Source organism: Streptomyces ficellus (genome assembly GCF_030406405.1).
Taxonomy (GTDB): Bacteria; Actinomycetota; Actinomycetes; order Streptomycetales; family Streptomycetaceae; genus Streptomyces; species Streptomyces ficellus_B.
Genome location: NZ_JAUEPL010000001.1, coordinates 55,675 through 113,345, shown reverse-complemented (window position 1 = coordinate 113,345; position 57,671 = coordinate 55,675). Strand labels below are relative to the sequence as shown.

Sequence of the window (57,671 nt, the reverse complement as noted above, 5' to 3'; positions counted from 1 at the left end):
GGTGGGCCGGGTGGACGGGGTGAACTCGGGAGCGCGCGAGGGTTGTCAGTGCAATGTCACATTACTATGTTGCGCGTCACACGGCAGTGGCATGTGCTCATCAAAAGCCAGAGCGCAGAGCAGCCCCCGCCGTCCGCACCGCTGAACGGACCACTTCCCACCTCCACACAGGAGCCGCAGGTGTCCCAGCGATCCATGCGCAGTCCCGTACGCAGAGCCCTTCTCGCCGCCGTTGTCGCCGCCGCGACACTGCTCGGTGCGGGTGTCTGCACCGCGCCGTCCGCGGAGGCGCGCGCCCCGCGACCCGGCCCGGCCGCCGGCGACCACCACCCACACGACGAGGTCGAACGCCTCGCCACCGCGCCCCGGCCCACCCCGAAGCCCGCTCCGGCGCCCGGCGGGCGAACCGGCGCCCGGACGCCGGGGCCGCAGACACCGACGTACACATCGGCTGCCGCCCCGTGCGCACTCGATGAGGTGACCCGCCTCGCGCCCGAGCGACTGGCCGACTTCCTCGCCGACCCGGCCGTCACCGCCAACGGCTGTTTGCGCGGCCTCATCTGGGCCTGGGACGCCCGCCTCGCCCCCGTCATGTCCGACCGGCACGTCCAGGCCGTCTCCCGCCGCATATCCGCCCTCGCCGCCACCCACGACGGCAAGAACGGCAGCCACCTGCTGGAGATGCTCACCTACCTGCACGCGGTGGCGTACCACGATTTCTCACGCGGCGAGATCGACGTCACCGACCCGCCCACCACCGAGGCCATGCGCCGCGCCATCCACGCCTTCGGCACGGCGCGCCGCTCCTTCGACGCGACCCGCGCCAACGCCGAGTCCCTGCGCGAGGCGCTCTACGCGGGCAGCGCCAAGGGGCTGCGCCACTCCCAACTGGCACTGATCCGCAAGGTGCTGGCCACCATGGACCCGTACCACACCGTCACGTACAAGGACCCGGCCTGGGGCGGCGCCGCCCTTGCCGCGCTGTCCGTCAACTACCTGGGCGTCTACCCGGGCAACCGGGACACCGCCTTCCACACGCTCGTCGCGCGCAACGCTCCCTACCGCGACGCCTTCCGGAAGTTCTCCACGTACACCCATCTCAAGGGCACGCCCAACGAGTGGGTCGTGCGGGACGCCCTCGCCGAGTACGGCCGCTTCGGGCAGATCGCGGCCCTGACGTCCACGATCGTGCCCGACCTCGGGGCGCTCCTCGCGCCCGTCGTCCGCGACTTCGGGCGTGGCAGCGCGCCCTGGGCGCGGCTCGCCTCCTGGCTCAGCTTCTACGAGGCGTGCAAGCCGTACGCCGTCTGCAAGGAGGACATCGAGCGGGAGATCTTCCCTTACGCGTACCACTACGACAACGCGGCCATCAAGGTCCGCACCGGCCTGGACCGCGCCACCGTCGACCAGCTCTACTACGCGAGCAAGCAGGTCAAGGCGCAGTTCCACCGGGTGCTGGGCACGGACAGGCCGCTCGCGGGGGACACCAACACCACCCTGAACATCGTCCTGTACGCCTCCCGCGCGGACTACGAGAACTACCATCCGCTCCTGACCGGCATGGACACGGACAACGGCGGCATTTACATCGAGCGCGGCGCGACCTTCTACACGTACCAGCGCCGTGTCCCGCAGGACTCGTCCCTCACCTTGGAGGAGCTCTTCCGGCACGAGTATGTGCACTACCTCAACGGCCGGTTCGCCGTGCCGGGTTACTTCGGCGAGGGTCCCTGGTACCAGGGGGATCGCACCACGGGCATGGACGAGGGGACGGCCGAGTTCTTCGACGGCGCGACGCGCGACGACGGCGTCGCCGTCCGCAGGTCCCTCGTCAAGAGCGTCATCGCCGACACCGCGAACGGCCGGCCTCGCATGAGCGTGGACCGGTTGCTGCACGCGACGTACAAGGGTGACGGCTTCCGCTTCTACGCGTACGCGGGCACGTTCTTCACGTACCTGTGGAGCGAACGCCCCGCCCTGCTGCGGGAGATGTACCGGCACCTGCGCGCCGACGACCCGGCCGCCTTCGACGCCTGGCGCGACCGGCTGGGCCGGGACGCGGCGATCCAGCGGGCGTACGACACCTTCCTGGACGCGCAGATCGCCAAGGCCGACGAGCTGTTCGTCCCGAACACCCGGTACACGCCCAACGACGGGCTGCGGGACGCCACCGCCGAGGCCGTCCGCTCCTCCTTCGCGGCGGCGACCGGGGCGGCGCCGGTCTGCGCGGACAACGGCGACCCGGGCATGCGGCGGTTCGTGTGCACCGGCCGGGTCACCGCCCGGCTCACCGATGCCGGCAGCGCGGACCGGGTCTTCAAGGACATGTCGGAGACGGTCGACCACTTCCTCCTCGACCGGTCCGCCCCCGCCTCCACCAACCTCGCCGACATGAACTGCTCGTTCGGCGAGGTGGAGATCTGGTCCGACGGGCGGGGCGGGACCTCGGACTATGTGTGCGAGGGGCCGCTCAGGACCTGAACCGGCCCCGGCGGCACGGGGTTTGCCCCGTCCGGCTGTCTGTACAGGCGCAGTAACATGTGAAATGTTACTGCGGTGCCCACGAGACACATGAGTCATGTGCCGGACGCTGTGATCATCGGCGCCGGAGTCGTCGGAGCGGCCTGCGCCTACTACGCGAGCCGCGCCGGCCTCGACGTCGCCGTCATCGACCGCGGTCCCGTCGCGGGCGGCACCACAGGTGCCGGAGAAGGCAACCTGCTCGTCTCCGACAAGGAGGCGGGCCCCGAGCTCGACCTCGCGCTGCTGTCCATCCGACTGTGGCGCGAACTCGCCGACGTCCTCCCACCGGAGACCGAGTACGAGCCCAAGGGCGGTCTCGTCGTCGCACCCGACGAGACCGCCCTCACCGCGCTCCGCGCCTTCGCCGAGGCGCAGCGCCAGGCGGGCGTCGAGGCGTACGAGGCGGACGCCGACCGCCTCCGCGACCTCGAACCGCGCCTCGCGCCCGGCCTCGCCGGAGGCTTCCACTACCCCCAGGACGCCCAGATCCAGCCCGCCATGGCCGCCGCCCACCTCCTGCGCGCCTCCGGGGCGGACGTCAGGCCGGGTGAGGAGGTCACGGGCGTGCTCACGGACCGGCAGGGCGCCGTCCGGGGCGTCCGCACCACACGCGGCGACCTCCACGCCCCCGCCGTCGTCAACGCCACCGGCACGTGGGGCGGCCGCATCGCCGAACTGGCCGGAGTCCACCTGCCGGTGCTGCCCCGGCGTGGCTTCGTCCTCGTCACCGAACCACTGCCGCCGGGCTTGGTGCGCCACAAGGTGTACGCGGCCGACTACATCGCCGACGTCGCGAACGGCTCGGCGGCGCTCCAGTCCTCCGCCGTCGTGGAAGGCACCCCCGCCGGGCCGGTCCTGATCGGCGCGACCCGCGAGCGCGTCGGCTTCGACCGCACACTGTCGACGGCGGCCCTGCGGCGGCTGGCCGCCCAGGCCACCGCCCTCTTCCCGGTACTGGGCGGGGTCCGCGCGATCCGCGCGTACCACGGCTTCCGCCCCTACCTGCCCGACCACCTCCCGGCCATCGGCCCCGACCCGCGCGTGCCCGGCCTGCACCACGCCTGCGGCCACGAGGGCGCGGGCATCGGCCTCGCCCCGGCGACCGGCCTGCTCGCGGCGGCCGCGCTGTGCGGCGGGCGACCCGCCCTGGATGTGCGGCCGTTCCGCCCCGACCGCTTCCCCGAGCAGAAAGGACCCGCCGCGTGAAACCCGCGCCGTTCAGCCTCACCTTCGACGGGCGCCGCCTCACCGCCCTGCCGGGCCAGTCCATCGCCGCCGCCCTCTGGTCCGCCGGCATCCTCGCCTGGCGCACCACGCGGCACGGCGGCGCCCCGCGCGGCGCGTTCTGCGGGATGGGCACCTGCTACGACTGCCTGGCCACCGTCAACGGCCGCCCCAACCAGCGCGCCTGCCTCCTGCCCGCCCGCCCCGGCGACACGGTCACGACCCAGGAAGGCACCGGCCATGACGGCTGACCTCGCCGTCGTCGGCGCCGGGCCCGCCGGGCTCGCCGCCGCCGTCACCGCCGCCGGACGCGGGCTGGACGTCACGCTCCTGGACGCGGCCGAAAGGCCCGGCGGCCAGATCCACCGGCACCCGGCCCGCGGCCCCGTCCCGCGTCCCGTCCGGCGCCTGACGCGGCGGCTGCGCGGCGTCACCCACCTGCCGGCCCACCACGTCTGGACCGTCGTACGGGACGGCGACACCTGGCTCCTCCACTGCGTCGCGGGCCCCGACGAAGCCCCCGCCACCGTCAGGGCCCGTGCCGTGCTCCTCGCCACCGGCGCGTACGAACGCCAACTCCCCTTCCCCGGCTGGACGCTCCCCGGCGTCGTCGGGGCGGGCGGCGCCCAAGCGATGCTCAAGGGCGGGCTCGCCCTCCCCGGCCGCCGCGTCGTCGTCGCGGGCAGCGGGCCCCTGCTGCTCGCCGTCGCCACCACGCTCGCCGCCGCCGGTGCCCGCGTGCCCGCCCTGGTCGAGGCGGCCGACTACACCGCGTACGCCCGCCGCCTCCCCGCCCTGGTCCGCAACCCGGGCAAGCTCGCCCAGGGCGCCCTGCACGGCGGCTCCCTCCTGCGGCACACCACCCGCCTGCTGACCCGGCACGCGGTCACCGCCGCCCACGGCACGCGGCGCGTCGAAGCCGTGACCGTCGCGCGGCTGGACGCCGACTGGCGCCCCGTCCCCGGCACCGGCCGCCGCGTCCCCTGCGACGTCCTCGCGGTCGGCCACGGCCTGGTACCGCAGCTGGAACTCGCCACCGGCCTGGGCTGCGCCACCCGCCGCACGCCCGACGGCACGCCCGCCGTGGCGGTGGACGGCCGGCAGCGCACCTCCGTGCCCGGCATCTGGGCCGCGGGCGAGACGTGCGGCGTCGGCGGCGCCGAACTGGCCCGTACGGAGGGCGAGATCGCGGCCCTGTGCGTGGCCGGAGACGCGAGCGCCGCCCTCGCGCGCCGCCGCGCCCGCCTGCGGGCCTTCGCCGACGCGATGGCCGCCGCCCACCGCCCGCGCCCCGGCTGGACCGACTGGCTGGACGACGCCACCGAGGTGTGCCGCTGCGAGGAGGTCACCGCCGGCCGCGTCCGGCACGCCGTGGCCGAACTGGGCGCCCTCGACGCCCGCACCGTGAAGCTGCTCACCCGCGCCGGAATGGGCTGGTGCCAAGGGCGCGTGTGCGGGCAGGCCGTCGCCCGCCTCGCGGGGGAGGACCCCGCCCCCGACCGGCGCCCACTGTCCTGTCCCGTACCGCTGAGTCAGCTGGCACACCTCCCAGAAGCAGGACCAGAAGCAGGACCAGCACCCGAAGCACCAGCACCCGAAGCACCAGGAGCCGAATGATGGACCACCGCACCTCTCCCTGGCACGGCATCATGGTCGCCACCGCGCTCCCGCTGCGCGATGACCTCTCCATCGACTACGACGCCTACGCCCAGCACGTCGCCCATCTCATCGCCCAGGGCTGCGACGGCGTCGTCCCCAACGGCTCGCTGGGCGAGTACCAGACGCTCACCGACGACGAACGGGCCCGGGTCGTGCGCGTCGCCGTCGAAGCGGCCGGGGACGGGGCGCGCGTCATGCCGGGCGTCGCCGCCTACGGCAGCGCCGAAGCCCGCCGCTGGGCCGACCAGGCCGCCGAGGCGGGCGCCGGATCGGTTCTGCTGCTGCCGCCCAACGCGTACCGCGCCGACGCCGCCTCCGTACGCGCCCACTACGCCGAGGTGGCACGCGCCGGCCTTCCCGTCGTCGCGTACAACAACCCCTACGACACCAAGGTCGACCTGACCCCGCCGCTGCTCGCGCAGTTGCACGGCGAGGGCGGCATCGTCGCCGTCAAGGAGTTCAGCGGCGATGTGCGCCGTGCGTACGAGATCGCCGAACTGGCCCCCGGTCTCGACCTGTTGATCGGGGCCGATGACGTCCTGCTGGAGCTGGCCCTGGCCGGTGCCGTCGGCTGGATCGCCGGCTACCCCAACGCCCTGCCCGCCGCGTCCGTCGCCCTCTACCGGGCCGCCGTCGCCCGTGATCTGGACACCGCCCTGCCGCTCTACCGGGCCCTGCACCCGCTGCTGCGCTGGGACTCCAAGCCGGAGTTCGTCCAGGCGATCAAGCTCTCCATGGACCTCGCCGGCCACCACGGCGGCCCCGTCCGGCCGCCGCGCACCCCCCCGACCGGTGAGCAGTACGCGGCCGTGCGCGCCGCCACCGAGAAGGCGCTCGCGGAAGGACTGGCCTAGCCATGCGGACCCGGCACGTCTACCACGCCGTCGACTCCCACACCGAGGGCATGCCGACCCGCGTCATCACCGGCGGCGTCGGCACCATCCCCGGCGCCACCATGGCGGAGCGGCGAACGCACTTCATGGAACACCTCGACCACGTACGCACGCTGCTGATGTACGAGCCGCGCGGTCACGCCGCCATGAGTGGCGCCATCCTCCAGCCGCCGACCCGGCCCGACGCCGACTTCGGCGTCCTGTTCATCGAGGTCTCCGGTCTGCTGCCCATGTGCGGGCACGGCACCATCGGCGTGGCGACCGTCCTGGTCGAGACCGGCATGGTGCCCGTCACCGAACCGCTCACCACCGTCCGCCTCGACACCCCGGCGGGGCTGGTGAGCGTCGACGTCCGGGTCGAGGACGGCGCCGCGACGTCCGTCACCCTCACCAACGTCCCCGCCTTCTGCGCCGCCCTCGACCGCCAGGTCCAGGTCCCCGGACACGGCACGGTCACCTACGACCTGGCGTACGGCGGCAACTTCTACGCCTTTGTCGAACTAAACGCTCTCGGGCTCCCTTTCGAACGGGCCCGCAAGGACGAGCTGCTCGCCGCCGGGCTCGCCATCATGGACGCCATCAACGCCACCGACCGGCCCGTCCACCCCGGGGACCCGTCCATCGGCGGTGTCAAGCACGTCTACCTCGCCGCCCCCGGCTCGGACGCCGTCCGCTCCCGGCACGCCATGGCCATCCACCCCGGCTGGTTCGACCGCTCGCCGTGCGGCACCGGCACCTCCGCCCGCATGGCGCAGCTGCACGCGCGCGGGGAACTGCCGTTGGACCGCGACTTCGTCAACGAGTCCTTCATCGGTACGCGGTTCACCGGCCGTCTCGTGGGGGAGACCAGCGTCGCGGGTGTGCCCGCCGTCGTGCCCACCGTCACCGGCCGCGCCTGGATCACCGGCACCGCGCAGCACTTCCTGGACCCGGCCGACCCCTTCCCGGCGGGTTTCCTGCTCTGACGCCCGTCAAGGCGCCGGTGAAAGGTTCCCGTGAGAGGACCCCGGTGAGGGGCGCCGTGAGATCGTACGCGAACCTGTCCCGCAGTCACGAAAGGTAGCGCCATGGGTGGCCACCTGAAGCAGCACAACCTCATCACCACCCAGGAGCGCCTGCGCGACCAGGTCGCGCACGCCCTGCGCGCCGCCCTGATCGCCGGTGAGCTGCTGCCGGGCGCGGTCTACTCCGCCCCGGCCCTCGCCGCCGACTTCGGCATCTCGGCCACGCCCGTACGGGAGGCGATGCTCGACCTGGCACGCGAGGGTCTGGTCGAGCCCGTACGGAACAAGGGGTTCCGGATCACCGAGGTCAGCGAACACGACCTCGACCAGTACACCGAGCTGCGCGCCCTGATCGAGGTGCCCACCGTGGGGGCCATCACCGGCTCGGCGGGCCGCCCGGAGTTGGAGGCGCTGCGGCCGGTCGCCGAGGAGATCGTGGCCAGCGCCCGCGATCACGACCTCATCGGGTACCTGGACGCCGACCGCCGCTTCCACCTCTCACTGCTGGCGCTCTCCGGCAACGACCGCCTGGTCGAGACCGTCGGCGAGCTGCGCAAGCGCTCCCGTCTGTACGGCCTGACGGCGCTGGACGAGCGTGGCCTGCTCGTCGCCTCCGCCCAGGAGCACCACGAACTGCTGGAGGCGATGCTCTCGGGCGACGCGGCGGCGGCCGAGGCGTGCATGGCCCGCCACCTGGGACATGTGCGCTCCCTGTGGGCCGAGTCCCGCGATGCCGGGCGGCGGAAGGGCGGCGGCGAAACGGCGCGGTGAGACCCATGGACCCGGGCGCATACCCCCACACCCACACCCGCACCCGCACCCCATGGCCTTGACCTTGGCTGTGCCCGGGTTTGTCGCCCCTTTCCCCGGTGCCTATGGTGATAGGGGAGAAGCCGCGCACCCCGCTCCGCCCGCCGACGCGCCGGCGACCCCGCGGAGGCTGCCATGACCACGCTCCCCGAAGAGGCCGTCGAAGCGTTCCGCAGCCGGCTGGACGGACGGCTCGTCACCCCCGACGACCTCGACTACGACACCGTCCGCGCCGTCTGGAACGGCGGCATCGACCACCGCCCCGCGCTGATCGCCCAGTGCGCGAGCACCGATGACGTCGTCGGCGCGCTGGCCTTCGCCCGCGACGAGCACCTGGAGATATCCGTACGCGGCGGCGGGCACAGCACCTCCGGAAACTCCGTCTGCCCCGGCGGCCTGGTCATCGACCTGTCGCCGATGAACGCGGTCGAGGTCGACCCCGATACGCGTACCGCCCGGTGCGGCGGGGGCGCGGTCCTCGCGGAACTGGACGCCGCCACCCAGGCGTACGGCCTCGCCGTCCCGGCCGGCACGGTCAGCCATACCGGGGTCGGCGGCCTGACGCTGGGGGGCGGTTTCGGCTGGCTGACCCGGATGCACGGGCTGACCGCCGACAACCTGCTCTCCGCCGACGTGGTCCTGGCCGACGGCCGCTGCGTACGCGCGTCGCAGGACGCCTACCCCGACCTGTTCTGGGCGCTGACGGGCGGCGGCGGGAACTTCGGCGTGGTCACGGCCTTCACATTCCGGCTGCACCCGGTCGGCCCGGAGGTCCCACTCGCCATCTTCTTCTGGGACATGGGGGACGGCGAGGAAGCCCTGCGGCTCGTCCGCGACACGGTCCCCGGCCTGCCCGAGGCGACCGGAGTGCTCGTCGGCATCGGGCTCACCGCCCCGCCGCAACCCTTCGTACCGCCGGAGCACCGGGGCAAGCTCGGCCACGCGCTGCTCGTCGCCGGCTTCGGCAGCGCCGAGGAGCACGCCGAGGCCATCGCCCCGCTGGCCAACGGCGTACCCAGGCTCTTCGAGACGCGCACCACCGTGCCGTACACCGGGTTGCAGAGCATCCTGGACGACTGGGCACCCCGCGGCATCCTCGCGTACGAGACGGCGCTGACGCTCCGGGACCTGAACGACGACGTGATCGGCCTGCTGGGCGAGTACCTGCCCCGCAAGTCCTCGCCGATGACCTTCTGCCCCACCTTCCACCTGGGCGGAGCGTTCACCTCCGTCCCCGAGGACGCCACCGCGTTCGGCGGCGTACGAGAACCCACGTACGTCCTGGACATCTGGGCCGTCAGCCCCGACCCCGAGTGGCTGGTCGCCGACACCGCATGGGCGCGGGCCCTGTGGACCGAGCTGCTGCCCCACGCGGCCACCACGGGCGGTTACGTGAACTTCATGGCGGAGAGCGAGGAGGATCGCGTCCGCGCGTCGTACGGGCCGGAGAAGTACGCCCGGCTCGCCGGCGTCAAGGCCACGTACGACCCGCGGAACGTCTTCCACCGCAACGCCAACATCCTCCCGGCGCCCACTGATCAGAGGGCGTAGCGGAACACGTCCGTCTCACGGCGTACGAACCCCACCTTCTCGTACAGCCGGTGCGCGGCGACCCGGCTCGGCCGCGAGGTGAGGTCCACCTCCTGGGCGCCGCGCCGCTTCGCCTCGCGCAGGGCCTCCTGGACCAGCGCGAGCCCGATGCCCCGGCCCCGGTGCTCCCGGTCCACCACCACGTCCTCCAGCCGCGAGGTCACGCCCGTCGGCAGCACCACGACGACGAGGGTGAGCAGCCCGACGACGCGCGGGCCGAGGCGTGCGGCCAGCACGACGTTCGACGCGTTGCCGATCACCCGCTCCAGGTGGGCGGCGTCGCAGCCCGCCGTGTCCTTGCCGAGCTGAGGGATGAGCCGGTTGACGTCCTCCACCACCCGGTCGTTCACCCGGTCCAGCACCGCGACGGACAGTTCGCTCACAGCCGGTCCTCCTGACGTGGTCGTGCGCGCCGACGAGTTCACGCATCGATCATGAACGGTCGGCCGCCGACCCGGCAAGGACGAGGCCATCGCCGTTGCCGGAGCCGGCGACGGACGCGGCTGGGGCAGGGCAGCCCCGAGCCGCCACCGTCAGGGGAACAGCACGCTCTGGCTGGCGGGCTGAAGCGAACCGGTCGTAAAGCCCTCGGCCGACACCTCCAGGGTCTCCTTCACCGGCTTGCCGTCGGTACCGAGCACCGTGGCGGTGATCCCGGCCTTGTCTCCGGGAGGGGTGACGACGACGCCGGACAGGACGTTGCACTTCTCGTCGGCCTTGTCGCACGACGTCCACTTCAGGCCGGCGAACGCCGTCCTGCCCGGCTTGAGGGTGACCAGCATCGGCGCGCCGGGGTGGGCGACCCGCTTGGTCCGTACGGAGAGGGGGCTGTTGTCTGCGGCGAGTCCGCTGTACGCCGGGTAGCCCTTCACCGTGCACGTGCGGGCGCTCTTGTTGGTGAGCATCAGCATCGCCGAGCCCTCTTGCTGGATCTGGATGTCCGCCTTGAGCTGGGCCGCACGGCAGCGTGCGACGCCGGTCCCCGCGGCGGCCGGCGCGGCGGAGGCCCGCGCGGCGGCGGACCGGTCGGCCTGCGCCCCTTCGACGGCCTTGCCGCCGTTACCGCATCCGACCGTCGTGATGGCGAGCAACGGCACCGCCAGAACCAGCCCGGCCGTTCTCGCCCTGCTCAGCGTGCGTGAGGCAATTGCGCGCATGTCTTTCCTCCTGGGATCGCTGGAACCTGCCCTCCCAGGGGTGCCCCGGCGCGCCGCGTTTCCTCCGGGATTACGCCCGGCCGGGCGCGACAACCACGCCATCGGCCCAAACCCGTTCGGTTGCGCCCGGGGTGCGAGCGGGGTGCGGGCTGCGCAGTGTGGGCTACGACCGCGTGTTCACCGAAGCCGTCGAGGCGTCACCGGGAGACGTACATGCGCAGCAAGGCCATCATCCGCACGGGCCTGGTGGCCGTGCTCCTGACGCTGACCGGTGCGTGCGGCACCGGAGACGCCACGGTCACGCTCGACGGAGACGTCGAGAGCGAGGCGGCCAGGCGGCTCGGCAAGGACGCCTTCAAAGAGGCCGGCTATGAGATCGACACCGCCCTCACCTGCGACAAGACCGGCAGCGGCGACGACGAGACCGTCACCTGCAATGGCGCGACGACCAAGGGACAGCACGCCCGGCTCCTGGTCCGGCTCCGCGACGACAGCACCGTGCAGGTCGGCCCGGGGGACCAGACCCTGATCGACGGCGCCACCATCACCGGCAGCGTCGACGGCAAGGACGTCTTCACCAAGTCCTGCCTCGGAGGCTGCTGACCGAAAGGCCGGGCCCCGAGCCGCCCGGCACCGACGTCCACGCGCCGGCAATTCCAACCCGCTTCCGCGCTCGGAAGCGTTCTTGAGCGTGAATTACAGGAAGCGGCGTATGGGAAGGACGGCCGATTCTCTCGCGCGCTGTACGAGTGAGCGTTTCTTCCAGCGTCCGGCGCTGATTAGTTCACTCGCTTCGAGGTCCTGGTCGAAGTGCTCATCGAGCGTGGCGGTGAAGGTCTCGTCCAGGACGGCGAGCATGACCTCTTCGTCGTGGTCGAGTGAGCGTCGGTTGAAGTTGGTCGAGCCGATCAGGGCAGCCGTCCGGTCCACAGTGATGATCTTGGCGTGCATCATTGTCGGCTGGTACTGGTAGATCTTCACACCGCAAGCGGTCAGGTCTTCGTAGTAGCGCTGCCCGGCCAGCCGGCAGACCCGCTTGTCGGTGTGAGGACCCGGGAGCAGGATCTCCACCTCGACCCCGCGCCGGGCCGTCGCACACAGCAACTCGGTGAAGTAGGCGTCGGGGGCGAAGTAGGCGGTCGCCAGCCGCACCCGCTCCTCGGCGGATTCGAGCATCACCCGGATCAGCGTCTGCATGTCCTGCCAGCCGATGCTGGCCGATCCGCGCACCACCTGCACCACCGCGTCACCCTGCGGCTCGTGCTCGACGAAGCGGTCACGCCCATCGAAGAGTTCGTCGTGGCACTCGGCCCAGTTCTGCGCGAACGCGGCGGCGATACCGTCCACCGCGGGACCGCGTACTTCGACGTGGGTGTCACGCCATTCGTTCTCGTCGCGGGCATCGCCGCACCACTCCTCGGCGATCCCCACGCCGCCGGTGAAGGCCACGTGCTCGTCCACCACGAGGACCTTGCGGTGGCAGCGGTGGTTCTGCTTGAACGGCGAGAGGTAGAGCGGTTTGCGGAACCAGGACACCTGGACCCCGGCCTGCTCCATCGCCGCCAACTGTTCCTTCTCGATCAGCCGGCTGCCGAACCCGTCCAGCAGCAGACGCACCCGTACTCCCGCACGGGCACGCTCTGCCAGGGCACGGGCGAAGTCGCGGGCTATGTCACCGCGCCAGTAGACGAACGTCATCATGTCCACCGTGTGCTCGGCGGAGTGGATGGACGTCAGCATGGCGTCGAAGATCTCATCACCATTGCGCAGGGCCACCAGGGAGTTCCCCTCCGTGGCGGCGATGCCGATCAGGCGCTCCAGGCGCCGCCGAAGGCGGTTCTTGCGTTCGCAGGAGGTAAGAGGAGGGACCTGATCGCCGGGTATCTCCCGACGCAACCCCGGCATCTCACGCGTGCTCGTCGTCATGACTCACCTGGCCGACAGGAGAAGGGATGGGCGCCGGCAGGAGAGGCCGGCGCGGCAGCGGACTGTACCGGTACCAGGTCGTGCTGCCGCCCGCCCGTACAGCGGTTGGACCCTTTGGACCCGTTGGGCCCTGTTCACTGTGTGGTGAGCATGCCTTCGCGGAGCTGCTTCAACGTGCGGGACAGCAGGCGGGAGACGTGCATCTGCGAGCAACCGAGGCGTTCGCCGATCTGGGACTGTGTGAGTTCTTCGACGAAGCGCATGTGAAGGATCTGCCGGTCGCGCTCGTCGAGTTCGGCGATGAGGGGCGCGAGGGCGTGGAAGTCCTCGACGAGTTCCATGGCCGGGTCCTCGGCGCCGATGAAGTTCGCGAGGGCCGCCTCGCCTTCCTCGTTGTCACCGGTGATGGCGGCGTCCAGGGAGCTGGAGTTGTAGCCGTTGGAGGCCAGACGGGCTTCGATGACCTCGCCTTCCGACAGGCTCATCAGCTCGGCCAGCTCCTTGACCGTGGGGGTGCGGCCGAGCCGGGTGCGCAGCTCCTCGGTGGCGCGGGCGAGCTCGACGCGTGCCTCCTGGAGGCGGCGCGGGACGTGGACGGCCCAGGAGGTGTCGCGGAAGAAGCGCTTGATCTCACCGACGATGTAGGGGACGGCGAAGGTGGTGAACTCGACCTCACGGGACAGCTCGAAGCGGTCGATGGCCTTGATCAAGCCGATCATGCCGACCTGGACGATGTCCTCCATCTCGTCGGCGCCACGGCTGCGGAAGCGGCCGGCCGCGTAGCGGACGAGCGACATGTTCATCTCGATGAGGGTGTTGCGCGCGTACTGGTACTCGTGCGTGCCCTCCTCCAGCACCGCCAACTGCTCGAAGAACACCTTCGACAGCGTACGGGCGTCCTTCGGGGCAACCTTGAGCGGGTCATCGACCGTCGGCAGGCCCGCCACGGCGTTCTCCACGTGCGTCCTCGTAGCCGTCGTCAGCACTCTCGGGCCCTCCCTCATCGACCAGCACTCTCCTCGTCCCCGTAGAGGCGCGGCTACCCGAAGCGGCGCTGGGTATGCACGCGAATCCCGTCCCGTTGTCGGGCCCGGCCGGCGGCCCGTAAGAGCCCGGCTCAGGCCCGAGGTCCCAGAGGCCCCGCAAGGGCCGCCGCACCCTCCCCAGACCCGCTTTGGTGCGGAGCGGAAAGGGTGCGACGGCATCCGCGTGTCAGATGTCGCGGAAGATCTCGATCTGCGCGCCCACCGAGTTCAGTCGCTCCGCCAGGTCCTCGTAACCGCGGTTGATGACGTACACATTGCGCAGTACGGAGGTGCCCTCGGCCGCCATCATGGCCAGCAGGACGACGACGGCGGGCCGCAGTGCCGGCGGGCACATCATCTCGGCCGCGCGCCAGCGCGTGGGGCCCTCGACCAGGACGCGGTGCGGGTCGAGCAGTTGGAGGCGGCCGCCGAGGCGGTTGAGGTCGGTGAGGTAGATGGCGCGGTTGTCGTAGACCCAGTCGTGGATCAGCGTCTGGCCCTGGGCGGAGGCCGCGATGGCCGCGAAGAACGGCACGTTGTCGATGTTCAGGCCCGGGAACGGCATGGGGTGGATCTTGTCGATCGGCGCCTCCAGCTTGGAGGGCCGTACCGTGAGGTCCACCAGCCGCGTACGGCCGTTGTCCGCGGTGTACTCGGCCGAGCGGTCGTGGTCGAGGCCCATCTCCTCCAGCACCGCGAGCTCGATCTCCAGGAACTCGATCGGCACCCGCCTGATCGTCAGCTCCGACTCCGTGACGACCGCCGCGGCCAGCAGGCTCATCGCCTCGACCGGGTCCTCGGAGGGCGAGTAGTCGACGTCCACGTCGATGTGCGGTACGCCATGCACGGTCAGCGTCGTCGTGCCGATGCCCTCCACCCGTACGCCCAGCGCCTCCAGGAAGAAGCACAGGTCCTGGACCATGTAGTTGGACGAGGCGTTGCGGATGACGGTGGTGCCGTCGTGTCGGGCGGCGGCCAGCAGCGCGTTCTCGGTCACCGTGTCGCCGCGCTCGGTCAGCACGATCGGGCGGTCGGGCGTGACCTCCCGGTCGACCTCCGCGTGATACAGGCCCTCCGTGGCGGTGATGTCCAGGCCGAAGCGGCGCAGCGCGATCATGTGCGGCTCGATCGTGCGCGTACCGAGGTCGCAGCCGCCCGCGTACGGGAGGGTGAAGTGCCGCAGCCGGTGCAGCAGCGGGCCGAGGAACATGATGATGGACCGGGTGCGGCGCGCGGCGTCCGCGTCGATGGCCGCCATGTCGAGGTGCCCGGGCGGGACGATTTCGAGGTCCATCCCGTCGTTGATCCAACGGGTGCGTACGCCGATGGAGTTGAGGACCTCCAGCAGCCGGTAGACCTCTTCGATGCGGGCCACCCGCCGCAGCGTCGTACGGCCCTTGTTGAGCAGCGAGGCGCACAGCAGCGCCACGCACGCGTTCTTACTGGTTTTGACGTCGATGGAGCCGGACAGCCGGCGCCCGCCCACCACCCGCAGATGCATCGGGCCGGCGTAGCCGAGTGACACGATTTCACTGTCGAGCGCCTCGCCGATGCGCGCGATCATCTCAAGGCTGATGTTCTGGTTGCCGCGCTCAATACGGTTGACGGCGCTCTGACTTGTGCCCAGCGCCTCGGCGAGCTGCGTCTGTGTCCAGCCGCGGTGCTGCCGGGCGTCACGGATGAGCTTGCCGATGCGTACGAGGTAGTCGTCTGCCATGGGGGCAGGTTATCTCAGATATGAGATGACCCTTGCATCGGGGGCCGCCATCAGGGTGACGCACTGTGCGCGGTGGGGTGCCGCGGCTCGTACAACGGGAGTTCGCCACCGCTCGGCAGCCGCAACGCCGCCAGCAGCCCCCACCCCTGGTCACTGACGGGCCGCGACACCTCCGCCCCGCGCTCGGCCAACTTCCGCAGAGTGCCCTGGATGTCGTCGCACAGGAGGAAGAACTCGTGCTTCGGCTCACCGGGTGTCGGGTGTACGGCCACCTCGGCCGGCGGCAGCCTGAAGATGAGCCAGCCGCGCCCCGCGTCGACATGGCCGAAGCCCAGCACGTCCCTGAGAAACGCCCGGTCGGCGTCCGCGTCCTTGGTGGAGAGGATGACGTGCGCGCCACTGAACATGCTCCGATGCTCGGCCCCCCTCCCCGCCCCCGCAACCGCGGATGCGCCGTCCGTGCCACTCACCGCCTGATCACCCGTTACGGTGACCTGAGTGACAGAGACCTGGAAACCCGCCGACCCCGGTGTCCTGCGGCTTCCCTCCGGGCGTCTGGTCCGCGGCCGCGCGCTGCGCCGCCCATTGCCGGCGGGCCCGGCGCCCACGTACGCCGTGTACCTGCTCGGCAAACCGCCGCCCGAGACGTCGTGGGAGGCGCGGTGGCTGCGATGGCCGGACTTCCGGCTGCCCAGCGACCACGCGGCAGCGCGGGCCGTCCTGCGTGAGGCGTGGACGCGTGCCGCCACCGAGCGCGTCGAGATCGCCTGCGGCGGCGGGCGCGGCCGTACCGGCACGGCCCTGGCCTGTCTCGCCGTCCTGGACGGAATCCCGGCGGACGAGGCCGTGGCGTACGTACGCCGCCACTACGACCGCCGCGCCGTCGAAACGCCCTGGCAGAGACGTTACGTCCGCCGATTCACCCACTGACCGGAGGTTTGCAATGAGCGTCACGAGCGCGGCGAACGAGATGATCGCCGTCCCGCCGGGACAGGTAACGCTGTCGGACCGGCGGACGCAGCGCAGTTGGACGGTCGAGCTCGCGCCCTACCGGCTCGGTGCGTTCCCGATAACGCAGGCGCTGTACGCGGAGATCACCGGCCTGCGGCCGAGCGCGGCACAGGGAGACCGGCTGCCCGTCGAGGGGGTCTCCTGGTGGGACGCGGTCCGGTTCTGCAACGCCCTGTCCCTGCGTGAAGGGCACGCGCCCGCCTACCACCTGCACGCCGACGGCGAAGGCGGCGAAGGCATCGAGTGGGACGCGTCCGCCGACGGCTACCGGCTGCCGACCGAAGCCGAGTGGGAGCACGCCTGCCGTGCCGGTACGGTCGGACCGCGTTACGGCCCGCTGGACGACATCGCCTGGTACCGCGACAACTCGGGCGAGCGCGTCCAGAACGTGGGCGGCAAGCGGCCCAACCCGTGGGGCCTGCACGACATGCTCGGCAATGTGTGGGACTGGTGCTGGGACAACTACGACGCCGAGGTCTACGGCGACTACCGGGTGCTGCGCGGCGGTGGCTGGTTCGACAAGCACTGGAGCTGCCGGGCCTCCGCGCGGCGCCGCAGCCACCCGACCTTCCAGGTGGACGACGTGGGCTTCCGCGTGGCGCGTTCCGTCACGGGATGAACGGTGGGACGAACCGAAGCGAGGAACCGGCGGCCGGGCGCGGGCGCCCGCTGAGGCGCGGCCGCAGCGCTCCAGCGGGGCGTGCCTCGTCGCGGGGCGTGGTCATGTACTAGAGTTATCTCGACATCGAGATATCTGCCGAAAGACGCACCGCAGCCGCGCCACCGGTAAGGGTTACCTAACTAAGTCTTACCTTAGCGGATCGGCGAGGAGCCTATCGAGGCAGGATGCGGCTAGTACGCGCACATTGATGAAGGAGACTGTCGTGTCGGCGAACAGCTTCGACGCCCGCAGCACGCTGCGCGTGGGCGACGAGTCGTACGAGATCTTCAGGCTGGACAAGGTCGAGGGCTCCGCGCGCCTCCCGTACAGCCTGAAGGTGCTGCTGGAGAACCTGCTCCGCACCGAGGACGGCGCGAACATCACCGCCGACCACATCCGGGCCCTGGGCGACTGGGACTCCCAGGCCCAGCCGAGCCAGGAGATCCAGTTCACCCCGGCCCGCGTGATCATGCAGGACTTCACCGGTGTGCCGTGTGTCGTGGACCTCGCCACCATGCGGGAGGCCGTCAAGGAGCTCGGCGGCGACCCGGCGAAGATCAACCCGCTCGCACCGGCCGAGCTGGTCATCGACCACTCGGTGATCGCCGACAAGTTCGGCACCAGCGACGCCTTCAAGCAGAACGTCGAGCTGGAGTACGGCCGCAACAAGGAGCGCTACCAGTTCCTGCGCTGGGGCCAGACCGCCTTCGACGAGTTCAAGGTCGTCCCGCCCGGCACCGGCATCGTCCACCAGGTCAACATCGAGCACCTGGCCCGCACGGTCATGGTCCGTAATGGCCAGGCGTACCCCGACACCCTCGTCGGCACCGACTCGCACACCACCATGGTCAACGGCCTCGGTGTGCTCGGCTGGGGCGTCGGCGGCATCGAGGCCGAGGCCGCCATGCTCGGCCAGCCGGTCTCCATGCTCATCCCGCGCGTCGTCGGCTTCAAGCTCACCGGCGAGCTGCCCACCGGCACCACCGCCACCGACCTGGTCCTCACGATCACCGAGATGCTGCGCAAGCACGGCGTCGTCGGCAAGTTCGTGGAGTTCTACGGTGAGGGCGTCGCCGCCACCTCGCTCGCGAACCGCGCCACCATCGGCAACATGTCGCCCGAGTTCGGCTCCACCGCCGCGATCTTCCCGATCGACGACGAGACCATCAAGTACCTCAAGCTCACCGGCCGCTCCCAGCAGCAGCTCGCGCTGGTCGAGGCGTACGCCAAGGAGCAGGGCCTCTGGCTGGACCCGGCCGCCGAGCCGGACTTCTCCGAGAAGCTGGAGCTGGACCTCTCCACCGTCGTCCCCTCCATCGCCGGTCCGAAGCGCCCGCAGGACCGCATCGTCCTCGCCAACGCCGCCGAGCAGTTCAACAGCGACGTGCTCGCCTACGTGCAGGCCGGCATCACCGGCGGCGACGACCGCAAGCCGGGTGTCCCGCAGCAGGAGAAGCCGCACGGCGTCGAGTCCCCGGTCGACGAGGCGAGCGCCGAGTCCTTCCCGGCCAGCGACGCCCCGGCCTACGGCCACGACGACAACGGCGCCGGCGCCCCGCGGCACTCGGCCGTCGTACCCGGCCCCGGCCCGTCCAACCCGGTCACCGTCACCGCCCCCGACGGCACCACGTACGAGCTCGACCACGGCGCCGTCACCGTCGCCGCGATCACCTCCTGCACCAACACCTCCAACCCGTACGTCATGGTCGCCGCCGCGCTGGTGGCCAAGAAGGCGGTCGAGAAGGGCCTGACCCGCAAGCCGTGGGTCAAGACCACCCTCGCCCCGGGCTCGAAGGTCGTCACCGACTACTTCGACAAGGCGGGCCTCACCCCCTACCTCGACAAGGTCGGCTTCAACCTCGTCGGCTACGGCTGCACCACCTGCATCGGCAACTCCGGCCCGCTGCCGGAGGAGGTCTCCAAGGCGGTCAACGACAACGACCTCGCCGTGACGTCGGTCCTCTCCGGCAACCGCAACTTCGAGGGCCGGATCAACCCCGACGTCAAGATGAACTACCTGGCCTCCCCGCCGCTGGTCGTCGCCTACGCCCTCGCGGGGTCCATGAAGGTGGACATCACGCGCGAGGCCCTGGGCACCGACCAGGACGGCAACCCGGTCTTCCTGAAGGACATCTGGCCGTCCGAGGCCGAGGTCAACGACGTCGTGGCGAACGCCATCGGCGAGGACATGTTCAGCAAGTCCTACTCCGACGTCTTCGCCGGCGACGCCCAGTGGCAGGCGCTGCCGATCCCGACCGGCAACACCTTCGAGTGGGACCCGCAGTCCACCTACGTCCGCAAGCCCCCGTACTTCGAGGGCATGACGATGGAGACCACCCCGGTCTCGGACATCACGGGCGCCCGCGTCCTGGCCAAGCTGGGCGACTCGGTCACCACCGACCACATCTCCCCGGCCGGCGCCATCAAGGCCGACACCCCGGCGGGCAAGTACCTCACGGAGCACGGCGTCGAGCGCCGCGACTTCAACAGCTACGGCTCCCGCCGCGGCAACCACGAGGTCATGATCCGCGGTACGTTCGCCAACATCCGCCTGCGCAACCAGATCGCGCCGGGCACCGAGGGCGGCTACACCCGCGACTTCACCCAGCCCGACGCCCCCGTGTCGTTCATCTACGACGCCTCCCGCAACTACATCGAGCAGGGCATCCCGCTCGTCGTCCTCGCGGGCAAGGAGTACGGCTCCGGCTCGTCCCGCGACTGGGCCGCCAAGGGCACCGCGCTCCTCGGCGTCAAGGCCGTGATCGCCGAGTCGTACGAGCGCATCCACCGCTCCAACCTCATCGGCATGGGCGTCCTGCCGCTCCAGTTCCCGGAGGGCCAGTCCGCCGAGTCCCTGGGCCTGACGGGCGAGGAGACCTTCTCCATCTCCGGCGTGACCGAGCTGAACGAGGGCCGTACGCCGCGCACGGTCAAGGTCACCACCGACACGGGCGTCGAGTTCGACGCGGTCGTCCGCATCGACACCCCCGGCGAGGCGGACTACTACCGCAACGGCGGCATCATGCAGTACGTGCTGCGCAACCTGATCCGCAACTAAGGCTCAGGTACGCGGCGAAGGGCCGCACCCCGTCTCGTACGGGGTGCGGCCCTTCCGCGTTTCAGAGGTTGCCGTGCCTGACGGCGGTCACGAAGGAGGCCCAGCCCGCCGACGAGAACACCAGCGCCGGGCCCTCCGGGGCCTTGCTGTCACGAGGCATGTCACCCAGGGCAGGCGGCATATCGCCCATTGCGCGGCGAAATGGCGAAACGGCTACCGCAGCAACTCCACCTCCGCCAGCGTCGCCACCGCGCTCGGCACCAGCCGGTACCGCTCGTACGTACCGGGCCGCGCGACCGTGAACACCCGCGTCTGCCGGTCCCAGGCGAACGACTCACCCGACCGCCGGTCGAGGTCCGTCCATACCGTCCCGTCCCGCGAGCCCTGGAGCACCCAGCCCGCCGGAGCCGTGCCCCGCGCCGCCGAGGTCAGCGTGTACTGGACCGCCCGCGTGCCGCCCTCCGGGACCGGCAGCTCCACGGCCTCCACCGACGCGGCCGTCGCCGACGTGTTGTCGAACAACTCGCCCGCGCCCGACAGCACGTCACCGCGTGGCGCGGGCACCTGGTCGTCGCGGGTGATGGAGACCGGCGCCGCGCCCGGCCCCGTACCCCATGACGACGGCCTCGGCCCCATGTCGAACTCCAGCACACCGCCCCGGGCGAGGAGCGCGTGCGGCAGCGCGGTCGACGTCCACTGCTTGCCGTTGACGCGCACCCCCTGCACATACACGTTGCGCGCGCTGTTCTCCGGGGCCTTGACCACCAGCGTCCGCCCGCCCTCCATCCGTACCGTCGCCTTGGTGAAGAGGGGTGAGCCGATCGCGTACTCCCCGCTGCCCATCACCAGCGGGTAGAAGCCGAGCGCCGAGAAGAGCCACCATGCGGACTGCTCGCCGTTGTCCTCGTCGCCGTGGTAGCCCTGCCCGATCTCGCTGCCCGTGTAGAGCCGAGACAGCACCTCGCGCACCTTCTCCTGGGTCTTCCAGGGCTGCGAGGCCGCGTTGTACATGTACGTGACGTGGTGGGCGACCTGATTGGAGTGCCCGTACATGCCCATCCGTACGTCGCGCGCCTCCGTCATCTCGTGGATGACGCTGCCGTACGAGCCGACGAACTCCGGCGACGCGGTCTCGGGCGTCGAGAAGTAGGTGTCGAGCTTCTTCGCCAGGCCTGCCCGGCCGCCGTACAGATTCGCGAGGCCCCGGCTGTCCTGCGGGGCGGTGAAGGCGTAACCCCAGCCGTTCGTCTCCGTGTAGTCGTAACCCCACACACGCGGGTCGTACGAGGACGACGGCACCCGCCACTGGCCCTTGAGGTCCCGGCCCTGGAAGAAACCCGCCTCCGAGTCGAAGAGCGAGACATACTGGCGTGCCCGGTTGAGGAAGTACGCCGACTCCTCCCGGTAGCGCGCCTTGCCGGTCCGCGCGTGGAGCGCGTCGGCCATCTTCGACAAGCCGTAGTCGTTGAGGTAGCCCTCCAGGGACCAGGACAGGCCCTCGTGCGTCGCGGTGGAGGCGTAGCCGAGGAACGGGGACGTCTCCATGCCCTTGCGGCCGACGCCCGACGAGGGCGGCACCACCGTCGCGTTCTTCAGCGCCGCCTCGTACGCCGCCTCCGCGTCGAAGTCGACGCCCTTGACGTACGCGTCGGCGAACGCCACGTCCGACGACGTGCCGGTCATCAGGTCCGCGTAGCCGGGGGAGGACCAGCGGGAGATCCAGCCACCGTCCCTGTACTGCTGGACGAAACCGTCCACCAGCTCGCCCGCCCTGCGCGGGGTGAGGAAGGAGTACGCGGGCCAGGTCGTCCGGTACGTGTCCCAGAAGCCGTTGTTGACGTACACCGTGCCGTCGACGATCTTCGCACCCGTCCGGGTCGGGGTGTCCGGGCCGGTCTGCGGCGAGAAGGGGCTCGCGTACCGGTGCCTGCCGTCGACCTTCTCGAAGCCCGAGTTGGGGTACAGGTACAGCCGGTACAGGTTCGAGTAGAGGGTGACCAACTGGTCGCGGGTCGCGCCCTCGACCGTCACCCGGCCGAGGATGTCGTCCCAGGCGTCCTGCGCCCGCTCCCGGACGCGCTCGAACCGGCTGCCCGGAGGGATCTCGCCGGCCAGGTTCCGCTTCGCCTGCTCCACGCCGATCAGGGACGTCGCCATGCGCAGTGTCACCGTGCGGTCCGCGCCCGCGTCGAAGCGCAGGTGGCCCTTGACGCCCGCCGACGCGGAGCCGGTGACCGGCGCGTCGAAGACGCCGTACACGAACATCCGTGTCGCGCCGGTCGACAGGCCGCTCTTGACGTCCGAGAAGCCGGTGAAGGAACGGGTCTGCGGGTCGAGGGTGAGGCCGCCCTCGTCGGTGACGTTGTCGAAGACGACGGACGCGTCCGTGCCCGGGTAGGTGAACCGCATCATGGCCGCGTGGTCGGTGGGGGCGATCTCGGCCTCGACGCCGTTCTCGAAGGTCACGCCGTAGTAGTGCGGCTTCGCCGTCTCGTTCTCGTGGCGGAAGGGCAGGGCACGCCGGACGCGATCGGTCTCCGGTGTCCCGGCGGCGGCCGAGGGCATCAGCTGGAAGGTCTGCCGGTCGCCCATCCAGGGGCTCGGCTCGTGACTGGCGCTGAACGCCTGCACGGTGGGCAGATTGTCGGCGTTGTTGCCCCGGGCGTACTCATACAGCCAGCTCTTCGACGCGGCATTGGTCACCGGCGTCCAGAAGTTGAAGCCATGGGGCACGGCGGTCGCGGGAAAGGTGTTGCCGCGCGAGAAGGAGCCGCTGGAGTGGGTGCCCCGCACGGTCGAGGCGTAGTCGGAGGGGCGGGCGTGGTGCTTCTCGGGCGTGGCCCGCTTCAGCGTGATGTCGTCGATCCAGCCCTGGAAGGTGGCCGGGCCCTTGGGGGAGTCGTACGCCACCAGGATCCGGTCCACGGTCCGGCCGGCCGCGACCCGCCCTAGCCCTGCGGTGACCTGGTTCCACTGGTTGACGTACAGCCGCTTGGCGGCGCCCTGCCCCTGCGGGGTGAGCGCCCCGCCGTGGCTGTCGACCGCGCCCAGCTCGCTCAGGTACGTGCCGTCGGTGAAGGCGAGGTCCACGGAGACGTGTGTCGCGGGGTAGTTCAGGTCCGTCTCCGGCATGGCGGGGAAGATCCGGTACGACAGCTCGGTGTCGCGGCCGACCACCGTGTGCACGTCGAAGACCTTGTTGTACGAGTAGGCCCGGCCGGCCGGCTTGTGCGAGCCCGCGTACCGCAGCGCCCGCTTTCCGGTGAACCCGGCGTTCGCCTTGGCGGTGGGGGAACCGCCGGGGCCCCGGTCGACATGGCTGCGCATGTCGGGCGGGACGGGGATGGCCGTGTCGCCGTTCGAGAACTGAACGTCCGCCAGCTGTGTGATGCCGGCGGCGCCGTTGTTCGCGGTGATCTCCAGCCGGTAATGCGCGTACTCCGTCGAATTGGCGAAGTCGTACGTCTTCGTCTCGAACCGTTTGGCGAAAGTCTGGCCCTCGCGGCTGTCCAGAACCTTCCACTCCGTGCCATCGGCCGAGCCCAGAAGCGTCCAGTTCCTCGGATCGCGCGGGGCGTGGTCGTTGGCGGAAGTCAGCGCGTACGTCACGACCTTGACCGGTTGCTCCAAGTCGAATTCGACCCAGGCGGTGGAGCTGAAGGCGAGCCATTTGGTGGTCGGCTGGAGATCGACCAGGTTCTCCTTGGTCTCGCCGGCGCCGCTGTTCTCGCCGCTGGCGCGCAGCGCGGTGACCTTGTCGGTGACATTGCCCGGTATCCCGGCGGAGAACGCGCCGTCGACCCCGGACGCCCGTCTGTGGCCATCGGCGTCCACGTCCACGGTGTTGCGCCAGTCCGGCGGGCGTTCATCCGCCTCGAACGACGAACTGAACTCCCTTTCCTGAACTCCCTTTCCGTCATGTCCGGTTGACGGGAGGGCGAGCGCGGCGGCCGGCGGGGTGGCCGCCGCGATCAGCGAAGCGGCCGCCACGAGGGCGGCCATCCGGGGGTATCCGTCACGAGCTGGTGATCCGATCTGCATCCCGCGTCCTGCCTCCTGCCGAAGCGGCGTTGGACAACGTTGTCAGGCGAACTGGGCAGGAACCAGTAGGGAGGCAGGGGGTGGGCGGTGTCAAGGGTGCCGACGGTACGGGAAGGTTCGATTCAGCCGTTCTGCCGAACCCTTCGCGACACGCAGGCGAAGGCGCGATTCCGCGTATCCCCGAGGTCTCAACTCGGGAAAGACTGCTGCCCGAAGTTGCTTTCGATCTTGCTCACTTGACGAGAAGTGGACTATACCTGTCGGCGTCCAGCACTGCACGACCACCCAGCACCTGCACGACCCAGCAAATGACCGCGGTGGCGGGGCCCTTTCGCCTCAGGCGAGCAGGACGGGCGACCGGTACACCGCCTGAGTCCTGGAGAAGGCGAGGACTTGAGCATGGGATCCACCTCCGCCCGCACCGACGGTGACGGCTTCGGCCGCCGCGACCTGATCAAGCGGTCCGCCGCGCTCGGCCTGATCACCGTACCGACCATGAGCTTGTTGTCCGCCTGTGCCAGTGGCGGCGGCGGCAGCACCGACAAGGTGGAGAAGGGCAAGATCACCAAGGACAACCCGCTCGGCGTCAACGAGACCGCCCCGCTGGATGTCGTCATCTTCGACGGGGGCTTCGGCCAGCAGTACGCCATCGACGCGGAGAAGAAGTACAACGCGGCCTTCCCCAAGGCGCCCAAGGTGAAGCACTCCGCCACCCAGAAGATCCAGTCCACGCTGCAGCCGCGCTTCAACGGCGGCACCCCGCCGGACCTCATCGACAACTCCGGCGCCGAGCAGATGGACATGGGCGTCCTCGTCGGCAAGAAGCAGCTCCTCGACCTCACCCCGCTGATGGACGCGCCCGCCGTCGACGACCCGGACAAGAAGGTGCGCGACACGCTGCGCCCCGGCGTGCTGGAGATGGGCCAGTTCGACGGCGACCCCGTCTGGGTCATGTACTACGCCTACACCGTGTACGGCGTCTGGTACTCGCAGACGGCGCTGGACAAGCTCGACGCGGAGTACCCGCAGACCTGGGACGCGATGCTCGCCCTGTGCGAGAAGGCCAAGAAGCGGGGCATCGCGGGCTGGACGTACCCGGGGAAGTTCCCGTACTACCTGCCGTTCTCGCTCTACCCGTTCATCGCCAAGATCGGCGGCCGGGAGGTCCTCGACAGGATCGACAACCTGGAGCCGAACGCCTGGAAGGACCCGGCGGTCAAGGCGGCCTTCGAGGCGTACTACGAGCTCTACAAGAAGGGCTACATCCTCCAGGGCACCCCGGGCATGACGCACATCCAGTCGCAGACCGCCTGGACCAAGGGCAAGGCGCTGTTCATCCCGAACGGCTCCTGGGTCGAGAACGAGGCGGCGCCCACCACGCCCGAGGACTTCCGGATGAAGGTGGCGGCACCCTCCGGGCTCGACGCCTCCGACAAGATGCCGTTCGGCACCATCTGGGCGTCCGGCGGCGAGCCCTTCATCGTGCCGGCCAAGGCCAAGAACCCCGAGGGCGGTATGGAGCTGCTGCGCATCATGCTCAGCGAGGACTCCTCCAGGAACTTCACCAAGCAGGTGAAGTCGCTCACCGCGTTCAACGGCGGCACCGACGGGCTTCAGCTGTCCACGGCCCTCCAGTCGGCCGTCGACGCGCTCGCCAAGGCCGGGCAGAACGTGGTGAACCCGCGGCTCCAGGACTGGTACGTCAAGCTGCAGAAGGAGCAGATCGGCGTCGCCGGCCTGGGGGAGATGATGGCCGGCCGCGCCACCCCGGCGGAGACGATCAAGAAGATCCAGGCCTTCGCCGACGCGGCGGCCAAGGACCCGTCCATCAAGCACTACAAGCACCAGTGACCAACCGTCACCAGCGGCGGCACCCGCGCACAGATCGGGGTCGGTAGACCATGCAGCATGGCAAGTACCGGTTCATCGTGGGGTTCCTGGCACTTCCCCTGGCGATGTACGCCCTCTTCGTCGTCTGGCCGTTCATCCAGTCGATCTACTACTCCTTCACGGACTGGACCGGACTGAGTCCGGAGTTCCAGGCGGTCGGCTTCGGCAATTACCGCCGGATGCTGGAGGACGCCATCTTCTGGAAGTCCTTGCAGCACAGTCTGTGGCTCGTGCTGTTGCTGCCGCTGGTGACGCTGGGCCTCGCCCTCTTCTTCGCCTTCATGATCAACGTCGGCGGCCGGCGGCGGAAGAACGCCGTCGTCGCCGGTGTGCGGGGCTCGTCCTTCTACAAGATCGCCTACTTCTTCCCGCAGGTGCTGTCGATCGCGATCGTGGCCCTGCTCTTCCAGTTCGCGTTCAATCCGAACGACGGCATGATCAACTCCGCGCTGGCCGCGGTCGGCCTCGACCACGTCCAGCCCAACTGGCTGGGCGACCCGGACCTCGCGCTGTACTGCGTCATGGCGGTGCTCGTCTGGTCGACGGTCGGCTTCTTCGTCGTCCTGTTCTCCGCGGGCATGGCGTCCATCCCGCGGGACTTCTACGAGGCGGCGCTGCTGGACGGTGCCGGCCGGTTCACCACGTTCTTCCGGATCACCCTGCCGCTGCTGTGGGACACCGTGCAGTCCGGCTGGGTCTACATGGGCATCCTGGCGCTCGGCGCGGAGGCCTTCGCCACCGTACAGATCATGACCGTGGGCCCGGGCGGCCCCGACTACTCGACGACGGTGCTGCCGCTGTACGTGTACCAGACGGCGTTCCGTGACGGTCAGGCGGCGTACGCGACAACGATCGGCGTGGCCCTGCTCATCGTCACGCTGGCGTTCGCGGCCATCGTGATGCGCCTGGGCAGGCGAGAGCGGCTGGAGTTCTGATGAAGACCACTGACACCCCACCTCCCGCCGCCCCGGTGGAGAACACCGTGCCCCCGGCGAAGACGGACGCCCGCCGCCCGGCCGCCGGGAGCGGCGAGGGCGGCGTGCTCAACGTCTTCTCGCACGGCGTCCTCATCCTGTGGGCCTTCATGGTCGTCCTGCCGCTGCTGTGGGCGGTGATGGCCTCCTTCAAGACGGACGACGCCATCCTCTCCACCCCCTGGTCCCTGCCCGACAGGCTGCACGTCGAGAACTGGTCGCGGGCCTGGACCCAGGCGCACATGAGCGACTACTTCCTCAACACCGTCCTGGTGGTGGGCGGCTCGCTCTTCGGCACCCTGCTGCTGGGCTCGATGGCCGCGTACGTCCTGGCGCGGTTCGACTTCCCCGGCAACCGGTTCCTCTACTACCTGTTCGTCGGCGGCATGAGCTTCCCGATCATGCTGGCCCTGGTCCCGCTGTTCTACGTCATGAACAACATGGGGCTGCTCAACACCATCCACGGCCTGATCCTGGTCTACATCGCGTACTCACTGCCGTTCACCGTCTTCTTCCTCACCGCGTTCTTCCGCACCCTGCCCACCTCGGTGGCGGAGGCGGCCATGATCGACGGCGCCTCGCACACCCGCACGTTCTTCCAGGTGATGCTGCCGATGGCCAAGCCGGGCCTGATCAGTGTCGGGATCTTCAACTTCCTGGGGCAGTGGAACCAGTACATGCTGCCGACCGTGCTCAACACCGAGCCCGAGACGAAGGTCCTGTCCCAGGGGTTGGTGGAGCTGGCGACCAGCCAGGGGTACAAGGGGGACTGGTCGGGGCTGTTCGCCGGTCTGGTGATGGCGATGCTGCCGGTGCTGGGGGCGTACATCGTCTTCCAGCGGCAGGTGGTGGCGGGCCTCACCGCAGGTGCCCTCAAGTAACGAACCCGCGCTCGACGCCCCGGCGGAAAATCGCCGGGGCTTTCGCCGTGCGGCGAGAGATTCGGCCGGACATTCCGCTGAATCCGGATATTTCCGTACCTTGCGTGCTCATGAGAGCTTCGTGATGCTCAAGGTCTTGACGGAGGCCAACCCGAAAGGCTCAGCTTAGAGTTCACATGTTGGAGAAAACGGCAGGAGTGAGTGAGTCGATGGAGACTCCGGGGTCGCAGACATCTCTGCATCGGGCCAACCTCGAACGGGTGGTACGCGCCGTGCGCATGGCCGGGTCGCTGACCCAGGCGGAGATCGCCAGGGCCACCGGCCTCTCCGCCGCCACGGTCTCCAACATCGTCCGGGAGCTCAAGGACGGCGGCACCGTCGAGGTCACCCCGACCTCCGCGGGCGGGCGCCGGGCCCGCAGCGTCTCGCTCAGCGGGGACGCCGGCATCGTCATCGGCGTCGACTTCGGCCACACCCACCTGCGCGTCGCCGTCGGCAACCTGGCCCACCAGGTGCTCGCCGAGGAAGCCGAGCCGCTCGACGTCGACGCCTCCTCCGCCGAGGGCTTCGACCGGGCGGAACACCTGGTCAAGCGGCTGATCGAGACCACCGGGATCGGCCAGGACAAGGTGATCGGGGTCGGGCTCGGCGTCCCCGGCCCCATCGACGTCTCCTCCGGCACCCTCGGCTCGACCTCGATCCTGCCGGGCTGGAGCGGGATCAACCCCAGCGAGGAGCTCTCCGGGCGCCTCGGCGTCCCGGTGTACGTCGACAACGACGCCAACCTCGGCGCGCTCGGCGAGCTGGTCTGGGGCGGCGGACGCGGCGTGAAGGACCTCGCGTACATCAAGGTCGCCAGCGGCGTCGGCGCCGGGCTGGTGATCAACGGGCAGATCTACCGGGGCCCCGGCGGTACGGCCGGCGAGATCGGCCACATCACCCTCGACGAGGCGGGTCCCGTCTGCCGCTGCGGCAACCGCGGCTGCCTGGAGACCTTCACCGCCGCGCGGTACGTCCTGCCGCTGCTCCAGCCCGGCCACGGCGCCGACCTCACCATGGAGCGGGTCGTGCAGCTGGCCCGGGAGGGTGACCCGGGCTGCCGCCGGGTGATCGCGGACGTCGGGCGCCACATCGGCAGCGGCGTGGCCAACCTGTGCAACCTGCTCAACCCCAGCCGGGTGGTGCTGGGCGGCGACCTCGCCGAGGCGGGCGAGCTGGTGCTCACGCCCATCCGCGAGTCGGTCTCCCGGTACGCCATCCCCAGCGCCGCCCGGCAGCTGTCCGTGGCCCCCGGCGCCCTCGGTGGCCGGGCTGAGGTGCTGGGTGCCATCGCCCTCGTACTGAGCGAAATGGGTGATTCGACCCTTCTGGAGAGCGCCCTGCCCGCAGCCAGTCCTGCGTTCACTTAGATAACGGATGGCACCGTTGTCATCTCGTTAAGAATTTACTCCTTGACGATGGTGTGACGGCCGAGTTGACTTCGAGCCACCTCGGCCGCAACGTCGCGGCCTCGTCAGGGAGGCAACCCCACATGAACGCAATGACGCGACGCATCGTCATAGGCACGGCAGCGGTATCCATGGCCGCTTCCCTCGCCGCTTGTGGCAAGGCGGGCGACGGTGACACCGCGGGCGGCGGCGGAGGCGACAGCAAGACCATCGGTCTGCTGCTGCCGGAGAACAAGACGACCCGCTACGAGACGTTCGACCGCCCGATCATCGAGGCGAAGATCACGGAACTGTGCGGCGACTGCAAGGTCCAGTACAACAACGCCGCCCAGGACACCGAGACCCAGAAGAAGCAGTTCGACGCGCTGGTCACGCAGGGCGTCAAGGTGATCATCCTGGACGCGGTCGACTACAAGGCCACCAAGTCCTGGGTGCAGCAGGCCGAGAAGCAGGGCGTCAAGGTCGTGGCGTACGACCGGCTGGCCGAGGGCCCGATCTCCGCCTACGTCTCCTACGACAACGAGAAGATCGGCCGCCTCCAGGGCGAGGCCCTGGTCAAGGCGCTCGGCGCCAAGGCCGCCGAGAGCAACGTCGTTATGATCAACGGCTCGCCGACCGACCCCAACGCCCCGCTGTTCAAGAGGGGCGCCCACAGCGTCCTCGACAAGCAGGTCAAGAAGGTCGTCTACGAGCAGGACATCCCGGACTGGTCCCCGGACGAGGCCAACAAGAAGATGGGCGCCGCCATCGACTCCCTGGGCAAGGACGGCTTCCAGGGCGTCTACTCCGCCAACGACGGCATGGCCGGCGGCATCATCACCGCCCTGAAGAAGCAGGGCATCAAGGTTCCGGTCGGCGGCCAGGACGCCGAGCTGGCCGGTCTCCAGCGCATCCTGACGGGTGACCAGGCCTTCACGATCTACAAGCAGATCAAGCCGGAGGCCGAGACCACCGCCGAGATCGCCGTCCGCCTGCTCAAGGGCGAGAAGATCGACGACCTCACCCCGGCCAAGGTCACCAGCCTCACCGGCGAGTTCACCAACATCCCGGCCAAGCTGTACGACGCGCAGATCGTGACCAAGGACAACATCGCCTCCACGATCATCGCCGACAAGGTCTACAAGGCCGCGGACATCTGCACCGCCGAGTACAAGGCCGCCTGCGCCGCCGCCGGCATCAAGTAACGCCACCCGCGGGTGAGGCCGTCCGGCGGCCCGCCCGTACCGGTCCGGCGACCCGCCCCGCCCACGCCCCGTCGGCGCGGGCGGGCGCCGGACTCCTTCCCCCAGGACCTGTTCCGCCCGTACCGGCGGGCCCGTGCGCGCCCGACACGCGGCGCCCGCGTCCCACCGTCGCGACAGGTCCCCCGCACCCTGTGCTCACGTACCACCATCCCCGCCGGACAGGCGGCGAAGGAGATGATTCACGTGTCCGCTACGCCCGTGCTGGCGTTGCGCGGAGTCTCCAAGCGGTTCGGCGCCGTCCAGGCGCTCACCGACGTAGACCTGGAGATCCACGCCGGTGAGGTCGTCGCCCTGGTCGGCGACAACGGCGCCGGCAAGTCGACGCTCGTCAAGACCATCTCAGGGGTCCACCCCATCGATGAAGGCGCCATCGAGTGGGAGGGCAACACGGTCAGGATCAACCGGCCGAACGACGCCCAGGACCTCGGAGTCGCCACCGTCTACCAGGACCTGGCCCTCTGCGACAACCTCGACGTCGTCGCCAACCTCTTCCTCGGCAACGAGCTGAAGAACCTCTCCGTCCTCGACGAGATCGCGATGGAGAAGCGCGCCAAGGAGCTGCTGGACACCCTGTCCATCCGCATCCCCAGCGTCCGCATCCCGGTCGCCTCCCTCTCCGGCGGTCAGCGCCAGGTCGTGGCCATCGCCCGCGCCCTGATCGGCGACCCCAAGATCGTCATCCTGGACGAGCCGACCGCCGCTCTCGGCGTCGAGCAGACCGCCCAGGTCCTCGACCTGGTCGAGCGGCTGCGCGAGCGCGGCCACGGCGTCATCCTCATCAGCCACAACATGGCCGATGTGCGCGCCGTCGCGGACAAGGTCGCGGTGCTGCGCCTCGGCCGCAACAACGGTGTCTTCGACGTCGAGGACACCACGCACGAAGAGATCATCGCCGCGATCACCGGCGCCACGGACAACGCCGTGACCCGCCGGCAGGCGCGTACGGCCACGAAGGAGGACGCGAAGTGAGCGACCTCACCAAGACCCCCGGCAAGACCCCCGCCGAGACCCCCGCCACGCCCGGTGCGGCGGAGCGGCCCGCGGCCCCCGAAGGCTCCGCCGCCCCCGTCCCGGCCGTCGACCCGCGTCTGCTCGTACGCGAAGAGGGCCTCAAGGGCTACTGGACCGAGTTCACCCGCAAGGTGCGCGGCGGTGAGCTGGGCTCCCTGCCGGTCTTCATCGGCCTGATCGTCATCGCGATCGTCTTCCAGTCGCAGAACAGCAACTTCCTGTCCGCGAGCTCCGTCGCCAACATCGCCGTCTACACCTCCGGCCTTGGCATCATGGCGGTCGGCATCGTCTTCGTCCTCATCCTCGGCGAGATCGACCTGTCGGTCGGCTCCGTCGCGGGCGTCGGCGCCGCCGTATGGGCCGTGCTCAATGTGAGCAACGGCATGAACGACTGGCTGGCCGTCGCGATCGCCGTCCTCTCCGGCCTCGCGCTCGGTCTGCTCCACGGCTTCTTCTTCGCCAAGATCGGCGTACCGGCGTTCGTCGTCACGCTGGCCGGCTTCCTCGGCTGGAGCGGTCTGCAGATCTGGATGATGGGCCAGGAAGGCTCCATCAACGCCCCGACCGGCTCCGTCGTCGAGCACCTGACCGGCTACTACTTCGAGGACAAGGCCGCCGCGTACGGCCTCGCCCTGGTCGCCGTCCTGGCCTACGCCGCCTCGCTCCTGCTGGACAGCAAGCGCCGCAAGGCCGCCGCCCTGCCGTCCCGCCCGACCAGCGAGATCGTGCTGCGCGCCGGTGTCGTCGCGGTGCTCTGCTCCGTCGTCGCCTACGTCCTGAACGAGCCCGCCGGCGCCCGCGGCCTGCCGCTCGCCCTGGTGCTCTTCCTGGCCGTCCTCGTCGTCGCCGACTTCGTCGCCCGCCGCACCACCTTCGGCCGCCAGGTCTTCGCGGTCGGCGGCAACGCCGAGGCCGCCCGCCGCGCCGGTATCAACGTCGACCGGGTGCGCATCCTGGTCTTCGGCCTCTCCGGCCTGCTGGCCGCCTTCGGCGGCCTGTTCGTGGCCAGCCTCTCCGGCGGCGCCACCAAGAGCCTCGGCGGCGGCAACACGCTGATGCTGGTCATCGCGGCGGCCGTCATCGGCGGCACCAGCCTCTTCGGCGGCCGCGGCAAGGTCTGGTCCGCGCTGCTCGGCATGATTGTGATCCAGTCGATCCAGCAGGGCCTGAACATGCTCGGCATGGCCAGCGAGATCCAGTACATGATCACCGGCGCGGTGCTCCTGGCCGCCGTCGTGATCGACTCGGTCTCCCGCCGTACGCAGAAAACCGCAGGTCGCGCATAAGTCACAGACACAGTGCCCGGCACCGGTGAACCGGCGCCGGGCGCTGCTGCGTCTGAGCCACTGGCGGGGCGCGCAACCCACCGCCCGATGACCACCGTCAGGAGCGGAACATTAGACTCGACCAAATCGGCAGCTCGACCAGCTCAATACGCAAGGAGGCACGGGTGGCTCTGCTGACCCGTATCACGGGCCCGCGCGATCTCGACCGGCTCTCCCCGGAGCAGCTGGGACAGCTGGCCGCGGAGATCCGGACCTTCCTCGTGGACGCCGTCTCCAAGACGGGCGGCCACCTCGGTCCGAACCTCGGTGTGGTCGAGCTGACCATCGCCCTGCACCGGGTCTTCGAATCCCCCAAGGACAAGATCCTCTGGGACACCGGGCACCAGTCCTACGTCCACAAGCTGCTCACCGGCCGCCAGGACTTCTCGAAGCTGAAGATGAAGGGCGGCCTGTCCGGCTACCCCGCCCGTGCCGAGTCCGAGCACGACATCATCGAGAACAGCCATGCCTCCACCGTCCTGGGCTGGGCCGACGGCCTCGCCAAGGCCAACGAGGTCCTGAACCGCGACGACCGCGTCGTCGCGGTCATCGGCGACGGCGCCCTGACCGGCGGCATGGCCTGGGAGGCGCTCAACAACATCGCCGAGGCCAAGGACCGCCCGCTCGTCATCGTCGTCAACGACAACGAGCGCTCCTACGCCCCCACCATCGGCGGCCTCGCCAACCACCTCGCCACGCTGCGCACCACGGACGGCTACGAGCGCTTCCTCGCCCGTACCAAGGAGATCCTCGACCGCACGCCGGTCGTCGGAAAGCCGCTGTACGAGACGCTGCACGGGGCCAAGAAGGGCCTGAAGGACTTCATCGCCCCGCAGGGCATGTTCGAGGACCTCGGCCTGAAGTACGTCGGGCCGATCGACGGCCACGACATCGAGGCGCTGGAGTCCGCGCTGACCCGCGCCAAACGGTTCGGCGGCCCGGTCATCGTGCACTGCCTCACCGAGAAGGGCCGCGGCTACCAGCCCGCCCTGGCGGACGAGGCCGACCGCTTCCACGCCGTTGGCAAGATCCATCCGGACACCGGCCTGCCGATCTCCACCTCCGGCGCCGACTGGACCGGCGTCTTCGCCGACGAGATGGTCGAGCTCGGCAAGGAGCGCGCGGACATCGTCGCGATCACCGCCGCCATGCTCCAGCCCGTGGGCCTCGACAAGTTCGCCAAGGCCTTCCCCGACCGGGTGTACGACGTCGGCATCGCCGAGCAGCACGGCGCCGTCTCCGCGGCCGGCCTCGCCACCGGCGGCCTCCACCCGGTGTTCGCGGTGTACGCCACCTTCCTCAACCGCGCCTTCGACCAGGTCCTGATGGACGTCGCCCTGCACAAGTGCGGTGTGACCTTCGTCCTCGACCGGGCCGGCATCACCGGCACCGACGGCGCCTCGCACAACGGCATGTGGGACATGTCGATCCTCCAGGTCGTCCCCGGCCTGCGGATCGCCGCCCCGCGCGACGCCGACCAGGTCCGCGCCCAGCTGCGCGAGGCCGTCGAGGTCAAGGACGCCCCGACCGTCGTGCGCTACTCCAAGGGCGCGGTCGGCCCGGCCGTCCAGGCCGTGGGCCGCGTCGGCGGCATGGACGTGCTGCGCGAGGCCGGCGCGGAGCGGCCGGACGTGCTGCTGGTCTCCGTGGGTGCGCTGGCGCCCATGTGCCTGGAGATCGCCGACCTGCTCGACAAGCAGGGCATCTCCACCACCGTCGTCGACCCCCGCTGGGTCAAGCCGGTGGACGAGGCCATGGCGCCGCTCGCCGAGCGCCACCGCGTCGTGGTCACCGTCGAGGACAACGGCCGCGTCGGCGGCGTCGGCTGCGCCATCTCCCAGGCGCTGCGCGACGCCGGTGTCGACGTACCGCTGCGCGACTTCGGCATCCCGCCGCGCTTCCTCGACCACGCCTCCCGCAAGGAGGTCATGGCCGAAATCGGACTCACGGCGCCCGACATCGCCCGCCAGGTCACCGGCCTGGTCTCCAAGCTGGACGGCCGGTACGACAACGCGGAGATCGAACCCGCCCGCGACTGACGCACAAGGGGCGCGGAAAACCGGCGCCCGGACAGTTCACGCCACGTGTATGACATGGGCCGGAGGGTCACCCTGTAAGGGTGGTCCCTCCGGCCCATTCGCGTGAAAACCACCCGTAAGAGGACCGGTGGACCGCCCTGCGTCCCGATCATGGCCCGGACGACAAGCGCGGAGGTGCATGCGGTGAGTACAGAGACAGACCCGGCAGGCGGCCGGAACAAGATGTTCCGCACCAAGACGGTCGAGGAGTCGATCCGGGACACCGAAGAGCCGGAACACGCGCTCAAGAAGTCCCTCTCCGCCCTCGACCTCACCGTCTTCGGTGTCGGTGTCATCATCGGCACCGGCATCTTCGTCCTCACCGGCAAGGTGGCCAGGGAGACCGCCGGCCCCGCGACCGCGCTCGCCTTCGTCGCCGCGGGCGTCGTCTGCGCGCTGGCCGCCCTGTGCTACGCCGAATTCGCCTCGACCGTGCCGGTGGCCGGGTCGGCGTACACCTTCTCGTACGCCTCCCTCGGCGAACTGCCCGCCTGGATCATCGGCTGGGACCTCGTCCTGGAGTTCGCGCTCGGTACGGCGGTGGTCGCCGTCGGCTGGTCCGGCTACGTCCGGTCCCTGATGGACAACGTCGGCTGGCACCTGCCGCAATCCCTCGCCGGCACCACCGAGACCGGGGGCTTCGGGTTCGACCTGCTGGCGTTCCTGCTGGTCCTCGCACTGACCGCCATCCTCGTCCTCGGCATGAAGCTCTCCGCCCGCGTGACCGCCGTGGTCGTCATCATCAAGGTGACCGTCGTCCTCGTCGTCATCATCGCCGGCGCCTTCTTCATCAACGCCGACAACTACCAGCCCTTCATCCCCGAACCCGTCGCCGTGCCCCCCGGCTCCGGCCTGGACTCACCGCTGGTCCAGGTGCTCTTCGGGTACGCGCCGACCAACTTCGGCGTCATGGGCATCTTCACGGCCGCCTCCGTCGTCTTCTTCGCCTTCATCGGCTTCGACATCGTGGCCACGGCCGCCGAGGAGACCCGCGTCCCGCAGCGCGACATGCCGCGCGGCATCCTCGGCTCCCTCTTCATCTGCACGCTGCTGTACGTGGCGGTGTCCATCGTCGTCACCGGTATGCAGCACTACAGCCGGCTGTCCGTGGACGCCCCGCTCGCCGACGCCTTCAAGGCCACCGGGCACCCCTGGTACGCGGGCTTCATCAGCTTCGGCGCCGCCGTCGGCCTCACCACGGTCTGCATGATCCTGCTGCTCGGCCAGACCCGGGTGTTCTTCGCGATGAGCCGCGACGGGCTGCTGCCCCGCTTCTTCTCCCGGGTCCACCCGCACTTCAAGACCCCGTACCGCGCCACCGTCCTGCTCGGCGTGCTGATCGCCGTCATCGCGGGCTTCACCAGCATCAGCGAGCTGGCGACGCTGGTGAACATCGGCACCCTGTTCGCCTTCGTCGTGGTCGCCCTCGGCGTGATCATCCTGCGCCGCACCCGCCCCGACCTGCCGCGCTCCTTCCGCACACCGCTCGTGCCGTGGCTGCCCATCCTCTCCGTCGCCGCCTCCCTGTGGCTGATGCTCAACCTGCCCGCCGAGACCTGGCTGCGGTTCGCCATCTGGATGGCCGCCGGCATCGTCCTGTACTTCGCGTACGGCCGCTCCCACAGCCGCCTCGGCGGCCGCACCGAGCCGATGGGCACGAAGGCGCCATAACGCGCCGCCCCGTCCCCGTACGAGTGCCGCCCCGACCGGTTTTGCGCCGTTCGGGGCGGCCCCTCGTAGAATCGCCGGATGACTTCCCCCGGAGATGACCACCAGACGGCCGACGAGGCACTACGGGTGCTGGGCCGGGTCTTCGGCTACGACTCGTTCCGTGGACCCCAGCGGGAGATCATCGAGCACGTGGTGGGCGGCGGTGACGCCCTGGTCCTCATGCCCACCGGTGGCGGCAAGTCGCTGTGCTACCAGATCCCCGCGCTGGTGCGCCAGGGCGTCGGGGTCGTCATCTCGCCGCTGATCGCGCTGATGCAGGACCAGGTCGACGCGCTGCGCGCGCTCGGCGTGCGGGCCGGGTTCCTCAACTCCACCCAGGACCTCGACGAGCGGCGGCTGGTGGAGGCGGAGTTCGCCGCCGGTGAGCTGGACCTGCTGTACCTGGCGCCCGAGCGGTTGCGCGTGGAGTCCACGCTCCAACTGCTCCAGCGCGGCTCCATCTCGCTGTTCGCCATCGACGAGGCGCACTGTGTGGCCCAGTGGGGCCACGACTTCCGCCCCGACTACCTCCAGCTCTCCACGCTCCACGAGCGGTGGCCCGACGTGCCCCGGATCGCCCTGACGGCGACCGCCACCCCGACCACCCACGCGGAGATCGCCGCCCGGCTGAACCTGAACGACGCCCGGCACTTCGTGGCGAGCTTCGACCGCCCCAACATCCAGTACCGCATCGTCCCCAAGAGCGAGCCCAAGCGTCAGCTGCTGGAGCTGCTGCGCGGCGAACACCCCGGCGACGCGGGCATCGTCTACTGCCTGTCTCGGGCGTCCGTCGAGAAGACCGCCGCCTTCCTGGTGGAGAACGGCATCGACGCAGTCCCGTACCACGCGGGTCTGGACGCACGCACCCGCGCCGAGAACCAGTCCCGGTTCCTGCGCGAGGACGGGCTCGTGGTCGTCGCGACGATCGCGTTCGGCATGGGCATCGACAAGCCCGACGTACGGTTCGTCGCCCATCTCGACCTGCCGAAGTCCGTCGAGGGCTACTACCAGGAGACCGGCCGCGCCGGGCGCGACGGCCTGCCGTCCACGGCCTGGCTGGCGTACGGCCTTCAGGACGTCGTCCAGCAGCGCAAGATGATCGACGGCAGCGAGGGCGACGCCGAGCACCGCCGCAGGCTCGCCGCCCACCTCGACGCCATGCTGGCCCTCTGCGAGACGGTCGAGTGCCGCCGGGTCGGTCTGCTGGCGTACTTCGGCCAGGAGTCCGCCCCCTGCGGCAACTGCGACACCTGCCTCACGCCGCCGAAGTCGTGGGACGGCACGATCGCCGCCCAGAAGCTGCTCTCCACCGTCGTACGGCTCAAGCGGGAGCGGAACCAGAAGTTCGGCGCCGGGCAGATCATCGACATCCTGCTCGGCCGGAAGACGGCCAAGGTCATCCAGTTCGACCACGACGCGCTCAGCGTCTTCGGCATCGGTGCCGAGCTGAACGAGTCCCAGTGGCGCGGCGTCGTGCGCCAGCTCCTCGCCCAGGGCCTCCTCGCCGTCGAGGGCGACTACGGCACCCTCGTCCTGACCGACGCCTCCGCCGACGTACTGGGCGGGCGCCGCGAGGTGCCGCTGCGCAGTGAGCCGGAGCGCCCGGTCAGGGCCGCCCGGGCGGGCACGTCCAAGCGCGCGGCGCCCGCCGATCTGCCCGAGCAGGCGGTGCCGGTGTTCGAACGGCTGCGGGCCTGGCGGGCGGCGGCCGCGAAGGAGCAGCAAGTCCCCGCGTACGTGATCTTCCACGACGCCACGCTCCGCGAGATCGCCGCCGCCCCGCCCTCGTCCCTCACCGAACTCGGCGGTGTCAGCGGCGTGGGCGAGAACAAGCTGGCCAAGTACGGGCAGCAGATCCTCGACGCGCTCGCCGACTCGGAGGCCTGACCCCGCGGCCGGCCCCGCGCGCGGAGGCTCGGGATGTCCGTGCTGTCCGTGGCCGGCCGACCGCCCGCGGGGGCCGTCGGGCGGCGCGGGGCCCGTCGCGCGCGTAAACGCGGGACGGGCCGCAGGGGGGAGTACCCCCTGCGGCCCGTACGGTCGACTCGGCGTGCTACGCCGGGACGCTCGCCACGCCCTGCGGCAGAAACCGCTTGCCGTTGACGCGCTCCGAGACGCCCTCGCGGTCCAGGTACGGCGTGATGCCGCCCAGGTGGAAGGGCCAGCCGGCGCCCGTGATCAGGCACAGGTCGATGTCCTGCGCCTCGGCGACGACACCCTCCTCCAGCATCAGGCCGATCTCCTGCGCCACCGCGTCCAGGACGCGCCCGCGGACCTGCTCCTCCGTCAGGACGACATCGCCCTGCTTCAGCAGCGCGGCGACCTCCGGGTCCAGCTCGGGCTTGCCCGAGTCGTAGACGTAGAAGCCGCGCTTGCCGGCCTCGACGACCGCCTTGAGGTTCGGGGAGACCTTGAAGCGGTCCGGGAACGCCTTGTTGAGCGTCTCCGAGACGTGCAGACCGATCGCGGGGCCGACCAGCTCCAGCAGCACCAGCGGGGACATCGGCAGACCGAGCGGCTCGATGGCCTTCTCGGCGGTCTCGACCGGCGTGCCCTCGTCGATGACGTTCTGGATCTCGCCCATGAAGCGGGTCAGGATGCGGTTGACGACGAACGCCGGGGCGTCCTTCGTCAGAACGGCCGTCTTCTTGAGCTTCTTCGCGACACCGAACGCGGTCGCCAGGGACGCGTCGTCCGTCTTCTCACCGCGCACGATCTCCAGCAGCGGGAGGATCGCGACCGGGTTGAAGAAGTGGAAGCCGACGACCCGCTCCGGGTGCTGGAGCTTGGAGGCCATCTCCGACACGGACAGCGACGAGGTGTTGGTGGCGAGGATCGCGTGCGCCGGGGCCACGGCCTCGACCTCCGCGAACACCTTCTGCTTGACGCTCATCTCCTCGAACACGGCCTCGATGATGAAGTCCGCGTCCGCGAAGCCCTCGGCCTTGTCCAGCACGCCGGACACCAGGGCCTTGAGACGGTTGGCCTTGTCCTGGTTGATCCGCCCCTTGCCGAGCAGCTTGTCGATCTCGGCGTGGACGTAGCCCACACCCTTGTCGACGCGCTCCTGGTCGATGTCGGTGAGGACGACCGGCACCTCCAGACGGCGCAGGAACAGCAGCGCGAGCTGAGAGGCCATCAGACCGGCGCCGACGACGCCGACCTTGGTGACCGGGCGGGCCAGGCTCTTGTCCGGCGCGCCCGCCGGGCGCTTGGCGCGCTTCTGCACCAGGTTGAAGGCGTAGATGCCGGCCCGCAGTTCGCCGCCCATGATCAGGTCGGCGAGCGCGGTGTCCTCGGCGTCGAAGCCCTTCTGGAGGTCGCCGTCCTTGGCCGCCTCGATGATGTCGAGCGCGCGGTACGCGGCCGGGGCCGCGCCGTGCACCTTGGAGTCCGCGATGAACCGGCCGCGGGCCACAGCGGCGTCCCAGCCCTCGCCACGGTCCACGTCGGGACGCTCGACGGCGAGCTCACCCTTGAGGACGGACGCCGTCCAGATCAGCGACTGCTCCAGGAAGTCGGCGCCCTCGAAGATCGCGTCGGCGATCCCGAGCTCGTAGACCTGCGCGCCCTTGAGCTGCTTGTTCTGGTTGAGCGAGTTCTCGATGATGACCGAGACCGCGCGGTCGGCGCCGATCAGGTTGGGCAGGATCGTGCAGCCGCCCCAGCCCGGGACCAGACCGAGGAACACCTCGGGCAGCGAGAACGCCGGCACGGCGGCGGACACGGTGCGGTAGGTGCAGTGCAGACCGACCTCGACACCGCCGCCCATCGCCGCGCCGTTGTAGTACGCGAACGTCGGCACGGCCAGCGACGAGAGCCGCTTGAAGACGTCGTGGCCGCCCTTGCCGATGGCGAGCGCGTCCTCGTGGCGCTTCAGCAGCTCGACGCCCTTGAGGTCGGCGCCGACGGCGAAGATGAACGGCTTGCCCGTGATGCCGACACCGACGATCGTGCCCTCGGACGCCTCCTTCTCGACCTGGTCGATCGCCGTGTTGAGGTTGGCGAGCGACTGCGGGCCGAAGGTGGTCGGCTTGGTGTGGTCGAAACCGTTGTCGAGTGTGATCAGCGCGAACCGGCCCGCGCCGGCGGGCAGGTCGAAGTGGCGTACGTGGGCGCTGGTGACGACCTCGTCCGGGAACAGCTCGGCCGCACCCTTCAACAGCTCAGCGGTGGTGCTCACTTGTCGCCTCCGGCGTCCTTGTGGTGCGGGTTCTCCCAGATGACCGTGGCGCCCATGCCGAAGCCGACGCACATGGTGGTGAGGCCGTAGCGGACCTCCGGCTGCTCCTCGAACTGCCGCGCCAGCTGCGTCATCAGACGGACGCCGGACGAGGCCAGCGGGTGGCCGAAGGCGATGGCGCCGCCGTACTGGTTGACGCGCGCGTCGTCGTCGGCGATGCCGTAGTGGTCGAGGAAGGCCAGGACCTGGACGGCGAAGGCCTCGTTGATCTCGAAGAGGTTGATGTCCCCGATCGACAGCCCGGCCTTGGCCAGCGCCTTCTCGGTGGCGGGGATCGGGCCGTAGCCCATGACCTCCGGCTCGACACCGGCGAAGGCGTACGAGACCAGGCGCATCTTGACCGGCAGGCCGTTCTCGCGGGCGAAGTCCTCGGACGCGATGATCGAGGCGGTGGCACCGTCATTGAGGCCCGCGGCGTTGCCGGCGGTGACGCGACCGTGCGTACGGAACGGCGTCTTCAGCCCGGCCAGGCTCTCCAGGGTCGTGCCCGGGCGCATCGGCTCGTCGGCGGTGACCAGGCCCCAGCCGGTCTCGCCCGCCTCCGGGTTGGTCCGGCGGACGGAGATCGGCACCAGGTCCTGCTGGATCTTGCCGTTGGCGTACGCCTTGGCGGCCTTCTCCTGCGAGCGCACGGCGTACTCGTCGGCGCGCTGCTTGGTGATGTGCGGGTAGCGGTCGTGCAGGTTCTCCGCGGTCATGCCCATGAACAGGGCCGACTCGTCGACCAGCTTCTCGCTGACGAACCGCGGGTTCGGGTCCACGCCCTCGCCCATCGGGTGGCGGCCCATGTGCTCGACGCCACCGGCGATGACGGCGTCGTACGCGCCGAAGGCGATCGAGCCGGCGACCGACGTCACGGCGGTCAGCGCGCCGGCGCACATGCGGTCGATGGAGTAACCGGGCACGGACTGCGGGAGGCCCGCGAGGATGCCGGCCGTACGGCCCAGGGTCAGGCCCTGGTCGCCGATCTGCGTGGTGGCGGCGATCGCGACCTCGTCGATCTTCGCGGGGTCCAGGGCCGGGTTGCGGCGCAGCAGCTCCCGGATGGCCTTCACGACGAGATCGTCGGCGCGGGTCTCGTGGTAGATGCCCTTCGGGCCCGCCTTGCCGAACGGGGTGCGGACGCCGTCGACGAAGACGACGTCCCTGATGGTACGAGGCACGATGGCTCTCCTCCAGGGTGCGGGATGGCACTGCTGCGGGCACACGGCTAAGCGTGCGCTTGCAAGGCCCATGCTACTTACGAGTAACCAGACTGCACAGTCCCCCCACCGGGAGCGGTGAAGGTCACATCCGGTGACCGCATGACAAAGGGTGCCCCCTCCGGAGAGGAGGCACCCATCCGTGCCGTTTTCTACGCCTGGGTGGCGGCCCTGAGCGCCGCCACCAGTACCGGCGTGACCTGTTCGATCTGCCAGGGCCGCGCCCCGTACGCGGCGAGGGCCTCGGCGATCGCCTCCGGCGTCGGCTCCTTGGGCGGCTCCCAGCACACCCGGCGCACCGTGTCGGGGGTGATCAGGTTCTCCGGCGGCAGGTTCAGCGTCTCGGCGAGCGCCGAGATGGCCGTACGAGCGGCCGACAGCCGCGCCGCGGCCGCCGGGTCCTTCTCCGCCCAGGCGCGCGGCGGCGGCGGGCCCGCCACCTGCTGGCCCGGCTGCGGCAGCTCGCCGTCGGGCAGCGCCTTGGCCCGGTCGACCGCCGCCTGCCACTGCTCCAGCTGGCGGCGCCCCATGCGGTGCCCGAAGCCGGGCAGGGCGGTCAGCGCCTGCACATGGGGGGGCAGGGCGAGGGCGGCCTCGATGATCGCGGCGTCGCTGAGCACCTTGCCGGGCGACACGTCACGGCGCTGGGCGATCCGGTCGCGGGCCGTCCACAGCTCGCGTACGACGGCCATCTGGCGGCGCCGGCGGACCTTGTGCATCCCGGACGTACGGCGCCAGGGGTCCTTGCGGGGCGGGGGCGGCGGGGCCGCGGCGATCGCGTCGAACTCCTGGTACGCCCACTCCAGCTTGCCCTGCCGGTCGAGCTCCTTCTCCAGTGCGTCACGCAGGTCGACGAGCAGCTCGACATCCAGCGCGGCGTACCGGAGCCAGGGCTCGGGCAGCGGGCGGGTGGACCAGTCCACCGCGGAGTGCCCCTTCTCCAGGGCGTACCCGAGCACCGACTCCACCATCGCGCCCAGCCCCACGCGCGGGAAGCCCGCGAGCCGCCCGGCCAGCTCGGTGTCGAACAGCTGGGTGGGGACCATGCCTATCTCGCGCAGGCACGGCAGGTCCTGGGTAGCGGCGTGCAGGATCCACTCCGCGCCGGAAAGGGCCTCCCCGAGGCCGGAGAGGTCCGGGCAGCCCACCGGGTCGATGAGCGCGGAGCCCGCCCCTTCGCGGCGCAGCTGCACCAGGTAGGCCCGCTGGCCGTAGCGGTAGCCGGACGCGCGCTCGGCGTCGACGGCCACGGGGCCGCTGCCGGCCTCGAACGCGGCGATCACCTGGGCGAGGGCATGCTCGTCGGCCACCACGGGTGGGATGCCCTCACGGGGCTCCAGCAAGGGGATCGGCGTCCCGTCGACTGCGACGCCGTCGTCCGGGGGGCCGCCCCCGGTGGTTCGCAGTGCTGTCTCGGCTGCGGTCTCTTGGGCGTCGGTCACCTGTCAAGGGTATCTGTGAACAGCAAGCGCCCGCCGACGGAACGTTCCGTCGACGGGCGCGGATGTGGTGTAAACCGGTCAGTGGATGATTCCCGTACGAAGTGCCACGGCGACCATTCCGGCGCGGTCGCCGGTGCCCAGCTTGCGGGCGATACGGGCGAGGTGGCTTTTGACGGTCAGGGCGGACAGGCCCATCGAGACGCCGATGGCCTTGTTGGACTGGCCCTCGGCGACCAGCCGGAGCACCTCTACCTCCCGGCCGGAGAGCTCGCGGTAGCCGCCCGCGTGGCTCGGGGCGCCGGGGGGACGACGGTGCAGGCGGGCGGCGGCGGCGCCGATGGGGGCGGCACCGGGTCGGCTCGGGTGCCCGATGTTGGTGCGCGTACCGGTGACGACATAGCCCTTGACGCCGCCCGCGAGGGCGTTGCGTACGGCGCCGATGTCGTCGGCCGCCGAAAGGGCGAGGCCGTTGGGCCAGCCGGCGGCGCGGGTCTCGGACAGCAGGGTGAGCCCGGAGCCGTCGGGCAGGTGGACGTCGGCAACGCAGATGTCGCGCGGGCTGCCGACGCGGGGACGGGCCTCCGCGATGGACGACGCCTCGATGACGTCACGCACTCCGAGGGCCCACAGGTGGCGGGTGACGGTGGAACGGACGCGCGGGTCGGCCACGACGACCATGGCCGTCGGCTTGTTCGGGCGGTAGGCGACCAGGCTTGCGGGCTGCTCGAGGAGAACGGACACCAGGCCTCCTGGGAAGGTGCGGGACACAGCCGGCTCGGGGAAGAAGCCGGGCGAACCGTGTTTGAAGGGTCACAGACCTCTTCGGCAGCCCAACGGCCCGCCTTTAGGGGAAGATCACGATTTAGTGAGTAACAATTAGGGCAATTCGGACAGGCGATCGATCATCCTACGAGCGCCCCATCCCGCGCGGCGGGGTACGCCCGGCGCGGGCGGGGCGCGCGGGCTCCGTGCGCGGTGCCTGCGGGCCATGCCCGGCGCCTCCGGAGGCCATGTGCGGTAGCTGTTCGGCGTGCCCGCGCCGGCGCCGCAGGGCAGGGGCCGCCGGGCAGGCGCCGCAGCCTACGCGCTCGACGCCCCCGCCACGGCGCGCCCGGCGGGCGGCGAGGCGTCGCCTTGACGCCCACCCAGCGGGCCCCGTTGTGGGCAGTCGTTCCGCAGGGCGGAACGGGTGGGCACGACGGGACGGGGCGGTGCTTGTCCCGGTGCCTCCTGGCGCGGTGCCGCGCGGCGGTGTCTGCCGGTGGGTGGGGGTGCAGCCCCTCCGGGCTCGTCTCCTCGACGCAGGCGGCCTTGGGTCCCGTGGTGGGAGCCGTGCTGTCGCCGCCGGCCTCTGCGGGGACGACCCTGCACGGCGCCACCCCTGTCGTACGCCGTCTGCCGGCCGGTGGATGGCTGTGGCAGCCCTATGGGTGTTGGGGGCCTCGGCGTTGGGGGAGGGAGACGACGCCTGCTGTGGTTCCCGGGTCCAGGGGGCCCGGGGCCGAGGGGGGCAGGCCCGCGATCTGGCACAGCAGGTCGCACCAGGCCGCCAGGTGCGCCGCCGTGTCCGGCACCCCGGCCCGGCTCTCGTGGGGTGTCCATGACGCACGGATCTCGATCTGGGTCGCCGGACGGCGCTCCGCGAGTCCACCGAAGTAGTGAGACCCCGCACGGGTGACGGTCCCGCTCGCCTCCCCGTACGGAAGGCCGCGCGCCTCCAGCGCGCCGGTCAGCCAGGACCAGGACACCTCCGGCAGCAGCGGGTCGGCGGCCATCTCGGGCTCCAGCTCCGCCCGGACCAGTGTCACCAGCCGGAAGGTGCCCTGCCACGCCTCGTGACCGGCCGGGTCGTGCAGCAGCACGAGACGGCCGTCCGCGAGGTCCTCGTCGCCCTCGACGACCGCCGCCTCCAGCGCGTACGCGTACGGGGCGAGCCGCTGCGGCGGGCGGGTCGGGTCGATCTCGATCTCCGGCCGCAGCCGCGCCGCGCGCAACGCGTCCACCGCCAGCCGGAAGGCGGACGGGACGGGCGTATCCTCCCTGTCGGTCGTTCCTTCGGCGTCTTCGGAGTGATCGGAGAACTGTCCCTGAGCCGCAGCCATGCGGGGAAGAGTAGGCGGAAGGACGGCCTCGCGCAGGGAGAGACACCCTCACCGCGCCAGCCGCTTGCCCGCACATGCGAAGATTCGGTGCGTGAGTGCCAACGACCGCCCCTCGGGCCAGCAGCCGAAGACCTACGACTCCGCGTTCCTGAAGGCGTGCAGGCGCGAGCCCGTACCGCACACGCCCGTCTGGTTCATGCGGCAGGCGGGACGCTCGCTGCCCGAGTACCTGAAGGTGCGCGAAGGCATCCCCATGCTGGAGTCCTGCATGCGGCCCGAGCTGGTCACCGAGATCACTCTGCAGCCCGTGCGGCGGCACAAGGTCGACGCCGCGATCTACTTCAGCGACATCGTCGTACCGCTCAAGGCCATCGGCATCGACCTCGACATCAAGCCGGGCGTCGGCCCCGTCGTCGCCGAACCGATCCGCCGCCGCCAGGACCTGGAGCGGCTGCGCGACCTCACCCCCGAGGACATCGGTTACGTCACCGAGGCCATCGGCATGCTCACCGGTGAGCTCGGCGCCACTCCGCTGATCGGCTTCGCGGGCGCGCCGTTCACCCTCGCGAGTTACCTGGTGGAGGGCGGCCCGTCCCGCAACCACGAGCACACCAAGGCGCTCATGTACGGCGACCCCGAGCTGTGGGCGGACCTGCTGGACCGCCTCGCCGACATCACCGCCACGTTCCTGAAGGTCCAGATCGAGGCCGGCGCCTCCGCGGTCCAGCTCTTCGACTCCTGGGTCGGCGCCCTGACCCCCGTCGACTACCGCCGGTCCGTGATGCCCGCCTCGGCGAAGGTGTTCGACGCGGTCGCGTCGTACGGCGTACCGCGCATCCACTTCGGCGTCGGTACGGGCGAACTGCTCCGCCTCATGGGCGAGGCGGGCGCCGACGTGGTCGGCGTCGACTGGCGCGTCCCGCTGGACGAGGCGGCCCGCCGCGTCGGCCCCGGCAAGGCGCTCCAGGGCAACCTGGACCCGGCGGTCCTCTTCTCCACCCCCGAGGCGATCGAGACCAAGACCCGCGAGGTGCTGGACGCCGCGGCCGGCCTGGAGGGACATGTCTTCAACCTGGGCCACGGCGTCCTGCCGACCACCGACCCGGACGCCCTGACCCGCCTGGTCGAGTACGTCCACACGCGGACGGCCCGTTAACCGGCGCTGCGCACCGCCGCCACCGCCTTGCGGGCCGCGACCTGGACCGGGTCCCAGACCGGGGAGAAGGGCGGGGCGTAGCCCAGGTCCAGGGCGGTGATCTGCTCGACCGTCATACCGGCCGTCAGGGCCACCGCCGCGATGTCCACGCGCTTCGCCGCGCCCTCGCGGCCCACGATCTGGGCGCCCAGCAGCCGGCCCGTGCGCAGCTCCGCGAGCATCTTGACCGTCATCGGGGCCGCGCCCGGGTAGTAGCCGGCGCGGCTCGTGGACTCGATCGTCACCGCCACGAAGCGGAGCCCGACCGCGAGCGCGTCCCGCTCCCGCAGGCCGGTGCGGGCGATCTCCAGTGAGCACACCTTGCTGACCGCCGTGCCGACCGCGCCAGGGAACGTGCCGTACCCGCCGCCCACGTTGGAGCCGATGACCTGGCCGTGCTTGTTGGCGTGCGTGCCGAGCGGGATGTGCCGCTCGCGGCCCGAGACGAGGTCCAGGACCTCGACGCAGTCGCCGCCCGCCCAGATGTTCTCCCGCCCCCGCACCCGCATCGACAGGTCGGTCAGCAGCCCGCCGTACTCACCGAGCGGCAGGCCCGCCGCGCGCGCCAGGGACGTCTCGGGTTCCACGCCCATGCCCAGGACGACGACGTCCGCCGGGTACTCGGCGTCCTCCGTCGCCACTGCCCGCACCCGGCCACCGTCCCCCGTGAGGATCGTGGTGACGTTCGCGCCGCCGACCGTCGTGATGCCGAGGCCGTCCATCGCCTCGTGCACCAGCCGCCCCATGTCCGGGTCGAGCGTCGACATCGGCTGCTCGCCCCGGTTGAGGACGGTCACCTCGTAGCCGCGGTTCAGCAGCGCCTCCGCCATCTCCACGCCGATGTACCCGGCGCCCACGACCACCGCGCGCCGCCCCGGCGTGCCGTTCAGCGCGGTCAGCGTGGACAGCAGTGCCTGCCCGTCGTCCAGCGTCTGTACCCCGTGCACGCCCACCGCGTCGATGCCCGGCAGCGGCGGCCGCACCGGGCGGGCGCCCGTCGCGATCACCAGCTTGTCGTAGCCCGTCCACGACTCGGCGCCCGACTCCAGGTCCCGTACGCGTACGCGACCGCCGTCCACGTCGAGTTCGGTCACCTCCGTGCGCAGCCGCAGATCGATACCGCGCTCCCGGTGCTCCTCGGGCGTACGCGCGATCAGCTGGTCCGGCCCGTCGACGTCACCCCCGACCCAGTACGGAATGCCGCACGCCGAGTACGAGGTGAAGTGCCCGCGCTCGAAGGCCACGATCTCCAGCTCGTCGGGGCCCTTCAGCCGCCGGGCCTGGGACGCGGCCGACATCCCCGTCGCGTCCCCACCGATGATCACCAGTCGTTCTCGTCCCAGCTGTCCCATGCGGGACACGCTACGACGAGGCGGTGTCCGACTCCGCGACGTCCGCGAAGCTCGTACGCTTCGCCAGCCACGGCCGCACCAGCCACCGCCACCCGGCGTACGCCATGAGGAACACCGCCGCCCACGGCGCGACCGCGAGCAGCACGATCGCGGTCCATGTGCCTGCCGTCACCAGCGCGTTCCAACCGCCGCTCAGCGCGTCCGCGAAGCCGGGGCCGTCATCACCCCGCTCCTCGGCGGGATTGTCCGGCTCGCTGAGGCGCAGCGTGATCGTCGCCATCGTCGTACGGTCCTTCAGTGCGGCCTGCTGCGCCAGGAGCGACTCCAAGTCCGCCTGGCGGCTGCTCAACTGCCCTTCCAGGGTGACCACATCGCTCAGTTCCGTCGCCCGGTCCATCAGCTCCCGCACCCGCGCGACGCTCGCCCGCTGCGTGGCGATCCGGCTCTCCACGTCGACGACCTGGTCGGTGACGTCCTTGGCCGCCGCCTTGCGCGAAAGCAGTTTCCCGGCGCCCGCCAGCTCCTTCAGCGCCGAGTCGTACGCGGACTGCGGCACGCGCAGCACGATCCGCGAGGTCACGTGGTCGGCGTCGACGCGCTCGGTCGTCTCGTCGGCGACATGGCCACCCGCGCTCTCGGCGACCGTACGGGCCTTCGTCAGCGCCGTCATGGCGTCGCCGACCTCGACGGAGAGCTCGGCGGTACGGATCACATGCTGGGGCTGTTTCGGCGGTGCGGTGGGGGCCGGGGCGCCCTTCGCGCCCTCGGCGGGCCTGTCCGCCGTGTACCCCGTGTCGGCCCTGGCGCTGCTGACGGCCTTGTCGTGCCCGGCGCCCGAGCCGTCGTCCGACGCGCCGCACCCGGCGAGCCCGAGCGAGGCGGCCAGCAGCAGTACGGCCGCGAACCTGTGATGACGTACGCGCATGATCCCCCCGGACCGGATGGCGAATGGTGTGTGCTGTGCCTCTTGGACGTACGGGGGAGGGGGCCGGTTGCCGGTCCACGGCTCACGAACCGGTCACGGTCGGGACTCGGAACGGTGTGTCAGAGGCGTTTGAGACAGTGGGGTCATGAACGCGGACACAGGGGAGACACCCAAGGGCGGCCATGTCGTCGTCATCGGGGGCGGGATCGCCGGGCTGGCGGCCGCTCACCGGCTGGTCACCGCCGGGCGGCGGGTGACCCTGCTGGAGGCCACCACCCGGCTCGGGGGCAAGCTGCGGGCGGGGGAGATCGAGGGCGTCCCCGTCGACCTCGGCGCCGAGTCGATGCTCGCGCGCCGCCCCGAAGCGGTCGAGCTGGCCCGGGCCGTGGGGCTCGGCGAGCGGCTCCAGCAGCCCGCCACGGCCACCGCCGCCGTGTGGACCCGCGACGCGCTCCGCCCGATGCCCAAGGGGCATGTGATGGGCGTCCCCGGCGACGCTGCCGCGCTGGCCGGCCTGCTGTCCGCCGAGGGCCTCGCCCGCGCCGAGCAGGAGCGGGACCTGCCCCCCGCCGAGGCCGCCGCCCTCGGCGACGACATCGCCATCGGCCGGTACGTCGCCGACCGCTTCGGCCGCGAGGTCGTCGACCGGCTGGTGGAACCCCTGCTGGGTGGCGTGTACGCGGGCGACGCGTATCGGATCTCGATGCGTGCCTCGGTCCCCGCACTCTTCGACGCCGCCCGCGCCCACGGCACGCTGACCGAGGCCGTCCGCGCCGTCCAGAGCAAGGCCGCGCAGCGGACCGGGCCCGCCTTCATGGGCATCGCGGGCGGCATCGGCACGCTCCCCGGCGCGGTCGCCGCCGCCATCACCTCCCACGGCGGCCAGATCCTCACCGACACGCCCGTCCACGCCCTCACGCGCGGCGCGGCCGACTGGCACATCCGTACCGGCGAGCGCGTCATCCACGCCGACGCCGTGATCGTCGCGACCCCCGCCTGGTCCGCCTCCGAGCTGCTCGCCGCCGAATCCCCGGCCGCCGCCGCCGAGCTCGCCGCCGTCGAGTACGCATCGATGGCCCTGGTCACCCTCGCCTTCCGGCGCCGCGACGTGGAAGGAGCGCTGCCCGCCGGTTCCGGGTTCCTCGTCCCGCCCGTCGATGGCCGCACCATCAAGGCGTCCACCTTCTCGTCGCGGAAGTGGGCGTGGACCGGCGAAGGTTCCGGCGACCTGTTCGTGCTGCGGACCTCCGTAGGCCGGTACGGCGAGGAGGAGCACCTGCACCGCGAGGACGCCGACCTCGTCTCCGTATCCCTGGCGGACCTCGCCGCCGCGACCGGGCTGTCCGCCAGGCCCGTCGCCACCGAGGTCACCCGGTGGATCGGCGGCCTGCCGCAGTACCCGGTCGGCCACCTCGCCCGCGTCGCCCGCGTCCGCGACGCCGTCGCCAAGCTGCCCGCCCTGCGGGTCTGCGGGGCGGTGTACGACGGCGTCGGCATCCCCGCGTGCGTGGCGAGCGCCCGCCGCGCGGCGGACGAGATCCTCGCCACGCCGACCCTGGCGCACGGCACCCTGAGTGACGAGCGAGAATAGCCCTATGAGTGCGCCCGAAAAGATCCCGAACGCCGGTAAGAAGGCGAAGGACCTCAACGAGGTCATCCGCTACACCCTGTGGTCCGTCTTCAAGCTGCGCGACGTCCTGCCCGAGGACCGGACCGGCTACGCCGACGAGGTCCAGGAGCTGTTCGACCAGCTCGCCGCCAAGGACATCACCGTGCGCGGCACGTACGACGTGTCCGGTCTGCGCGCCGATGCCGACCTGATGATCTGGTGGCACGCCGAGACCTCGGACGCGCTCCAGGAGGCGTACAACCTCTTCCGCCGCACCAAGCTGGGCCGCGCCCTGGAGCCGGTGTGGTCCAACATGGCGCTGCACCGCCCCGCCGAGTTCAACCGGTCGCACATCCCGGCCTTCCTCGCCGACGAGACGCCGCGCGACTACGTCTCGGTGTACCCCTTCGTGCGCTCCTACGACTGGTACCTGCTGCCCGACGAGGACCGGCGGCGGATGCTCGCGGACCACGGCAAGATGGCCCGCGGCTTCCCGGACGTGCGCGCCAACACGGTCGCCTCGTTCTCGCTGGGCGACTACGAGTGGCTGCTGGCCTTCGAGGCGGACGAGCTGTACCGCATCGTCGACCTGATGCGTCACCTGCGCGCCTCCGAGGCACGCCGGCACGTACGCGAAGAGGTCCCGTTCTTCACCGGCCGCCGCAAGTCGGTCGCGGACCTGGTGGCGGGTCTGGCGTAACGCCCGGCCCCCACCCTTCGACCCGGAAGATCAGAGGGCGGGCGGCTGCGCCCGCCGCTCCAGCGACACCGGGTCCGGCTCCGGGTGCGGCGCGCGTGACGCGCGCCGCACCGGCGTCTTTTCCGGCGTCTTTGCCAGGGTCAGTGACCCTCTTTGGCGAGCCGGTTGGTCAGGGCCGCCCGCAGCGCCGGGTCGTCGAGGGCGTGGACGCCGCCGATCGCTACGGCGGCCAGCGGGTCGCACGGGCGCACCCTCCTCAGCAGGCTCTGCCCCGCGGGTGATGCCCAGCGCGTGTACGGGTGGACCTCGACGCGCGCGATGACGAGGCACCCCACGGTCAGCACGAGCGGGAGCGCGAACCAGGCCATGCCGTGGGCGCCGGGCGTGTGCTCGGCGGGCAGCAGGAGCACCGTGACCGCCGCCAGCGCGACGGTGAGCAAGGCTGAGCGGCGCACGGCCCGCAGCGCGGCGACGAGGCCGGACCGGACGGCGTCGGGCACGGCGAGCCCCGCCCCGACGAGGCGGTCGGCGAGCGCCCGTACCGCGTGGGCGGCCGAGGCGGTGGCCCGCACCGCCGCTATCCGCGACTGACCCCCGGGGCCTATCGCGCCGATCACGGAACGCTCCAGCTCGTCCCCGCCCTCCGGGTCCACGACGGTCGCCCAGCCGGTGTGGGCGAGCAGCAGCCGTCCGCGCCGGTGCATCGACACCAGGGTCAGGTCGGCGACCCTGAGCGGGCCGCCGGCCAGGAACGCCGCCTCGTACAGGGTGAGTTCACGGTCCCGCACCGCGCGGCTCAGGGGCACCGGGCGGGCGGCTTCGACGGCCGCCCGGCACAGCCGGGCGCAGCTGACGGCCGCCGCGGCCCATGTCACCAGCAGGAAGGGGACCCAGAGCATGGCCGGAGTTCTACGCCACGCCCGGGGCGGGACGCCACGGGTTTCTCACGATGCGGACGCCTGTCATGACCCGCCGCCGCCGCAACTGGAGCCGCCCCCGCCCCCGCCCCCGCCGCAGCTGGAGCCTCCGCCGCCGCAACTGGCTCCGCCCCCGCCGCCACAGCCGGAACCCCCGCCGCTGCCGCCGCCCGAGCGGCCTCCGCAGCCGCTCCCGCAGCCCGATCCGCCCCCGCCCGGATCGCTGCCCGCGCACCACACCACCACGGCAGCGGTCGTGGCCGCGCTTCCGCTCGCCTGCGGCTGGTACGGGTGGTGGTGGGGGTACCGGGCCGCGGTGACCAGCTGCTCCCGCAGCACCGGGTCCGGCAGCGCACGCAGCCCGTGCAGCGCGACCAGGTGCCCGGGGTCGGCGAAATGGGCGTGCTCCCTGCCGTACGCGGTGACCGCCCGGCGGCCCGCCCGGGTGACCCGGCCGGACGCGAGGCTGCCGCAGACGATCGCGACGACCCCGCCCACGAACAGCGCCGGCGCCACCTTGGCGATGAACGGGACGGGCGTGTCATCGAACGGGTACCCCACCACCTCGGCGACCGTCGCGACGATCGAGGCGAAGAACAGCGCGAGACAGGTCACCCCCTGGCTCACGCTCCACCGCCGCCATGTCCGCCGGGTCGCCCGCGGCACCAGCAGCCCTCGCGCGGCGAGCGCGTCGCCGGCCTCCTGGACGGCGGGGTTGCGCATCGCGGCGAGCCGCACCGTGTGCAGCGCGCCGCTCGGCGCGGCGGCCAGCTCGTGCAGCACGGCGCGCTCGATGGGGTCGTGGGCGACGGGGCGCAGGACGGAGACGATGCCGGGGCCGCCGACGGCCACCCGGCCGTCCGCGTGCAGCGAGGCGAGGGCGGCGTCCACGACCCGGCCGGGCCCGCCGTTCAGGAACGCGGCCTCAGCCCGGTCGTGAACCGGACCGGCCGAGCCGCGCCGCGCGGCGACGACCCCGGTGATGAGCAGCACGGAGGAGACGGCGACGGCGGCGTACAGCAGGAAGGCGACGATGTTCATCCCGGATCACCTCCCGGCCAGGACGGCGCGGGCAGCGCGGGCAGCGCGCACCAGACGGGGGGCCCGGCCGGGCGGCCGCGCCCCGGCGCGCTCCTCCCACCAGCGCGTGAGCCGCCGCCGTGCGACGGGGTCGGAGGGCTGCCCGGCGATCAGCAGGTGCTCGGCGAAGTCGAGCGCGTCGCGCCGGTAGCCGCCGCGCATGGGGCGGGTGGTGGCGTACGAGACGAAGGCGGCGCGGTATCCGCCGCCGAGGATTCCGGAGAGTTCGGGCGCGACCTTGGCCACCACGCCCGCCCGCTTGGCGACCAGCGCCCGGCCCTGCACCCGCAGCCGCGCGTGGTCGAACCCCTCGGGCGCGGGCGTCCCCGCGACGAGCGCCGACAACAGCGCGGTCTGCCCGATGCCGACCCGCTCCCGCACCGCCCGGTCCACCTCCCCCGTCCGGCGCCGGGGTGCCGGGGCGGCACCCCGCTCACCCGTGCCCGTGCCTGTCCCCGTTCCCGTGCCTGTCCCGGTGCCTGTGCCTTTCCCCGTCCCCGTCCCCGTGCCGGTGCGGGCCACCGTCTTCCGTATCGCCGTCAGCTCCGCCGCCAGTTCCTCCGCCGGCGGGAAGTCGTCGTCCCGCTCCAGCAGTACACCCGGCGGGGTCACCCGCGCGGCGAGGTCCGACAGGATGTCCAGCACCGGCCGCGGAACCGGGTGCGCGTGCGTGTCGTGCCAGACACCGTCCCGTTCGACACCGCCCGCCACATGGACGTACGCGATCGCCTCGACGGGCAGTTCGGCCAGCGCCTTCGACGGGTCCTCGCCCCGGTTGACGTGGTTGGTGTGCAGGTTGGCCACGTCGATCAGCAGCCGTACGCCCGTGCGCTCCACCAGCTCCGCCAGGAACTGACCCTCCGTCAGTTCCTCGCCGGGCCAGGAGATCAACGCCGCGATGTTCTCCAGCGCCAACGGCACCGGCAGCGCGTCCTGCGCGATGCGGACGTTCTCGCACAGCACCTCCAGCGCGTCCCAGGTGCGCGGAACCGGCAGCAGATGGCCCGCCTCCAGCGCCGGTGACGCGGTGAGCGGCCCGCCGGCCCGTACGAACGCCATGTGCTCGGTAACCAGCGGCGCCCCCAGGGCCGTGGCCTTCGCCGCCAGCTCCGCCAGCCGCCCGGCATCCGGCCGGTCCGCGCCGCCCAGCCCCAGCGACACGCCGTGCGGGACGACGGTGACGCCCCGCTCGCGCAACCGCAGCAGGGAGTCGGGGAGGTGGCCGACGCAGATGTTCTCCGCGACCACCTCCACCCAGTCCACGCCGGGCAGCCCCTCCACCGCGTCCGCCATCTCCGGACGCCAGCCGATCCCGATCCCCAGCCCTGGCTTCGCCATGTCCCCCTCCTCCTGCGTCGGTCGGAGGGGTGATGGCCCCGCGGCGGGGCCGTCAATCCAGGAGAAGACCTGTTCAGAGCTTGATTTGAGCTTACGGGCCGCCGTTTTGGGCCGCCGTGTTGGCCGAGGTCGCGGGCCGTCGTTACGGACGAGTCGTGTTGATGGCGGTCGGCGGCCCCGGCTGCGTCGAGGGCAGGGACGTGAACGACTGGTCCGACCCCGTCGGCACGGCCGGTGTGGGCGCCGGCGGCAGGTTGCCGTTGGGCGGTGGCGGGCCGGACGGGCTGGCGGTGGCGCGGCCCGCCGCCTCGTTGGCGATCGCGTCGAAGTCGACCATCCCGGTCGCTTCCAGCATCGTGATGTGGTCCAGCACCGTCTGGTTGGCGTCGGTCGCCAGCTGCCGTATCAGCGTGTTGCGGGTGGTGTGCCGCACCTGGGCCACCAGCGCGAAGACCTTGCCGTGCGCGTTGCGCAGCAGGTTGGCGAACTTGCGGTCGTACTCCTCGCCGCTCGCCGCCGACAGCTCGCGCAGCCAGCCCTGCTGCTGCTCGGTCGGCTGGTTCGGCAGCTCCACGCCCAGCTTCGCCGCCACGTCACGGGCACGCTGGTCCAGGTCCGTGTGGCCGACGACCAGATGGTCACCGGCGTCCCTGATGGCCTGGCTCGGTGCCCGCTCGATCGCCTGCTGGCCGGCCGGCAGCTCCCAGAGCCCGGCCAGCCGGACCTTCACCAGGAAGTCCCGGTCCGTCGCGGACAGCGGGCCCCACTGGGTGGCCACGGTCGAGGCGTTGAGGTTCGCCTCACCGGTGCCGGAGCGGTCGGCGTACGACCAGACGGGGAACGCGAGCGCCCCGACCGTGGCGACCAGGGCCGCGATGATGAGTGCCGTGCCGTTGATGCGTCGCAACAACAAGGTGGTGCCCTCCCGAACTGATGGCAGTACTGGGAGGTACGTATACCGGTGCTCGAACGTTCAGTCGCCCCGTACGGGAAAGTCGGAGACCACCGTGCACGAGCCGGGAGCGATCTCCGTGAAGCCCGCGTCCCGCACCAACGGCAGGTCACTGGTGGTGAGTCGGGCCCACCGGGCGGGGTCGGCGGTGCGTACCGCGAGGGGGAAACCGGCCTCCCGCCAGGCCTTGCGGTCCGCGTCCGTCATCGCCCACCACAGCAGCTGCGCTCCGTGGCCGACCTGGGCCATCTCCTTGCCGGTCGACATGGGGAGGTCCGGGTTGAGCCACAGCAGCGCCTGCCCCGGCGCGGGCGGCGGCAGCTCGCCGGTGTCGTCCAGCTCGGTCCCCGACACCTGGAGTTTCGCCAGTTCCTTGGGCCAGCCGTCGAGGGGGACGGGCGGGAAGACCCGTACCTCCGCCGTCTTGCCCGTGACCGTGATCCCTGGCAGCCGCGAGGCCTTGCGCCACTCGGCGCCGCGCGCCCGCCGCACCACCTTGCGGATGCGCGCGTCCTGCCAGTCGCGCATGGCCCGCGCCCATTCCCCCTCGCCGAGTGACCGGTCGTCGCAGAGCATCACCAGGACGGCGCGTGCGGCGGTCTCCAAGGCGTCGGTACGGGCCGGGGGCTCGGTCTTCTCGACGCGTACGACGAGCGGGAGGGCGAACTCGGGTGTGTCGTTGCTGCTGCTCACCCCGCAAGTGTGCCAGGCGGCCGAAAGCCCGTTCTTGGCGGAATGGAGGGTTCCGGGACACGATGCGCGTATGAAGAGCGATCTTTTCGCGTCCGAGAACATGGCGCAGCAGGCGACGGTCCCCGGTATGACCCTTCAGAACGCCAAGTCGGTGAAGTACGCCGTCAACGGCGAGATGCACGCCCGGCAGGGCTCGATGATCGCTTTCCGCGGCAACCTCCAGTTCGAGCGCAAGGGGCAGGGCCTGGGCGGCATGCTCAAGCGAGCCGTCACCAGCGAGGGCCTGCCGCTCATGGCCGTGCGCGGCCAGGGCGAGGCGTGGTTCGCGCACGAGGCCCAGAACTGCTTCATCGTCGACATCGAGCAGGGCGACGCGCTCACCATCAACGGCCGCAACGTGCTGTGCTTCGACGCCACCCTCTCGTACGACATCAAGACCGTGAAGGGCGCCGGCATGACCGGCGGTGGCCTCTTCAACAGCGTCTTCACCGGCTACGGCAAGCTGGCCGTGGTCTGCGACGGCAACCCCATCGTCATCCCGGTCACCACGCACCAGCCGGTGTACGTCGACACCGACGCCGTCGTCGGCTGGAGCGCCCAGCTGAACACCTCCCTGCACCGCTCCCAGTCGCTCGGCTCGATGATCCGCGGCGGCTCGGGCGAGGCCGTGCAGCTGATGCTCCAGGGTGAGGGCTTCGTGATCGTACGGCCCAGCGAGCTCACCCCCGAGAAGGCCAAGCAGGGCTGAACCCGCCACGCACCGGCCGCCATGGCGGCGGGGCTCACTGCCGTACGGGAGTGAGTACGCTCGTATACATGGACGGCACGCACGACAGGGACGGCTCCTCCTGCGAGACGCCGGCCACGGCGGAGCCCGAGGGCGGACCGCCGTACGCCGCGTGTGTCCTGTGCCAGGAGCCGACCGAGTACCCGGAGTCGACCAAGGGCATCACGCTCTGCCCGGTCTGCGAGTGGCGGGAGGCGGAGCGCACCGCCTGCTCCGGCTAGCCACGGGCCGACCGGGACGCGCGCCAGGTGCGCCGGTCGTCGATGTCCGCGCG

General features: G+C 71.1%; 48 protein-coding genes (1 of these 48 running past the window's edge). 27 read left to right on the top strand and 21 right to left on the bottom strand.

Going from position 1 to position 57,671, the window contains the following annotated elements:
• The first annotated feature begins 195 nt into the window (after positions 1–195).
• The 8 genes from QWM81_RS00500 to QWM81_RS00465 all read left to right on the top strand — a co-directional run bounded on the left by QWM81_RS00500 (position 196) and on the right by QWM81_RS00465 (position 9,664).
• Positions 196–2,481 (top strand): collagenase, encoded by a 2,286-nt coding sequence (locus QWM81_RS00500; RefSeq protein ID WP_290109530.1) that lies wholly within the window; start codon positions 196–198, stop codon positions 2,479–2,481.
• 90 nt (positions 2,482–2,571) lie between these two features.
• On the top strand, positions 2,572–3,729 hold the full coding sequence (locus tag QWM81_RS00495) for an NAD(P)/FAD-dependent oxidoreductase (protein ID WP_290109324.1): 1,158 nt from the start codon (positions 2,572–2,574) through the stop codon (positions 3,727–3,729).
• Positions 3,726–3,998: a (2Fe-2S)-binding protein gene (locus QWM81_RS00490; RefSeq protein WP_290109323.1), complete on the top strand. Its 273-nt coding sequence runs from the start codon at positions 3,726–3,728 to the stop codon at positions 3,996–3,998. Before QWM81_RS00495 ends, QWM81_RS00490 begins: the two co-directional genes overlap by 4 nt.
• On the top strand, positions 3,988–5,364 hold the full coding sequence (locus QWM81_RS00485) for an FAD-dependent oxidoreductase (protein ID WP_290109322.1): 1,377 nt from the start codon (positions 3,988–3,990) through the stop codon (positions 5,362–5,364). Before QWM81_RS00490 ends, QWM81_RS00485 begins: the two co-directional genes overlap by 11 nt.
• Positions 5,364–6,260, top strand: coding sequence for a dihydrodipicolinate synthase family protein (locus QWM81_RS00480; protein ID WP_290109321.1), 897 nt, complete (start codon positions 5,364–5,366; stop codon positions 6,258–6,260). Before QWM81_RS00485 ends, QWM81_RS00480 begins: the two co-directional genes overlap by 1 nt.
• A gap of 2 nt (positions 6,261–6,262) precedes the next feature.
• Positions 6,263–7,264 carry a proline racemase family protein gene (locus QWM81_RS00475; protein ID WP_290109320.1) on the top strand — a complete coding sequence of 334 codons (1,002 nt, stop codon included), beginning with the start codon at positions 6,263–6,265 and terminating at the stop codon, positions 7,262–7,264.
• A gap of 102 nt (positions 7,265–7,366) precedes the next feature.
• A complete protein-coding gene (locus QWM81_RS00470; protein WP_290109319.1) occupies positions 7,367–8,074 on the top strand; it encodes a GntR family transcriptional regulator in 708 nt (235 codons plus the stop codon).
• 174 nt (positions 8,075–8,248) lie between these two features.
• Complete coding sequence (locus QWM81_RS00465) at positions 8,249–9,664, top strand: FAD-binding oxidoreductase (RefSeq protein ID WP_290109318.1); 1,416 nt, start codon at positions 8,249–8,251, stop codon at positions 9,662–9,664.
• Here QWM81_RS00465 and QWM81_RS00460 read toward each other — a convergent pair.
• Positions 9,652–10,086, bottom strand: coding sequence for a GNAT family N-acetyltransferase (locus QWM81_RS00460; protein ID WP_290109317.1), 435 nt, complete (start codon positions 10,084–10,086; stop codon positions 9,652–9,654). The genes QWM81_RS00465 and QWM81_RS00460 overlap by 13 nt on opposite strands.
• 150 nt (positions 10,087–10,236) lie before the next feature.
• Positions 10,237–10,860 carry a DUF4232 domain-containing protein gene (locus QWM81_RS00455; RefSeq protein ID WP_290109316.1) on the bottom strand — a complete coding sequence of 208 codons (624 nt, stop codon included), beginning with the start codon at positions 10,858–10,860 and terminating at the stop codon, positions 10,237–10,239.
• Between the two features lie 213 nt (positions 10,861–11,073).
• Between QWM81_RS00455 and QWM81_RS00450 the strand changes: the two genes are divergently transcribed.
• Complete coding sequence (locus tag QWM81_RS00450; protein ID WP_290109315.1) at positions 11,074–11,463, top strand: hypothetical protein; 390 nt, start codon at positions 11,074–11,076, stop codon at positions 11,461–11,463.
• 93 nt (positions 11,464–11,556) lie between these two features.
• Here the strand turns inward: QWM81_RS00450 and QWM81_RS00445 are convergent, their stop codons facing one another.
• The 4 genes from QWM81_RS00445 to QWM81_RS00430 all read right to left on the bottom strand — a co-directional run bounded on the left by QWM81_RS00445 (position 11,557) and on the right by QWM81_RS00430 (position 15,935).
• Positions 11,557–12,765 (bottom strand): phospholipase D-like domain-containing protein, encoded by a 1,209-nt coding sequence (locus QWM81_RS00445; RefSeq protein ID WP_435372305.1) that lies wholly within the window; start codon positions 12,763–12,765, stop codon positions 11,557–11,559.
• A 155-nt stretch (positions 12,766–12,920) separates the two neighbouring features.
• Entirely contained in the window at positions 12,921–13,790 is an 870-nt protein-coding gene (locus QWM81_RS00440) for an RNA polymerase sigma factor SigF (protein WP_290109313.1), read from the bottom strand.
• 208 nt (positions 13,791–13,998) lie between these two features.
• A complete protein-coding gene (locus QWM81_RS00435; RefSeq protein ID WP_290109311.1) occupies positions 13,999–15,528 on the bottom strand; it encodes a helix-turn-helix domain-containing protein in 1,530 nt (509 codons plus the stop codon).
• Between the two features lie 50 nt (positions 15,529–15,578).
• Positions 15,579–15,935 (bottom strand): VOC family protein, encoded by a 357-nt coding sequence (locus QWM81_RS00430; RefSeq protein ID WP_290109309.1) that lies wholly within the window; start codon positions 15,933–15,935, stop codon positions 15,579–15,581.
• A 91-nt stretch (positions 15,936–16,026) separates the two neighbouring features.
• On the opposite strand from QWM81_RS00430, the gene QWM81_RS00425 reads away from it, so the two are divergent.
• The 3 genes from QWM81_RS00425 (at position 16,027) to QWM81_RS00415 (ending at position 20,258) form a co-directional block, all read left to right on the top strand.
• A complete protein-coding gene (locus tag QWM81_RS00425) occupies positions 16,027–16,458 on the top strand; it encodes a protein-tyrosine phosphatase family protein (RefSeq protein WP_290109308.1) in 432 nt (143 codons plus the stop codon).
• Between the two features lie 13 nt (positions 16,459–16,471).
• Positions 16,472–17,158, top strand: a complete 687-nt coding sequence (locus QWM81_RS00420; protein WP_290109307.1) for a formylglycine-generating enzyme family protein — start codon at positions 16,472–16,474, stop codon at positions 17,156–17,158.
• Positions 17,159–17,423: 265 nt separating this feature from the next.
• A complete protein-coding gene (locus QWM81_RS00415; RefSeq protein ID WP_290109529.1) occupies positions 17,424–20,258 on the top strand; it encodes an aconitate hydratase in 2,835 nt (944 codons plus the stop codon).
• Positions 20,259–20,319: 61 nt separating this feature from the next.
• Here the strand turns inward: QWM81_RS00415 and QWM81_RS00410 are convergent, their stop codons facing one another.
• Both QWM81_RS00410 and QWM81_RS00405 read right to left on the bottom strand, forming a co-directional pair.
• Complete coding sequence (locus tag QWM81_RS00410; protein ID WP_435372297.1) at positions 20,320–20,418, bottom strand: DUF397 domain-containing protein; 99 nt, start codon at positions 20,416–20,418, stop codon at positions 20,320–20,322.
• Between the two features lie 53 nt (positions 20,419–20,471).
• Positions 20,472–24,260 (bottom strand): GH92 family glycosyl hydrolase, encoded by a 3,789-nt coding sequence (locus QWM81_RS00405; protein WP_435372296.1) that lies wholly within the window; start codon positions 24,258–24,260, stop codon positions 20,472–20,474.
• A gap of 438 nt (positions 24,261–24,698) precedes the next feature.
• Between QWM81_RS00405 and ngcE the strand changes: the two genes are divergently transcribed.
• The 10 genes from ngcE to recQ all read left to right on the top strand — a co-directional run bounded on the left by ngcE (position 24,699) and on the right by recQ (position 38,747).
• Positions 24,699–26,150: an N-acetylglucosamine/diacetylchitobiose ABC transporter substrate-binding protein gene (gene ngcE, locus QWM81_RS00400; RefSeq protein WP_290109305.1), complete on the top strand. Its 1,452-nt coding sequence runs from the start codon at positions 24,699–24,701 to the stop codon at positions 26,148–26,150.
• A gap of 50 nt (positions 26,151–26,200) precedes the next feature.
• On the top strand, positions 26,201–27,124 hold the full coding sequence (locus tag QWM81_RS00395) for a carbohydrate ABC transporter permease (RefSeq protein WP_290109304.1): 924 nt from the start codon (positions 26,201–26,203) through the stop codon (positions 27,122–27,124).
• Positions 27,124–28,044, top strand: a complete 921-nt coding sequence (locus tag QWM81_RS00390) for a carbohydrate ABC transporter permease (protein ID WP_290109303.1) — start codon at positions 27,124–27,126, stop codon at positions 28,042–28,044. The genes QWM81_RS00395 and QWM81_RS00390 overlap by 1 nt, the downstream gene beginning before the upstream one ends.
• Before the next feature lie 209 nt (positions 28,045–28,253).
• A complete protein-coding gene (locus tag QWM81_RS00385) occupies positions 28,254–29,453 on the top strand; it encodes an ROK family transcriptional regulator (RefSeq protein WP_290109302.1) in 1,200 nt (399 codons plus the stop codon).
• A gap of 122 nt (positions 29,454–29,575) precedes the next feature.
• Positions 29,576–30,676, top strand: coding sequence for a substrate-binding domain-containing protein (locus QWM81_RS00380; RefSeq protein WP_435372295.1), 1,101 nt, complete (start codon positions 29,576–29,578; stop codon positions 30,674–30,676).
• Between the two features lie 234 nt (positions 30,677–30,910).
• The gene (locus QWM81_RS00375) at positions 30,911–31,705 is read left to right on the top strand and encodes an ATP-binding cassette domain-containing protein (protein ID WP_290109301.1); all 795 of its coding nucleotides are present in this window, start codon (positions 30,911–30,913) and stop codon (positions 31,703–31,705) included.
• Positions 31,702–33,033 (top strand): sugar ABC transporter permease, encoded by a 1,332-nt coding sequence (locus QWM81_RS00370; protein WP_290109300.1) that lies wholly within the window; start codon positions 31,702–31,704, stop codon positions 33,031–33,033. Before QWM81_RS00375 ends, QWM81_RS00370 begins: the two co-directional genes overlap by 4 nt.
• Positions 33,034–33,197: 164 nt before the next feature.
• Complete coding sequence (gene dxs, locus QWM81_RS00365; RefSeq protein WP_290109298.1) at positions 33,198–35,111, top strand: 1-deoxy-D-xylulose-5-phosphate synthase; 1,914 nt, start codon at positions 33,198–33,200, stop codon at positions 35,109–35,111.
• A gap of 183 nt (positions 35,112–35,294) precedes the next feature.
• Positions 35,295–36,821 (top strand): amino acid permease, encoded by a 1,527-nt coding sequence (locus tag QWM81_RS00360; RefSeq protein WP_290109297.1) that lies wholly within the window; start codon positions 35,295–35,297, stop codon positions 36,819–36,821.
• Between the two features lie 78 nt (positions 36,822–36,899).
• On the top strand, positions 36,900–38,747 hold the full coding sequence (recQ, locus tag QWM81_RS00355) for a DNA helicase RecQ (protein ID WP_290109296.1): 1,848 nt from the start codon (positions 36,900–36,902) through the stop codon (positions 38,745–38,747).
• Between the two features lie 166 nt (positions 38,748–38,913).
• On the opposite strand, the gene QWM81_RS00350 is transcribed toward recQ, so the two are convergent.
• The 5 genes from QWM81_RS00350 to QWM81_RS00330 all read right to left on the bottom strand — a co-directional run bounded on the left by QWM81_RS00350 (position 38,914) and on the right by QWM81_RS00330 (position 45,849).
• Positions 38,914–41,043, bottom strand: coding sequence for a 3-hydroxyacyl-CoA dehydrogenase NAD-binding domain-containing protein (locus QWM81_RS00350; RefSeq protein ID WP_290109295.1), 2,130 nt, complete (start codon positions 41,041–41,043; stop codon positions 38,914–38,916).
• The gene (locus tag QWM81_RS00345; protein WP_290109294.1) at positions 41,040–42,266 is read right to left on the bottom strand and encodes a thiolase family protein; all 1,227 of its coding nucleotides are present in this window, start codon (positions 42,264–42,266) and stop codon (positions 41,040–41,042) included. Before QWM81_RS00345 ends, QWM81_RS00350 begins: the two co-directional genes overlap by 4 nt.
• A gap of 191 nt (positions 42,267–42,457) precedes the next feature.
• The gene (locus QWM81_RS00340; protein WP_290109293.1) at positions 42,458–43,747 is read right to left on the bottom strand and encodes an HRDC domain-containing protein; all 1,290 of its coding nucleotides are present in this window, start codon (positions 43,745–43,747) and stop codon (positions 42,458–42,460) included.
• Positions 43,748–43,825: 78 nt separating this feature from the next.
• Entirely contained in the window at positions 43,826–44,488 is a 663-nt protein-coding gene (locus tag QWM81_RS00335; protein ID WP_290109292.1) for a helix-turn-helix transcriptional regulator, read from the bottom strand.
• Between the two features lie 683 nt (positions 44,489–45,171).
• Complete coding sequence (locus tag QWM81_RS00330) at positions 45,172–45,849, bottom strand: DUF3000 domain-containing protein (RefSeq protein WP_290109291.1); 678 nt, start codon at positions 45,847–45,849, stop codon at positions 45,172–45,174.
• Between the two features lie 91 nt (positions 45,850–45,940).
• Here QWM81_RS00330 and hemE point away from each other — a divergent pair, with 91 nt between their 5' ends.
• Positions 45,941–47,005: a uroporphyrinogen decarboxylase gene (hemE, locus tag QWM81_RS00325; RefSeq protein WP_290109290.1), complete on the top strand. Its 1,065-nt coding sequence runs from the start codon at positions 45,941–45,943 to the stop codon at positions 47,003–47,005.
• On the opposite strand, the gene QWM81_RS00320 is transcribed toward hemE, so the two are convergent.
• Entirely contained in the window at positions 47,002–48,396 is a 1,395-nt protein-coding gene (locus QWM81_RS00320; protein WP_290109289.1) for an FAD-dependent oxidoreductase, read from the bottom strand. The genes hemE and QWM81_RS00320 overlap by 4 nt on opposite strands.
• Positions 48,397–48,406: 10 nt before the next feature.
• A complete protein-coding gene (locus QWM81_RS00315) occupies positions 48,407–49,321 on the bottom strand; it encodes a DUF4349 domain-containing protein (RefSeq protein WP_290109288.1) in 915 nt (304 codons plus the stop codon).
• Positions 49,322–49,466: 145 nt separating this feature from the next.
• On the opposite strand from QWM81_RS00315, the gene hemG reads away from it, so the two are divergent.
• Together hemG and hemQ are read left to right on the top strand one after the other, a co-directional pair.
• Positions 49,467–50,912 carry a protoporphyrinogen oxidase gene (hemG, locus tag QWM81_RS00310; RefSeq protein WP_290109287.1) on the top strand — a complete coding sequence of 482 codons (1,446 nt, stop codon included), beginning with the start codon at positions 49,467–49,469 and terminating at the stop codon, positions 50,910–50,912.
• A 4-nt stretch (positions 50,913–50,916) separates the two neighbouring features.
• Positions 50,917–51,630 carry a hydrogen peroxide-dependent heme synthase gene (gene hemQ / locus QWM81_RS00305; RefSeq protein WP_290109286.1) on the top strand — a complete coding sequence of 238 codons (714 nt, stop codon included), beginning with the start codon at positions 50,917–50,919 and terminating at the stop codon, positions 51,628–51,630.
• 140 nt (positions 51,631–51,770) lie between these two features.
• Here hemQ and QWM81_RS00300 read toward each other — a convergent pair whose 3' ends face one another.
• The 5 genes from QWM81_RS00300 to QWM81_RS00280 all read right to left on the bottom strand — a co-directional run bounded on the left by QWM81_RS00300 (position 51,771) and on the right by QWM81_RS00280 (position 56,712).
• On the bottom strand, positions 51,771–52,529 hold the full coding sequence (locus QWM81_RS00300; RefSeq protein ID WP_290109284.1) for a TIGR04222 domain-containing membrane protein: 759 nt from the start codon (positions 52,527–52,529) through the stop codon (positions 51,771–51,773).
• A gap of 63 nt (positions 52,530–52,592) precedes the next feature.
• On the bottom strand, positions 52,593–53,588 hold the full coding sequence (locus tag QWM81_RS00295; protein WP_290109283.1) for a TIGR04222 domain-containing membrane protein: 996 nt from the start codon (positions 53,586–53,588) through the stop codon (positions 52,593–52,595).
• Between the two features lie 6 nt (positions 53,589–53,594).
• Complete coding sequence (locus QWM81_RS00290; protein WP_290109282.1) at positions 53,595–54,965, bottom strand: MbnB/TglH/ChrH family RiPP precursor modification enzyme; 1,371 nt, start codon at positions 54,963–54,965, stop codon at positions 53,595–53,597.
• A gap of 142 nt (positions 54,966–55,107) precedes the next feature.
• Entirely contained in the window at positions 55,108–55,872 is a 765-nt protein-coding gene (locus QWM81_RS00285; RefSeq protein ID WP_290109281.1) for a DUF4142 domain-containing protein, read from the bottom strand.
• A gap of 66 nt (positions 55,873–55,938) precedes the next feature.
• Positions 55,939–56,712, bottom strand: a complete 774-nt coding sequence (locus QWM81_RS00280) for a peptidyl-tRNA hydrolase (protein ID WP_435372294.1) — start codon at positions 56,710–56,712, stop codon at positions 55,939–55,941.
• Here QWM81_RS00280 and QWM81_RS00275 point away from each other — a divergent pair.
• Together QWM81_RS00275 and QWM81_RS00270 are read left to right on the top strand one after the other, a co-directional pair.
• Positions 56,681–57,358 (top strand): AIM24 family protein, encoded by a 678-nt coding sequence (locus QWM81_RS00275; protein WP_290109279.1) that lies wholly within the window; start codon positions 56,681–56,683, stop codon positions 57,356–57,358. The genes QWM81_RS00280 and QWM81_RS00275 overlap by 32 nt on opposite strands.
• Before the next feature lie 68 nt (positions 57,359–57,426).
• Positions 57,427–57,618, top strand: a complete 192-nt coding sequence (locus tag QWM81_RS00270) for a hypothetical protein (protein WP_290109278.1) — start codon at positions 57,427–57,429, stop codon at positions 57,616–57,618.
• On the opposite strand, the gene QWM81_RS00265 is transcribed toward QWM81_RS00270, so the two are convergent.
• On the bottom strand, positions 57,615–57,671 hold the end of the coding sequence (locus tag QWM81_RS00265) for an aldo/keto reductase (RefSeq protein ID WP_290109276.1). Its footprint extends 978 nt past the window's final position; only the last 57 of its 1,035 coding nucleotides appear in the window; the start codon falls outside the window, past its right edge; the stop codon is at positions 57,615–57,617. The genes QWM81_RS00270 and QWM81_RS00265 overlap by 4 nt on opposite strands.

Excerpts from the sequence above, each read along its gene's own strand:
- QWM81_RS00275 (WP_290109279.1), top strand. The coding sequence starts at position 56,681 with ATGAAGAGCGATCTTTTCGCGTCCGAGAACATGGCGCAGCAGGCGACG.
- QWM81_RS00295 (WP_290109283.1), bottom strand. The coding sequence starts at position 53,588 with ATGAACATCGTCGCCTTCCTGCTGTACGCCGCCGTCGCCGTCTCCTCC.
- QWM81_RS00450 (WP_290109315.1), top strand. The coding sequence starts at position 11,074 with ATGCGCAGCAAGGCCATCATCCGCACGGGCCTGGTGGCCGTGCTCCTG.
- QWM81_RS00445 (WP_435372305.1), bottom strand. The coding sequence starts at position 12,765 with ATGCCGGGGTTGCGTCGGGAGATACCCGGCGATCAGGTCCCTCCTCTT.
- QWM81_RS00315 (WP_290109288.1), bottom strand. The coding sequence starts at position 49,321 with ATGCGCGTACGTCATCACAGGTTCGCGGCCGTACTGCTGCTGGCCGCC.
- QWM81_RS00470 (WP_290109319.1), top strand. The coding sequence starts at position 7,367 with ATGGGTGGCCACCTGAAGCAGCACAACCTCATCACCACCCAGGAGCGC.
- QWM81_RS00430 (WP_290109309.1), bottom strand. The coding sequence starts at position 15,935 with ATGTTCAGTGGCGCGCACGTCATCCTCTCCACCAAGGACGCGGACGCC.
- QWM81_RS00375 (WP_290109301.1), top strand. The coding sequence starts at position 30,911 with ATGATTCACGTGTCCGCTACGCCCGTGCTGGCGTTGCGCGGAGTCTCC.
- QWM81_RS00435 (WP_290109311.1), bottom strand. The coding sequence starts at position 15,528 with ATGGCAGACGACTACCTCGTACGCATCGGCAAGCTCATCCGTGACGCC.
- hemG (WP_290109287.1), top strand. The coding sequence starts at position 49,467 with ATGAACGCGGACACAGGGGAGACACCCAAGGGCGGCCATGTCGTCGTC.
- QWM81_RS00500 (WP_290109530.1), top strand. The coding sequence starts at position 196 with ATGCGCAGTCCCGTACGCAGAGCCCTTCTCGCCGCCGTTGTCGCCGCC.
- QWM81_RS00485 (WP_290109322.1), top strand. The coding sequence starts at position 3,988 with ATGACGGCTGACCTCGCCGTCGTCGGCGCCGGGCCCGCCGGGCTCGCC.
- hemQ (WP_290109286.1), top strand. The coding sequence starts at position 50,917 with ATGAGTGCGCCCGAAAAGATCCCGAACGCCGGTAAGAAGGCGAAGGAC.
- QWM81_RS00330 (WP_290109291.1), bottom strand. The coding sequence starts at position 45,849 with ATGGCTGCGGCTCAGGGACAGTTCTCCGATCACTCCGAAGACGCCGAA.
- QWM81_RS00320 (WP_290109289.1), bottom strand. The coding sequence starts at position 48,396 with ATGGGACAGCTGGGACGAGAACGACTGGTGATCATCGGTGGGGACGCG.
- QWM81_RS00395 (WP_290109304.1), top strand. The coding sequence starts at position 26,201 with ATGCAGCATGGCAAGTACCGGTTCATCGTGGGGTTCCTGGCACTTCCC.
- QWM81_RS00390 (WP_290109303.1), top strand. The coding sequence starts at position 27,124 with ATGAAGACCACTGACACCCCACCTCCCGCCGCCCCGGTGGAGAACACC.
- QWM81_RS00480 (WP_290109321.1), top strand. The coding sequence starts at position 5,364 with ATGGACCACCGCACCTCTCCCTGGCACGGCATCATGGTCGCCACCGCG.
- QWM81_RS00380 (WP_435372295.1), top strand. The coding sequence starts at position 29,576 with ATGAACGCAATGACGCGACGCATCGTCATAGGCACGGCAGCGGTATCC.
- QWM81_RS00410 (WP_435372297.1), bottom strand. The coding sequence starts at position 20,418 with ATGCCTCGTGACAGCAAGGCCCCGGAGGGCCCGGCGCTGGTGTTCTCG.
- QWM81_RS00405 (WP_435372296.1), bottom strand. The coding sequence starts at position 24,260 with ATGGCCGCCCTCGTGGCGGCCGCTTCGCTGATCGCGGCGGCCACCCCG.
- QWM81_RS00455 (WP_290109316.1), bottom strand. The coding sequence starts at position 10,860 with ATGCGCGCAATTGCCTCACGCACGCTGAGCAGGGCGAGAACGGCCGGG.
- QWM81_RS00385 (WP_290109302.1), top strand. The coding sequence starts at position 28,254 with ATGGAGACTCCGGGGTCGCAGACATCTCTGCATCGGGCCAACCTCGAA.
- QWM81_RS00290 (WP_290109282.1), bottom strand. The coding sequence starts at position 54,965 with ATGGCGAAGCCAGGGCTGGGGATCGGGATCGGCTGGCGTCCGGAGATG.
- ngcE (WP_290109305.1), top strand. The coding sequence starts at position 24,699 with ATGGGATCCACCTCCGCCCGCACCGACGGTGACGGCTTCGGCCGCCGC.
- QWM81_RS00475 (WP_290109320.1), top strand. The coding sequence starts at position 6,263 with ATGCGGACCCGGCACGTCTACCACGCCGTCGACTCCCACACCGAGGGC.
- QWM81_RS00465 (WP_290109318.1), top strand. The coding sequence starts at position 8,249 with ATGACCACGCTCCCCGAAGAGGCCGTCGAAGCGTTCCGCAGCCGGCTG.
- QWM81_RS00280 (WP_435372294.1), bottom strand. The coding sequence starts at position 56,712 with ATGTTCTCGGACGCGAAAAGATCGCTCTTCATACGCGCATCGTGTCCC.
- QWM81_RS00300 (WP_290109284.1), bottom strand. The coding sequence starts at position 52,529 with ATGCTCTGGGTCCCCTTCCTGCTGGTGACATGGGCCGCGGCGGCCGTC.
- QWM81_RS00440 (WP_290109313.1), bottom strand. The coding sequence starts at position 13,790 with ATGAGGGAGGGCCCGAGAGTGCTGACGACGGCTACGAGGACGCACGTG.
- QWM81_RS00495 (WP_290109324.1), top strand. The coding sequence starts at position 2,572 with ATGAGTCATGTGCCGGACGCTGTGATCATCGGCGCCGGAGTCGTCGGA.
- recQ (WP_290109296.1), top strand. The coding sequence starts at position 36,900 with ATGACTTCCCCCGGAGATGACCACCAGACGGCCGACGAGGCACTACGG.
- QWM81_RS00420 (WP_290109307.1), top strand. The coding sequence starts at position 16,472 with ATGAGCGTCACGAGCGCGGCGAACGAGATGATCGCCGTCCCGCCGGGA.
- QWM81_RS00270 (WP_290109278.1), top strand. The coding sequence starts at position 57,427 with ATGGACGGCACGCACGACAGGGACGGCTCCTCCTGCGAGACGCCGGCC.